At 59.3% G+C, this 54,560-nt stretch carries 45 protein-coding genes; 22 read left to right on the top strand and 23 right to left on the bottom strand.

What is annotated here, in order from left to right; all coding sequences use genetic code 11:
• Window positions 1-566 precede the first annotated feature (566 nt).
• Both QQJ86_RS19720 and QQJ86_RS19715 read right to left on the bottom strand, forming a co-directional pair.
• On the bottom strand, window positions 567-1,190 hold the full coding sequence (locus QQJ86_RS19720) for a class I SAM-dependent methyltransferase (RefSeq protein WP_284322691.1): 624 nt from the start codon (window positions 1,188-1,190) through the stop codon (window positions 567-569).
• A gap of 190 nt (window positions 1,191-1,380) precedes the next feature.
• On the bottom strand, window positions 1,381-2,772 hold the full coding sequence (locus tag QQJ86_RS19715) for a cytochrome C (protein ID WP_284322690.1): 1,392 nt from the start codon (window positions 2,770-2,772) through the stop codon (window positions 1,381-1,383).
• Between the two features lie 128 nt (window positions 2,773-2,900).
• Between QQJ86_RS19715 and QQJ86_RS19710 the strand changes: the two genes are divergently transcribed.
• Window positions 2,901-3,233, top strand: a complete 333-nt coding sequence (locus QQJ86_RS19710) for a high-potential iron-sulfur protein (RefSeq protein WP_284322688.1) — start codon at window positions 2,901-2,903, stop codon at window positions 3,231-3,233.
• Between the two features lie 86 nt (window positions 3,234-3,319).
• On the opposite strand, the gene QQJ86_RS19705 is transcribed toward QQJ86_RS19710, so the two are convergent.
• A complete protein-coding gene (locus tag QQJ86_RS19705; protein ID WP_284322687.1) occupies window positions 3,320-4,102 on the bottom strand; it encodes a hypothetical protein in 783 nt (260 codons plus the stop codon).
• A 245-nt stretch (window positions 4,103-4,347) separates the two neighbouring features.
• On the opposite strand from QQJ86_RS19705, the gene QQJ86_RS19700 reads away from it, so the two are divergent.
• Window positions 4,348-4,974 (top strand): phosphatase PAP2 family protein, encoded by a 627-nt coding sequence (locus tag QQJ86_RS19700; RefSeq protein WP_284322686.1) that lies wholly within the window; start codon window positions 4,348-4,350, stop codon window positions 4,972-4,974.
• Window positions 4,975-5,462: 488 nt separating this feature from the next.
• A complete protein-coding gene (locus QQJ86_RS19695; protein ID WP_284322685.1) occupies window positions 5,463-6,590 on the top strand; it encodes a hypothetical protein in 1,128 nt (375 codons plus the stop codon).
• 250 nt (window positions 6,591-6,840) lie between these two features.
• On the opposite strand, the gene QQJ86_RS19690 is transcribed toward QQJ86_RS19695, so the two are convergent.
• Together QQJ86_RS19690 and QQJ86_RS19685 are read right to left on the bottom strand one after the other, a co-directional pair.
• Window positions 6,841-8,241: a histidine kinase dimerization/phospho-acceptor domain-containing protein gene (locus tag QQJ86_RS19690; RefSeq protein ID WP_284322684.1), complete on the bottom strand. Its 1,401-nt coding sequence runs from the start codon at window positions 8,239-8,241 to the stop codon at window positions 6,841-6,843.
• A 4-nt stretch (window positions 8,242-8,245) separates the two neighbouring features.
• Window positions 8,246-8,905, bottom strand: coding sequence for a response regulator transcription factor (locus QQJ86_RS19685; RefSeq protein ID WP_284322692.1), 660 nt, complete (start codon window positions 8,903-8,905; stop codon window positions 8,246-8,248).
• 333 nt (window positions 8,906-9,238) lie between these two features.
• Here QQJ86_RS19685 and QQJ86_RS19680 point away from each other — a divergent pair, with 333 nt between their 5' ends.
• From QQJ86_RS19680 to asnB, 3 genes are all read left to right on the top strand, one after another.
• Window positions 9,239-10,351 (top strand): glycosyltransferase family 9 protein, encoded by a 1,113-nt coding sequence (locus QQJ86_RS19680; RefSeq protein WP_284322683.1) that lies wholly within the window; start codon window positions 9,239-9,241, stop codon window positions 10,349-10,351.
• Window positions 10,352-10,670: 319 nt separating this feature from the next.
• Window positions 10,671-12,191: an ArnT family glycosyltransferase gene (locus QQJ86_RS19675; RefSeq protein WP_284322682.1), complete on the top strand. Its 1,521-nt coding sequence runs from the start codon at window positions 10,671-10,673 to the stop codon at window positions 12,189-12,191.
• A gap of 132 nt (window positions 12,192-12,323) precedes the next feature.
• Window positions 12,324-14,219, top strand: a complete 1,896-nt coding sequence (gene asnB / locus QQJ86_RS19670) for an asparagine synthase (glutamine-hydrolyzing) (RefSeq protein WP_284322681.1) — start codon at window positions 12,324-12,326, stop codon at window positions 14,217-14,219.
• A gap of 164 nt (window positions 14,220-14,383) precedes the next feature.
• On the opposite strand, the gene QQJ86_RS19665 is transcribed toward asnB, so the two are convergent.
• The 6 genes from QQJ86_RS19665 to QQJ86_RS19640 all read right to left on the bottom strand — a co-directional run bounded on the left by QQJ86_RS19665 (window position 14,384) and on the right by QQJ86_RS19640 (window position 19,338).
• Window positions 14,384-14,788: an RcnB family protein gene (locus tag QQJ86_RS19665; RefSeq protein ID WP_284322680.1), complete on the bottom strand. Its 405-nt coding sequence runs from the start codon at window positions 14,786-14,788 to the stop codon at window positions 14,384-14,386.
• Window positions 14,789-14,978: 190 nt separating this feature from the next.
• Window positions 14,979-16,064, bottom strand: a complete 1,086-nt coding sequence (locus QQJ86_RS19660; protein ID WP_284322679.1) for an NHL repeat-containing protein — start codon at window positions 16,062-16,064, stop codon at window positions 14,979-14,981.
• Window positions 16,065-16,181: 117 nt separating this feature from the next.
• A complete protein-coding gene (locus tag QQJ86_RS19655; RefSeq protein ID WP_284322678.1) occupies window positions 16,182-16,859 on the bottom strand; it encodes a TorF family putative porin in 678 nt (225 codons plus the stop codon).
• Window positions 16,860-16,883: 24 nt separating this feature from the next.
• Window positions 16,884-18,131 carry a S8 family peptidase gene (locus QQJ86_RS19650; protein WP_284322677.1) on the bottom strand — a complete coding sequence of 416 codons (1,248 nt, stop codon included), beginning with the start codon at window positions 18,129-18,131 and terminating at the stop codon, window positions 16,884-16,886.
• On the bottom strand, window positions 18,128-18,751 hold the full coding sequence (locus QQJ86_RS19645) for a zf-HC2 domain-containing protein (RefSeq protein ID WP_284322676.1): 624 nt from the start codon (window positions 18,749-18,751) through the stop codon (window positions 18,128-18,130). Before QQJ86_RS19645 ends, QQJ86_RS19650 begins: the two co-directional genes overlap by 4 nt.
• A complete protein-coding gene (locus tag QQJ86_RS19640) occupies window positions 18,748-19,338 on the bottom strand; it encodes an RNA polymerase sigma factor (RefSeq protein ID WP_284322675.1) in 591 nt (196 codons plus the stop codon). The genes QQJ86_RS19645 and QQJ86_RS19640 overlap by 4 nt, the downstream gene beginning before the upstream one ends.
• Before the next feature lie 759 nt (window positions 19,339-20,097).
• Between QQJ86_RS19640 and QQJ86_RS19635 the strand changes: the two genes are divergently transcribed.
• The 3 genes from QQJ86_RS19635 to QQJ86_RS19625 all read left to right on the top strand — a co-directional run bounded on the left by QQJ86_RS19635 (window position 20,098) and on the right by QQJ86_RS19625 (window position 23,607).
• Window positions 20,098-20,553 carry a helix-turn-helix transcriptional regulator gene (locus tag QQJ86_RS19635; RefSeq protein ID WP_284322674.1) on the top strand — a complete coding sequence of 152 codons (456 nt, stop codon included), beginning with the start codon at window positions 20,098-20,100 and terminating at the stop codon, window positions 20,551-20,553.
• A gap of 36 nt (window positions 20,554-20,589) precedes the next feature.
• Complete coding sequence (locus QQJ86_RS19630) at window positions 20,590-21,000, top strand: VOC family protein (RefSeq protein ID WP_284322673.1); 411 nt, start codon at window positions 20,590-20,592, stop codon at window positions 20,998-21,000.
• 186 nt (window positions 21,001-21,186) lie between these two features.
• On the top strand, window positions 21,187-23,607 hold the full coding sequence (locus tag QQJ86_RS19625; RefSeq protein ID WP_284322672.1) for an ATP-binding cassette domain-containing protein: 2,421 nt from the start codon (window positions 21,187-21,189) through the stop codon (window positions 23,605-23,607).
• Here the strand turns inward: QQJ86_RS19625 and QQJ86_RS19620 are convergent, their stop codons facing one another.
• The gene (locus tag QQJ86_RS19620) at window positions 23,608-24,357 is read right to left on the bottom strand and encodes an SDR family NAD(P)-dependent oxidoreductase (protein WP_284322671.1); all 750 of its coding nucleotides are present in this window, start codon (window positions 24,355-24,357) and stop codon (window positions 23,608-23,610) included. It lies immediately after the preceding gene.
• Between the two features lie 236 nt (window positions 24,358-24,593).
• Between QQJ86_RS19620 and QQJ86_RS19615 the strand changes: the two genes are divergently transcribed.
• On the top strand, window positions 24,594-25,130 hold the full coding sequence (locus QQJ86_RS19615; protein ID WP_284322670.1) for a carboxymuconolactone decarboxylase family protein: 537 nt from the start codon (window positions 24,594-24,596) through the stop codon (window positions 25,128-25,130).
• A gap of 79 nt (window positions 25,131-25,209) precedes the next feature.
• On the opposite strand, the gene QQJ86_RS19610 is transcribed toward QQJ86_RS19615, so the two are convergent.
• Window positions 25,210-26,151, bottom strand: coding sequence for an AraC family transcriptional regulator (locus QQJ86_RS19610; RefSeq protein WP_284322669.1), 942 nt, complete (start codon window positions 26,149-26,151; stop codon window positions 25,210-25,212).
• A gap of 128 nt (window positions 26,152-26,279) precedes the next feature.
• On the opposite strand from QQJ86_RS19610, the gene QQJ86_RS19605 reads away from it, so the two are divergent.
• Window positions 26,280-26,774, top strand: coding sequence for a YkgB family protein (locus QQJ86_RS19605; protein ID WP_284322668.1), 495 nt, complete (start codon window positions 26,280-26,282; stop codon window positions 26,772-26,774).
• Window positions 26,775-26,891: 117 nt separating this feature from the next.
• Entirely contained in the window at window positions 26,892-27,560 is a 669-nt protein-coding gene (locus tag QQJ86_RS19600; RefSeq protein WP_284322667.1) for a peroxiredoxin-like family protein, read from the top strand.
• A gap of 10 nt (window positions 27,561-27,570) precedes the next feature.
• On the opposite strand, the gene QQJ86_RS19595 is transcribed toward QQJ86_RS19600, so the two are convergent.
• Entirely contained in the window at window positions 27,571-28,467 is an 897-nt protein-coding gene (locus QQJ86_RS19595) for a LysR family transcriptional regulator (RefSeq protein ID WP_284322666.1), read from the bottom strand.
• Window positions 28,468-28,991: 524 nt separating this feature from the next.
• On the opposite strand from QQJ86_RS19595, the gene QQJ86_RS19590 reads away from it, so the two are divergent.
• The 6 genes from QQJ86_RS19590 to QQJ86_RS19565 all read left to right on the top strand — a co-directional run bounded on the left by QQJ86_RS19590 (window position 28,992) and on the right by QQJ86_RS19565 (window position 38,444).
• Window positions 28,992-31,652, top strand: a complete 2,661-nt coding sequence (locus QQJ86_RS19590; protein WP_284322665.1) for a TonB-dependent receptor — start codon at window positions 28,992-28,994, stop codon at window positions 31,650-31,652.
• 78 nt (window positions 31,653-31,730) lie between these two features.
• Window positions 31,731-32,414, top strand: coding sequence for a response regulator transcription factor (locus QQJ86_RS19585; RefSeq protein WP_284322664.1), 684 nt, complete (start codon window positions 31,731-31,733; stop codon window positions 32,412-32,414).
• Window positions 32,415-33,794 carry a sensor histidine kinase gene (locus QQJ86_RS19580; RefSeq protein WP_284322663.1) on the top strand — a complete coding sequence of 460 codons (1,380 nt, stop codon included), beginning with the start codon at window positions 32,415-32,417 and terminating at the stop codon, window positions 33,792-33,794.
• Window positions 33,795-33,846: 52 nt separating this feature from the next.
• The gene (locus tag QQJ86_RS19575; RefSeq protein WP_284322662.1) at window positions 33,847-34,845 is read left to right on the top strand and encodes a YncE family protein; all 999 of its coding nucleotides are present in this window, start codon (window positions 33,847-33,849) and stop codon (window positions 34,843-34,845) included.
• A gap of 195 nt (window positions 34,846-35,040) precedes the next feature.
• The gene (locus QQJ86_RS19570) at window positions 35,041-35,835 is read left to right on the top strand and encodes a M15 family metallopeptidase (protein ID WP_284322661.1); all 795 of its coding nucleotides are present in this window, start codon (window positions 35,041-35,043) and stop codon (window positions 35,833-35,835) included.
• 626 nt (window positions 35,836-36,461) lie between these two features.
• Window positions 36,462-38,444, top strand: coding sequence for an SPFH domain-containing protein (locus tag QQJ86_RS19565; RefSeq protein WP_284322660.1), 1,983 nt, complete (start codon window positions 36,462-36,464; stop codon window positions 38,442-38,444).
• 294 nt (window positions 38,445-38,738) lie between these two features.
• On the opposite strand, the gene QQJ86_RS19560 is transcribed toward QQJ86_RS19565, so the two are convergent.
• Together QQJ86_RS19560 and QQJ86_RS19555 are read right to left on the bottom strand one after the other, a co-directional pair.
• Complete coding sequence (locus QQJ86_RS19560; protein ID WP_284322659.1) at window positions 38,739-38,942, bottom strand: hypothetical protein; 204 nt, start codon at window positions 38,940-38,942, stop codon at window positions 38,739-38,741.
• A gap of 25 nt (window positions 38,943-38,967) precedes the next feature.
• On the bottom strand, window positions 38,968-39,264 hold the full coding sequence (locus tag QQJ86_RS19555; RefSeq protein ID WP_284322658.1) for an antibiotic biosynthesis monooxygenase family protein: 297 nt from the start codon (window positions 39,262-39,264) through the stop codon (window positions 38,968-38,970).
• 129 nt (window positions 39,265-39,393) lie between these two features.
• Between QQJ86_RS19555 and QQJ86_RS19550 the strand changes: the two genes are divergently transcribed.
• From QQJ86_RS19550 to QQJ86_RS19535, 4 genes are all read left to right on the top strand, one after another.
• Window positions 39,394-40,353, top strand: a complete 960-nt coding sequence (locus QQJ86_RS19550; protein ID WP_284322657.1) for a LysR family transcriptional regulator — start codon at window positions 39,394-39,396, stop codon at window positions 40,351-40,353.
• 699 nt (window positions 40,354-41,052) lie between these two features.
• Window positions 41,053-42,135, top strand: coding sequence for an MBL fold metallo-hydrolase (locus QQJ86_RS19545; protein ID WP_284322656.1), 1,083 nt, complete (start codon window positions 41,053-41,055; stop codon window positions 42,133-42,135).
• Between the two features lie 184 nt (window positions 42,136-42,319).
• A complete protein-coding gene (locus QQJ86_RS19540; protein WP_284322655.1) occupies window positions 42,320-44,650 on the top strand; it encodes a SpoIIE family protein phosphatase in 2,331 nt (776 codons plus the stop codon).
• Window positions 44,640-45,026 (top strand): STAS domain-containing protein, encoded by a 387-nt coding sequence (locus tag QQJ86_RS19535; RefSeq protein ID WP_284322654.1) that lies wholly within the window; start codon window positions 44,640-44,642, stop codon window positions 45,024-45,026. The genes QQJ86_RS19540 and QQJ86_RS19535 overlap by 11 nt, the downstream gene beginning before the upstream one ends.
• Before the next feature lie 75 nt (window positions 45,027-45,101).
• Here QQJ86_RS19535 and QQJ86_RS19530 read toward each other — a convergent pair whose 3' ends face one another.
• The 7 genes from QQJ86_RS19530 to QQJ86_RS19500 form a co-directional block, all read right to left on the bottom strand.
• Entirely contained in the window at window positions 45,102-47,210 is a 2,109-nt protein-coding gene (locus QQJ86_RS19530) for a choice-of-anchor D domain-containing protein (RefSeq protein WP_284322653.1), read from the bottom strand.
• Between the two features lie 165 nt (window positions 47,211-47,375).
• Window positions 47,376-48,125 (bottom strand): AraC family transcriptional regulator, encoded by a 750-nt coding sequence (locus tag QQJ86_RS19525; RefSeq protein ID WP_284322652.1) that lies wholly within the window; start codon window positions 48,123-48,125, stop codon window positions 47,376-47,378.
• A gap of 534 nt (window positions 48,126-48,659) precedes the next feature.
• Window positions 48,660-50,441 carry a GGDEF domain-containing protein gene (locus QQJ86_RS19520; RefSeq protein ID WP_284322651.1) on the bottom strand — a complete coding sequence of 594 codons (1,782 nt, stop codon included), beginning with the start codon at window positions 50,439-50,441 and terminating at the stop codon, window positions 48,660-48,662.
• Between the two features lie 10 nt (window positions 50,442-50,451).
• Window positions 50,452-50,754, bottom strand: a complete 303-nt coding sequence (locus tag QQJ86_RS19515; RefSeq protein WP_284322650.1) for a hypothetical protein — start codon at window positions 50,752-50,754, stop codon at window positions 50,452-50,454.
• 206 nt (window positions 50,755-50,960) lie between these two features.
• A complete protein-coding gene (locus tag QQJ86_RS19510; protein ID WP_284322649.1) occupies window positions 50,961-51,782 on the bottom strand; it encodes an SAM-dependent methyltransferase in 822 nt (273 codons plus the stop codon).
• Between the two features lie 93 nt (window positions 51,783-51,875).
• A complete protein-coding gene (locus QQJ86_RS19505; protein ID WP_284322648.1) occupies window positions 51,876-52,439 on the bottom strand; it encodes a DUF8082 domain-containing protein in 564 nt (187 codons plus the stop codon).
• Window positions 52,440-52,483: 44 nt separating this feature from the next.
• The gene (locus QQJ86_RS19500; protein WP_284322647.1) at window positions 52,484-53,611 is read right to left on the bottom strand and encodes a Cache 3/Cache 2 fusion domain-containing protein; all 1,128 of its coding nucleotides are present in this window, start codon (window positions 53,609-53,611) and stop codon (window positions 52,484-52,486) included.
• Between the last annotated feature and the right edge of the window lie 949 nt (window positions 53,612-54,560).

The following is a 54,560-nucleotide window of genomic DNA, read 5'->3' as shown; positions in this document are numbered from 1 at the left end:
TGCCAACCATGATCGCGCCACGCTCTTCCGCGCTCAGGTGGCTGTAGTGCTTACCCATGACGTTCCTTTGGGAGAGGGTGTTGCACTTGAGTTTAGAGACCGCCAACCCAAAGAAATGGCCTGAAGAGCTCATGGCGAGTGGAAGTTACAAGCTTGAAGGATGACGCCTTGCTTTGATCAATGGCGGGCCAAGCTTCCACCGCGCCGCTATACCGCGAGGCGTCGAAGCATTGAGGGCTTAAAGCGAGCCCTGCGACAGGTTGAGCTTGGCTGAGCTCCGCCCGATCTGCTTTAAGTCCTCAGCGCTTCGACGCCTCGCGGTATAGCGGGAGCGTCGAACCTTGGGCAACCAATCACCTATCTAGCCATACACGTTCAGGCTTTTCCCTTACCCATGCTGTGAGCCTTTTAGGCCATTTCTTTGGGTTACTTTTCTTTGGGCCAGCAAAGAAAAGTGACTCGGGCGCCTACGGCGTCCGAAAGCGCCGCAGGCAATGCCCCAACAAACGACATACCCAGCTGAGGCGAGACGCTAATCAGGCCGAAGGCCGAAGGGAGAGGGGGGCTCAGTCGTCGCGTCGACGCAAACGCAGATAAGTGAATGCCTGAGTCGATCCCCATGGCGTAACGTGCATGTCGCGTGCCGCTGCCATGCGTTCGAATTCGCTGCCAAACAGCGCACTCAACGCGTCGGCGTCGTAACGTGCCACTTGTAGGCCGCTGCATTGGGTAGGACCGTTCGCGGCAAACGTCGCCAAGATCACCGTGCCGCCTGGAGCAACGCTCCGGCGTACCGCCTCCACGTACGCCGACCTGACCGACTCGTCCGTCAAAAAATGCAATACCGCGCGGTCATGCCACAGCGCGTAGCGGCGGGTAGGCGCGAAGTGTGTGACATCTTGCACCAGCCAATGCACCCGACGTGCTTTGGTAACACCCAGGCGTGCCTTGGTCTGAGCAAGCGCGCGCGAAGAAATGTCGAGCACGCTAACGTCTGTGTGACGAAGATCCAGCAGATGGTCGACCAGCGTGGACGCACCACCACCCACATCGATCAGCGGTGCATCCAGCGCTATCCCGCTGTCGGCGATGAACGCCAGCGACGTGTTTGGACGCGTCTGGAACCAGCTGACCGCATCGGCGGTTTTGGTCTCGTAGACCTGTTCCCAGTGATGGCGGGGGTCGACCATGCGGCGTGTACTCGGGCGATATCGCCGCCATTATCCGCCTGAAGCGCCGATCAGTGCATGATCGCGTCCGCTTGCCGGCGGGGCACCTCAAGTCATCTGCAAAAATTCCGTGTAAATAGTGATATCAGCAAGCTAGTCAGCGCGATGTGGCAGCTGCGTGCGGCATCGCGCCAGACATCCGCGGGGCCGTTCAGAACGCGAGCCACACGTAGAAATAGAGCGTGTTGTTGTCCGTTGCCCGCCGGCCTGCACCGTCCACGTTGTACACGAGCCCGTTGAAGCGTGTGTACCAGGTGTATTGCAAACCCAGTCGCACGTTGACGTACGGTTGTGCCCAGGAGCTGGCTTGCCCGAATGGATTCCAGTTCAGCTCCACGATGCCGCCGTTGGTATTGGGGCTGCCGTTGTTGCCGTAGAGCGTCAAATCCTTGCTGCCGTCATCGGCGAAAGCGCCCAGCGTTGCGCCCCAGGTGTTCTTGTACCAGTAGCTGACGTTGGCATTGAGTGCGTGCAGATTGTTGTGCAGATTGGACGAACCACCCGCTACATACGTTGCATCCAACTGCTGCTGCTCCGTGAGATAAAGCATGTTGGCGGTAACGATATGGTTGCTGCCGTTCAACAGCTGGTAGCTGGCATCCACGCCAAGATCACGGAACTTGTCGGTCGGTCCGGCCATTGCAACTGCGTTGCCTTGTGCATTGATGCCGACCTGGCCACGCGCAGCGTTGAACAGGAATCCGCCCAGTTCGACGTTGCCATTGGCAAGATTCCACGTGTACGCCACGCGTGCATAGGGCGATACACCGGACAGCCGACCGGTAAAGTTCGCATTGACATCGCGCAGAAACGCCGGTGACAGCGAACGATAAGCGCCGGCTTCCACGTATAGAGCATTGTTGAACTGCGTATAGGCGTTGAGACCCACCACTTGTTGTGACAGACCACCCATCAAGATCGGCGTGGCGACCGGGCCGAAAGCGAGATTCGGCGACATGTACGGAAACTGCCAAGCCGGCGCCGTGTTGAATACGTCGGTCAGACTGGGATTGTTGTTGAGCGACACCCCCCAGATCGCGGGTTTCCCGCTAAAAGTAAAGGAGCGCGCATAACGTAGATCGCTGTTATCCCAACCCAGCAGCCCGCCATCCTGCGAATAGGTACCTTGCGCAAGGATGCCGAGGTTGTCGGTAATGCGTCCCGCCACGAAGATCGAAGCCTGCTGCAGCTCGGTGTTGTCGTTGGTGTTGAAGTTGTTGGCCGGCGGAGACGTTTGCGCCTTTGCCGTATGCGTGTACGTTTCCACCACCATCAGCGACAACGGCACCTTGGTATCACTGCCTACCTTGAGGGTGTAACCCATCAGCTTGAACTGGCGGCCGAAAGGCGTGAGCTGTGGCCCGAATCCGCCGATGTGGCAAGCCGTGCAGGGCTGATGCGTCTGGCGTGCGAATGCCGGTACGGCGCGGCTGCTGGTTGGAAACAACAACAGCAGCAATACCAGCATGCTTAAGACAAACGCCGTCGTGCTGGCCAGCAGGCGATTCCGCGCCGCGCGAACGAGCGTACGTACGATGACCATCTTTCTCCCCCAGCACCGAAGTTGGGCAAAGCTTGCTTCGCGGGAGAACGGGCTCGTTTGATTTGGATCAAACCGACGGCGCTTCGCGTACGTAACCTGACATCGTTCCATCTCACTTGGAGAAGGCCATGTCGCATCGCGAAGAAACGTTCGAATCGCGCCGCCGGTTCCTGCAACTCACAGCTGCCACAGCGCTGGGTGCTTGTCTGGGTGGCTGGTCCTTGTTCACACGCGCGGGTGACTTGCCGCATCTCACCATTACCGATCCCACGGCCAAGGCGATGAATTACGTCGAAGATGCCGGTGCCGCGAACAACGCGCTGTACAAATCCGGCAGCATCTGCGCGAACTGCCAGTTCTACCATGGCCCGGATGTGGGCTACGGTACGTGCCAGCTTTTTCCAGGGAAGGCAGTGAACGCCAAGGGATGGTGCACGTCGTATACGTCGAAGAAAGCGTGAGTGCAGCGCGTTTTCTTCCGCCGTTGCGTGCGAGCTTGCGTATGACGCGTGGCAGGAGTGAGCCATGCGTCTGGCAGTGACTCACGTCAGATCGGTATCTCCAGAATCGCCTTCACCGTCCACTTGTCGCTTGCATCGTTCAAGCCGCGGCCAATGCCGAAGTTGAAAGGGATAAGACCGCGCGTCACGTCCACCGCAGCAAACAATTGCTGGTTCTGCTTGCGCGCCGGATCGAACTGGCCGATGCGGCCGAAATCGTTGTAGTACTCCACGCCCAGCGCCGTTCCGGCCCACACGGTTCTCGCCACCTTCAGCGCAGGTGCGAAGTCGGAACTGCTGCTGCCGTAGCGTGGATGAAACGTGGCATCTACGACGGGGTTGAAGGCGATCAGCCACAACGGGCTGCGGTAGCCGATGATCGGCCGCAACTCGACCGCGGGCCGTCCTTGCTCCAGGCGCTCGTTTACGGCGGATATTTCCACGTTCAAGCCGAGGAATGGACCCGAGCCGCCTTCGGCCGGTTTAAGCGGAATCCATTTGAGGCGTACGCGCGGTCCGGCGAAATAGTTGGTACCAGCAGCGTCATGCAGGAAGGGCAGATAGAGCCCGGCCTCAAGCGTATCGGTAATACCGTAGGACCACTCCATGGTGGTGCGAAAGCCGTGATCGGGCGGAATTTCACCGGGATAGGCGGGTGTCGACCGACCGTCGGGCGTCGTATTCAAATGCAGTTCCAGACCCCATTGGCCGCGATGATTGATGCTGTCGTCGTATACCTGGATCTCGTCGGTGAGATCGGCATGCGCGAGAGGAGCAGCCACAGATGCGAGCATGAACAAGGCGAACGGCAGTACACGTCGAAGCAGCATGCAAGGGAACCGGGGAGTGGTGGGTGTTTAAAGGCATGAAGCATTGCAAGCGTCGCTGAGCGCTGGCTTATGAGCTTTCATGAAATCCGTGACAAGCATGTGATGTTCACGCATAACTTCGTCAGTGCAGATCGTCGCGGCCGGTACAAAGCGCAAATTTCACCCGACGCTAAGCGAATCCAAAGACTGGAGGCTTAGTGTCGCAAGCACCAGCAAGGATCGGCCTGCATACGCGGATGTGCGTCGTGCGCGTGTTACGTTCCATGGTCGTGTTGTCCATCGCGTGCCTGGTTCCTGGGTACGTGCGGGCAGGTGGCGGTTTCCTCGGCATCGATCATCGCGTGGCCTACGACAACTCGGGTGTCTGGAATCGCAACATCCAGAGCGGCCTTTTGTACGGCTCCATTGCCGGTGTCGGCCTGGGTGCGCTCGCGTTCGGCGATCAAGACAAATTCGGCGATACCCTCTGGCGTTCCGTGGATGCGATGGTCTTCACCGGCGTCACTACGGAGGCGATGAAATACACGTTCCAGCGTGAGCGTCCGTCGCAGACGTCTGATCCAAATCGGTTCTTTCAGGGCTCGCACGCGCAGAGTTTTCCCAGTGGCGAAGTGGCGGCGATTTCCGCAGCGGTAACGCCCTTCTTGGCCGAATACGGCTCGGATCATCCAGTTGTGTATGCGTTGGCGTTGTTGCCTGCCTATGACGCCGTGGCGCGCGTGAAGACGCGCGGACATTGGCAGAGCGACGTGCTGGTAGGCGCGGGGGTCGGCGTGGGATTTGGTATCTATGCGTCGAAGCGCAATTCGCCGTTGATCATCAGTTGGCTGCCGGGTGGGTTCAAGATCGGCTTCGTGCATCACTTCAAATAGGTCGCGCTGACAGCACCGGAATGGTAAGCGTAGGCTGGGTCAGCGCAGCGCAATCCAGCAATAATGGCCGAGATTTGTTGGGTTACCCCCGGATCAAGTCCGGGGTAACCCAACCTACGAACATCACGGCTTACAGACTTAGAACGATCTGATTCATTGCAATGAACATGGTGCGCCGACAGCGCATGCATTCAGCATTGTGCGCAATGTGTGAAGTCTGTTGCACGTGCCCTTGTGTTCCTGTTTTGTATTCGATTAGGGTGCGCGCGTTCGCCCAATTGGGGAGTGGCGAACACATTCGTCGTGCAATCCATTCAATGCGTCGTCTGTCCGGGCTCGCGCTTGGGCAAGCGTGGGTGGCGTGTATTCGGCGAAAGCAAACTCAGTCGTATGTGTACGTTGTGCGATCCCGCTAAAGCGGCGCGAACAACAGGTGTTACGCCGTGGCGGGTACCTTCCTTTTCTTAATTTCTGCAGAGGGGAAACACATGTTCGATTACGCAAAGCGCGGTCTGGTGAAAGCAATCGCTGTGTCCGCCTTGTTTGCTGTCTCCACCATTGGGGCATCCGCAAGCGATGTCTCGTCGGTCACCAATCCTTATTCGCCGGCTTACGGACATGGTTATCGCCATGGCGTAGTGCCAACCCGGGAATCCCTGCGCAACATGAACGCGTTTGAGGCGCAGAACAAAACCACCGCCGCGCTGAGGGCTAGCTCCAAGACACTTTCCTACGGCGGCGGCGTCGACGGTATCGGCGTTACCAGCGGCTCGCCCAAGGTGTATCTGGTGGTTTACGGTAGCCAGTGGGGAACCGCCGGTACGGATGCCAACGGCAATATGACCTTGTCCGGCGATGCCAGCGGTGCAGTGCCCTATCTGCAGAAGTTGTTCAAGGGGCTGGGCACCAACAACGAAACCTGGTCCGGCACGGTCACGCAATATTGTGATGGTTCCACAGTGGGAACCGGTGCCACATCCTGTCCCACGGGTGCGCCGAAAGTCGGCTATCCGACGGGCGGTACGGCTTTCGCGGGCATCTGGTACGACAACTCCGTTGCGTCGCCGTCGCAAGCGACCGGTGCGCAGTTGGCGCAAGAAGCGATCAATGCAGCGGCGCATTTCGGCAACACCACCGCAGCATCCAACCGTTATGTTGAATACGTGATCCTGTCGCCTTCAGGCACGCACCCGGATGGGTTCAACACGACCAGTGGTCAATTCTGCGCATGGCACGACTACAACGGCGACCAAGGCGTCAGCTCGCCCTATGGCGACATCGCCTTTACCAACATGCCATACGTGCTCGACATGACGACCAGCTGCGGCGAGAACTTCGTCAATAGCGGTTCGGCGGGTGTGCTGGATGGTTTCTCGATCGTAGAGGGGCATGAGTACGCCGAAACCGTTACCGACCAGAATCCTGCTGGCGGCTGGACCAATCATCAGAGCCGGAGTCGTTACAACGGCGAGGAAATCGGCGACGAATGCGCCTGGATCACACCAGGCACGGCCGGCGGTTCTGCCAACGTGGTGACGGCGACAGGCACCTTTGCGATGCAAACCCTGTGGTCGAATGACACTAATACCTGCGCTATCTCTCATCCTGTGCTGTAACACGCTGAGTGCGTGGCCGCCTCTCTCTATAAGAGAGGCGGCTGCGTAACCTCAACGGCCGTCATTCCCGCGAAAGCGGGAATCCATTTGCTCTGATGTAAAAGCGAAGATGGATTCCCGCTTTCGCGGGAATGACGACCTTGAGGGTGCGAACGTCATCTCGATCTGCGCGACAGCTGTATAGGTTGGGGTGAAAACCCCAACATTGCCATTCATGCACACATCGTGATGTTGGGGTTTTCACCCGAACCTACGTGGGCGTTGCAAGCACACTCGCCTGCAAATTCCCGTCACGCAGCACCAACTCCATCCGCAACGACTGCGCGCGTGCCGCCGAAGCGGCCAGCGCCAACCCAAGGCCGGTATGCACGCCGGCTTCCTTGCCTTTGCGCCAGAAGCGTTGCTTCATGCGTGTAACGTCCTCGCCGGTGAGGTCCGGTGCAGGATTGCTTACGCACCAGTCAAGCGCCGTGCAGCGCAGTTCGACCGTGCTGCCAGAGGGTGCGTACGTAAAGGCGTTGCCCAGCAGATTGCCGAGCACGACGTCGAGCAGCGCGGGATCGGCCATCCATGTGACGCCGGGTTCGATGTGTGCCTCAAGCTTCAATGCGCGTTCCTGCAGGCGATGTCGATGCCGCTCGATCAAAGCTTGTGTGAGCGCACTCACATCCACGTGTTGCAGCGACAATTGCTCGATGCCGGCTTCGATGCGCGTGAGCAACAACAGTGCCGTCACCATGCGCTCCATCTTTGCGCCGATATCGCCGATATCGATGAGCAGTTCGCGCGTATCGCGGTCGCTGGGGTAGCGCAATTCCACTTCAATGGCGGTACGCAGCTCGGCCAATGGTGTGCGCAGCTCATGCGCTACGCCACTTGCGAATTGGCGTTCGCGCTGCAGCCCTTCTTCCATGCGCGACAGCACTTGATTGAAGTGCGTGATCAACGGCGCCAGTTCTCGGATGTTCGTGCTGGCCAGTCGCATGCTCGGTGTATCGGGGCCGATCTTCTCCATCGCCTCGGCCAAACCGGATAGCGGGCGCAGGCTGCGCATCACCAGCAGCGGCGTCAGCACGGCGACCGCCAGTAAGCCCAGCACGACGCAACCGAATTCGATGCGATCCATGGATTGCTGGAAATCCACCACTTCGCTGCGGTCGACCGCCAGGCCAAGCACGCATTCCGATGTGTCTGCTGTGCCGCCCGGCGCGAGATTGGCATCAGCCGAAAAGCGCAGCGCAATGGCACGCAGATCTGTGCGCTGGCGATCGGAGAGGTCCGCAAATGCGATGGATTGTCCTTGCGCCGGCGCGGGCCAAGCGAGCTGCGCCGCTTGGTCAGACGACACGACGTGCTGGCCGCGGCAATCGATGCGGAAATACACCGTGCCGTCGTCCGCGAGGAACGATGGAATCCAATAAGAGGGAAAAGGCTGTGTAGAGGCCTTGGTTTGGGTAGTGAAAATATCCGCCAGCGCCTGCGCGCGCTCCAGCAAGTTGGCGTCGGCGCGCTGCGCCACTTCGTTGTCGACGCGGATATCGATTACTAGCGTGGCGGTGCCAAGGATCGCCACGATGGCCGCGATAACCAGCAAGGTGGTGCGAAAGCGCAACGACATGGCAGGTTTGCCGGAAGCGGTCGGCATCGTCATGGTGTCAAGCTTTGGGAATCAGGTAGCCGAAGCCGCGGCGCGTCTGCACCAGTTCGTCCATGCCGGCTTGTTCGAGCTTGCGCCGCAGACCAAATACGAGCACTTCCACGCTGCGATCGGACGCATTGGATTCGCAACCGGCCAGCCGTTCCAGAATCTCGCCGCGCGAAAACGCCCGGCCGCGATGCCGCAGCAGTAGTTCGAGCAAGGAAAATTCGCGTGGCGTGAGCGACAGCGGTTCACCCTGCACATGGACCATGCGCGCGACGGGATCGAGGCTGAGTTTGCCAACGGTTAGACGGGGTGTCTGCGCATCTTTCGAACGGCGCGCGAGCGCATGCAGGCGCGCAACCAGTTCATCGAATGAAAACGGCTTGACCAGGTAGTCGTCTGCGCCTCGGTTGAGCGCATCGATGCGATCAGAAATCTGGTCGCGCGCCGATAGCACCAGCACGCGTGGACGCGATGCGCGTCCCTGGATATGCCGGAGCACACCCAGCCCGTCCATGCCGGGCAAGCCCAGATCAAGCACGACCAGTTCGTATTCGTAGGTATCCAGGTGCTGGCAGGCCGCGATGCCGTTGGCGGCGGTATCCACGGTGAATCCGGAAGCACCCAGGCCACGCCCGAGCGAGTCGCGCAAACGTATGGAATCTTCGACGATTAGAACGTTCAGGACGGCCTCTCCGGTCGAAAGAACGATAGTTCCGATCTATGCCACGCAAAACGTTTCGACAATACCTGTCATGACAAGTGCCGCGACGGCGTTCGAACAGAATGCGGCGGACATCTTTCAGTGAGCTGACGGCGCAGGTTCTTGCACGACAGCTCAACCTCCTCGAACCCCTTACAACGCCGTAACATACCGGTAAGTCTGGCCTAAGCCAGCACCGACACACTGCTGCGGCGTGCTCGCCAGGGATGTGGAACTGCGTGATGAACATGGATCACTCACGTTGAAACACGCAGTCAAAGCAATCAAACCGTCAGGTGTCCTTTGAGCACACTCACTACCGATCCGCTTGCCAGCGGCATTCCTCGCCAGGGTATTTATCGCATTCTGGTGTGCCGGCCGAATCATCGGCTCGGCAACATGCTGTTGATGACACCGCTGATCGCCGAACTGGAACGGCTGTACAAAGGTGCGGAAATCGACATCGTGGCGGAAGGCCCGCTGGCCGCCGATGTGTTCGCCACGTTCTTCAGCGTCAAGAACGTGTATTGCTTGCCACGCCGCGGATTCAAGCATCCGGTGAGCTTTCTTGCGCTGATCGCGCGTATTCGCAAGACCCACTACGACCTGATCGTCGACCCCTGCGTAGGCTCCGGTTTCAGCCGTACACTCGCGCGCATTTTCCGTGGGCGTTACAAGCTCGGCTTCGATGATGCGGAAAAGCAACCACGTGGCCTGACTCACGTGGTGCCGTCATCGATGGCGCCGCGGCATATGGCGCGACGTCCGGTGGCGCTGGTGCGCTGGCACGCTTTGCAGGCGCAGAACGAAAGCCTTGCGTTTCCAGCGATGGATATTCGGCTTACCGAAGGCGAGCGTGCCAGCGGCAAGGCGTTTATCCACGATTTGCTGGCGGAATCACCGCCGCATGATGCCGGTCGCACCATTGGCATCTTTGCCGATGCAACGGGAAACAAACGCTATTCAACAGAGTGGTGGAACGAATTCCTCGCCATGCTGCAGGCGCTTTCGCCGCAAAGCCGGTTCGTGGAGATCGTGCCTGCGCACGGTCGCTCGATGCTTGATTCGCGCTGGCCGAGCTACTACTCCAGCCACATTCGCCGCATGGGTGCGGTGATGTCGGCGGTGGATCTGATGATCAGCGCCGACTGCGGCGTGATGCATCTGGCCGTAGCTTCGCAGGTGCCGACGGTCGGCATGTTCTGCGTGACCGATGAAAACGTATATGGGCCGTATGGCACGCGTAGTACGTCGTTGTCGACCCGCGATATCTCCGCACAGGATGCGGCAGCCAACGTGGTGAAGGCGTTTCCTGATCTGTTTGGTGCGTCATCAGCGGCCAGCGCGGCGCTGCCTCCTTCCTCCGGGGAAAACATCCACCCGTTTCCTTTTCCCAAGGGGAAAGGGGGGCGGTGAGGGGCCACAGCTTGCCTCGAACTTCCTAAGTGAGCCCTCTCCCTGTGGGAGAGGAGCCTGCCCTCGACCCGATCGGGGGTGCCGAGAGGCGGGTGAGGGGGCGGGCGAAGCGCGGTACTGACGGCTTACACAGTGTTTTTCACTGCGCGCTGATCGCACCCTCACCCCAACCCCTCTCCCGGAGGGAGAGGGGCTTATTTCCGGGTATCCCTCAGCGCTAAAAATCCGCCTGCCACCTCCGTCCCTTACAATCGCCGGCTGAGCTTGCGCTGCCAAGGCGCAAGCGCCCGATATGTCGAATTCAAATCCGGAACCCTACATGCCGAACGACCGCATCTTGGAGCAGCGCTTGCGGCCCGAAACCATGCGCGCCACGCGATGGTCCCTGATCTTCGTGATCTGCTTCGGGCTGCTGCTCGGCTTCGCCTTCCAGGGTACGCGCGGCCTGTGGAGTCCGGACGAGGGCCGCTACACCGTTGCCGCACTGCAGATGCTCGATACCGGCAATTATCTGGCGCCGGCTTACAGCCCCGATGAGGTCAACTTCTCCAAGCCGCCGACCACCTACTGGGTGATCGCCGCTTCGGTGAAAATGTTCGGCCGCAACAGCTGGGCGGTGCGTACTCCCTACGCGCTGGCGTTCTTGCTCACGCTGCTGGTGCTGCATGCGATGGGGCGCCAGCTGGTGCCACAAAAGCCGTGGCTGCCGAGCGTGGTGTACGGCTGCGCGGCGGCGCCGTTCCTGGCAGGCAATATCGTCAGCACGGATGCGTTTCTCACCTTGTGCGAAGCGCTGGCCATGCTGGGCTTTCTGCGTGCGGCGTTCGATGAAAACGAGCGCGGACGCAAGCGCTACGTGCTGCTGATGTGGCTGGGCTGGGGCCTGGCGTTTCTCACCAAGGGGCCGCCGGGTTTGATCCCGCTGCTGGCGGCAATTCCTTTCATCGTGCGCCGAGATGGCTGGCGCGGATTGGGCCGCTTTTTCCCGTTGAGCGGCATTGTGTTGTTCCTGCTGGTGGGGCTGTCCTGGTACCTGGTGGTGGTGATTCGCTACGCGGGGTTGCTGGAGTACTTCCTGCATCAGGAGGTCTACAACCGCGTGTTCACCGCGGCGCATAAGCGCAATGCGGGGTGGTTCGGCTGGATCAAGATCTACGTGCCGGTGCTGGCGATCGGGCTGCTGCCGTGGTGGCCCGCGGTGGGACGCGTGCTGCGCCGTTGGGTTTCCGCCGTGCGTCTAGGCACCAAGAACGAGCCCAGCGTCGAGCTGTTCCTGGCGCTCTGGTTCCTGGTGCCCTTCGTGCTGTTCTGCTTGGTGCAATCGCGGTTGCCGCTGTACATGCTGCCGCTGTTCGTACCGTTGTCGCTGCTGTTGGCGCTGGAACTGCGTGATCGCGTCGATCTCAGCCAAACCAAACACAAGCTTTTGCTGGCCGCGTGGGTAGTGGTGTTGCTGGCAGTGAAGGGTGGCGCTGCCTATGCCTGGCACTCCTCGAACGACAACCGTCAGGCCGCTAGCGAGTTGAGCACGGCCACGCCAACCGATCGCTACAAGGCGATCATCTTTGTCGAGAACACCGACCTGGATTACACCATCGAAGAGGCCACCCCGTGGGGGCTGCGCATGTACCTGGGCAAGGTGGTCTACGGCATTCCCTGGCTGGCGCCGCACGGCGGCGAGGCGCTGTGCCACGCCTTGCACAACGAAGGCAAGGCGCTGGTGGTGGTCGATCCGGACCTGGGGCCGAAGGCGGCCGATACAGCGCTGGCACAGTGCTCAGGGAAGGTTACCGAGCTGGGTACCTGGCGGAAGAATGTGTTGAAGCTGGTTGAGCTTTGACCGCGTTTTGCTCCTTCTCCCCCCGGTGAGAGGGGGGCAAAACCGCCCCGTTATCCGGTCCATACACCCCCCATCCATTACAATCTGCATATTGGGGCAGGTGACGCCCTCGGCATTGATCAGAGTCCTTACATGTGTGGAATTTGCGGAATCTTGAGTCGGGATGCAGGACATCCGCTGCCACATCTGGAGCGCAAAGCGAAGACCATGCTCGAGGCCATGGCGCACCGCGGACCACACGGCGATGCGTTCGTTTCGCGGACGCCCGGCCTGGCCATGGCCACCAACCGCCTGGCTATCCGCGGCGTGGATCAGCATCAGCCGCCGCTGCTGGAATATGAAGCCGGCGTAATCGTTGCCTGCAACGGCGAGATCGACAATCACCGCGAACTGCGCCACTCGCTCGCCGAAGCCGGGCACGACATCACGCTCACCACCGACGTCGCCGTGCTGGCGCCGCTTTATCTGGAAAAAGGGCTCTCGTTCCTCGAGCACGTGCAGGGCGTATTCGCGCTGGCGTTGTGGGACGGTCGCCATCAACGATTGATCCTGGCGCGCGACCGCGCCGGCGAGCGCCATCTGTACTACGCCATCATCGGTCAGACGGTGTACTACGCCTCGGAGCTGGCTGCGCTGGTGAAAGCCTGCCAGCCGGATGTGCAGATCGATCCAGCCGGGCTGGCGCACTATCTGCGCTCGGGCTACTGCCCGGCACCGACCAGCCCGCTCAAGCACATCCACAAGGTGGCGCCGGGCGAGATGATCGTGATCGAACCCAGCGGCATCCGTCACCAGCACTACTGGAATTTCCCCGCGGAAAAAGCCACAAACACGCCCTCGACGAAGGCCTTCGATCCGATCTTCCGCGAAGCCGTTCGGCGGCAGAGCGACATCGACGTGGATTACGGCGTACTGCTCAGCGGCGGCATCGATTCCGCGCTGATGACGGCGGTGGCGCGTAGCGTGCGGCCGGAGAAAAAGATTTCCGCATATTGCATCCGCTTCTCGGAAGAATCGTTCGACGAAGGCCAGCATGCGGCGAACCTTGCCCAAGAGCTTGGTTGCGATTTCATCGAAGTGAACGTTTCCGCCCAGGATGTTCCGCGCACCTTGCGCGAACTGGTGAGTGCCAATGGCGAACCGCTGGCCGATCCGGCGTGGATTCCGCTGTCGCTGGTCACCAAGCGCGCGTCGCAGGATGTGCGCTTGCTGCTGGCGGGCGAGGGCGCGGACGAACTGTTCGGTGGCTATCCCACTTATCTCGGCGCGCGTTGGGCCAGCCTCTACGCCAACTTGCCGCCGCCGGTGAAAGCACTCGCGCAGCGCGCGATTGAATCGCTGCCGACCAGCGACAAGAAAGTCACGCTCTCGTTCCTGCTCAAGCGTTTCATTCGCGGGCAGGAACTGGATGGGCTGGCGCGGCACCTGCTGTGGACGGCGAGCATTCCGCCCGTGTGGCAGCAGCGCCTTGGCATCGCGCCGCCCACGGACGATACACAGCACGACGCGACACGCCTGATCGACACCATCCAACGCTACGACTTCGGCCACTCGCTGCCGGATGCGTTGATGGCCAAGGCCGATCGCGGCGCCATGCTGCACGGCGTGGAAATCCGCGCGCCGTTCCTGGATCAGACTGTCATCGAATTCGCTGCCACGCTGCCAGTGGAAACACGCGTGCGTGGACTCACCACCAAGGTGTTCCTCAAGCAATACGCACTGAACTATCTGCCCAAAGACGTGGTGACGCGCCGCAAACGTGGCTTGTCGGTGCCGCTGGCTTCGTGGTTGCGCGGGCCGTTGCGCGATTGGGCGCAAGCGCATCTTTCAAGCGGCGGGCTTGCTGAAGTGGGTATCGATGTTCGCGTCGCGCAGGCGTTGTTTGCCGAGCACCAGTCGCGTGTCGCCGATCATGCGCGCGCGATCTGGACGTTGATCGTGCTTAGCGAATGGTTGCAGTGGTTGAACAGCGAACGAGTGGCTGTTTCGGTTGCGCAGGAAGAAGTGCTGGTGCAACAAACGCTATAGGTGAGGCCTAGCGAGGTTGATCCCTCTCCCCTGCGGGGAGAGGGTAGGGTGAGGGGGCAAGGCTGGCTCAAATCTTCATAAGAGCGACGCTTCGATTTGCGTCTTTCGCGAGGTTCACCCCCTCACCCCAACCCTCTCCCCGAAGGGGAGAGGGGGTAGAAGCATCAATGCCCCAGCAATTCCTGCACGATCAAACCGGTCGCAACCGCAACCAGCACGAACTCGCCATCGTCGTTGCGATACCAGCCATAGCCCGGCGGTGGTGGGCTCAGACGGTAGGTCCTGTAATCCTCGACGTAGTATTCTCGTCCGCGATAGCGGTCAGGCAGGTATTCGCCGCGGTGGTAATGCTTGTCCCAGCCGTAGTGATGGCCGTGATCGTGATGGTCGTCATCGCGCCAGCCGTGATCGTCGTGATCATGTCCGCGGTCATGGTCGTGGCCATGATCATGGTCGTCCTGGTGGTCCCAGCCGTGATCGTGATCCTGGTCTTGTGCAACGGCGGCTGTGGTGACCATCACCATGGGCACGCAAGTAAGCAAAGCCAGTGCGAGCAGATGTCGTTTCATAAATTTTCCCCGTAAGCGCCCTACGATGTGGTGCCGTCGATACGGCGTATTGCCGTGTAGGTGAGACTAACCGGGTCAGCTGAATGGCATCCTTCTCGATCCTTGCGACGACTGTGAGCGGTTTTGCAATCTTCAGACAGAAGCCCCGCCGGCTGGCGGGGCTTTGTTTGATCGTTCATGCGCTAGTCGGTCAGAACACATCGAACGGCGGCGTCAAGCCGGTGAAGTCACCGATCTGCTTGGCGTCATACGCACCATTGAGCTGATTGAATCCATCGCCGGGTACATTGAGATCGCCCTGCTGAAAAACGATCTGTCCGGCCTTGGTCACCTCGATCACGCGATCGTTGAACTGGTCGCTGATCAAGGTATTGCCGTTGTGCAGGCGCACCGCACGCGTGGGCAATGGCGCGGGATTGCCCAACGGATCATTGGTCAAGTATTGCCAAACGACGTGATCAGAGCCGTCCACTTCCACGATGCGGCTGTTGTTCGAATCGGTGATCAGCGTATCGCCGTTCGGCAGGCGACTGGCGAATGCCACACCACTGGTCGTACCACCTGCGGTAAACGTGTTGACGATCGTGCCGTTGGGTTTGATCTCGATTGCACGATTGTTGTTTTCATCGGCAATCAGGATGTGGCCGTTTTCGAGCACCTCCCCGCTATTCGGATTATTGAGTTGGTTCGGGCCGATCCCGCTCACGCCGGTGGTGCCGTATTGCCATTCGATCTGATGATGCAGGTTCACCAGGATGATGCGCTCATTCACCTGGTCAGCAATCAACACATGCGGCCCCGGATGACCGGGGAAGTTGATCAGGAATAACGCCTGCACCGGCGTATTCAACTGGTTCGGTCCCGCGCCGCCGACACCGGCCTGGCCGTACTGCCAGATGATGTTGCCGTTCGGATCCACGATGAATACGCGATTGTCCGGACAGCCGTTCACCGTATCGGAACATCCGGGCAAGCCCGGCGGTGTGCCGGTACCGGAGATCAGCGTGAACGGTCCGAAGCGTTCGGCATCATTCGTTCCTACCACGCTGTGCGGGCCGGGCAGGTCGGAACCATTGCCGAAATGCCACACCACCTGGTGCGTCTTGCGATCCACTTCGATCACGCGGTTGTTGAACTGATCGGCGATCAGCACGTGGCCAGTGTCGCTCTGCGCAGCCGCGGCCTTGGAATACAGGATGCCGGTTGCCACCCCCGCGACGACCAAGGTCGCAACGATGGAATGCACGAGCTTCTTTTTGAACGGAGTACGTCTCATATCAGCTCCCTCCTCAGGGATGAACGTAAATCCCCCTGCTCCCCATGCAGCGCATGGGAAGTACGCGCGCTTTTTTTGCGGAACATTCAGATCAAACGAGTGCCCACGCCCATAGCATCACCACGCATACGAGATGCTCAGAACCCAGGCGTTGCGGGTAGTGCCTGCAGCGGATGGATAACCAAAAACGGCATCGGAAGCGCCACGCGTAGTGGTCCAACTCAATTGGACGTTGTAAGGCGCCAGATCCAGGCCGATGCCGACCCGAAAATCGGAACGAAAACGGCTGGCGTGATACTCCATCACGTCGCCGCCGCGCCGCAGATAACCTGCATGCGCAAACGCATACCATTTCCCTGACAGCGCATGGCTGTCGTTGAGTTCGGCGTACCACGCCGGATAACCGGCATGGAAATAACTCGGTGCATAGTAAAGACGGCCGACGAGTTGCCGGAACGCGAAGCCTGCATAGGCTTCTGCGTACGCATATGCTTCGTGGCCGCTGAAACGCGTGTACCGCAGGCCGGTTTCCCAGCTGAAATCCGGCCGCACACGATGCGCGTAGCCCGCATAAATCAAAGCTTGCACAGCGTGGCGTGAATCGAGTCGTGCGCTGGACATCATGCCTCCCGCATACAAGCCGCTCGCGGCCCAGTCGTAGTCGAACGCCAGTTGTGCGGCCGGCCGGTCATCGCTGAGAGAAGCACCGCGAAAGCGGTAGTCGGAAAGAAGGGTTGCGCTGCCCGTCATCTGTGCACGGGCCTGCACCGCAAACAATGCGACAAGAACTGCCACGACGGTTCGTAACACGAGGCGCACTCATCGGCGCGGCACTCCTAAAGACGCACGCGTTGTGCCGCAGTCGCAGGTACAACGATGGCTCACCTGCGCCACGGCCGCACATGCGTCGATCGTCATGGGCCGCATTGACGCAAAGCCTAACGCAGATCTCGCATGCAGGGCGTCATGCAGCTGCGTCAGCGTGAGGTCAGGCGACAGCTCCTGCAGCAAGGCGACCAGCCCGCTGACTTCCGCCGCCGCGAACGACGAACCGTTGACCATATTCCAGCGCGCGCCGGGTTGCGTGGTGGGAATGTCCTCCGCCGGTGCAAGCCAAACGTCGCTGCGCTGCACGTCCGCATGTTCGCCCGCCACCGCCAACACACCCGGATACGAAGCCGGGAATCCGCCGTCAGCCGTCGTGTCGTCCACGGCGCCGACGACGGTAACGTGTCCGGCCAGTGCGGCATCCAATAGGCGCTGCAGCAAGCGATCGTTCGGTCCGGTCAGGCTGAGATTGATGATCTGTACGTGTTTTTCCAGCGCGTACTGCAAGGCTTTCGCCAACGTAAAGCTGTCGCAGGCGGATGCTGCACTACCGTCCGCCAACTGCCAGCACGCGCGCAGTGCGAGCAGCCGCGCTTGCGGCGCTACACCCACGATGCCGACACCATTACCTTCACGCGCGACGATGATTCCTGCCACCTCGGTGCCATGCAGCTCAGCACGGTAACCGCTGTCGTCCACGAAGTTGCGCTGCTCGGCGATCTGGCCGTCGAGGTCGGGTTGCGAGGCATCCACACCGCTATCCACCTCGGCGATGGCGACGTTCTTGCCCGTGGTCAGCGCGTGCAACTCGGCAATGTGCCAACGCTTGGCGGTAGGCTGCAGCGCATAAAGCGGATCGTCCTTGGCCAAGGTGTGGAAGGTTTGCCTTGGTTGGGCCGATTCCACTCGCGTGTCGTGCGAAAGCGCCTGCGCTATATCGCTTGCGGATGTACCGGAAACGATCCGCATGACAAAGCAATCGACGCCGAGTGCCGGCATCGGCCAGCTATCGACGAGCTGCAAACCGTATTGATGAGCAAGCTCGCGTGCGATGCGCTTGCGTGCGGCTTCGTCGGGCGAGCTAGCATAAGTGATGGCGTAATCGTCCGCGGCGCGAAGATGAGGTGGCGCCGCGCGCAGCATCACTAATACCTGTGAAGGCTGCTGTGTTTCCGCATGTATCGCGACGCACAGACCAAGCGTGCACAGTGCCGTTGCGATGACCCAAGTGTGCCTCATGGATGACCACCGGAACTCAGGTCTTCCACCAACGTCACCTGCGGGGAGCTAAGCAGCAGCTTGCGCGTAGCCGCGCTGGCCGTCTCGGGCACGCGCAGCACATAGGCACCTTCTTCCGTCGGTCCGCCCACGATGCGTGCATGGCTGGCGCGTACCAGCTCGCGCATCTGTGCTTCGCGGGTGTGCGGGTCGAACATCACCACCAGCAGCGCGTCCTGGTTGCCCGGCGCGCTCAATGTGCGATACGTGTTCTGCTGCTGGTGAAACACAACCACGCTCAAGCCAAGAATGATTGCCACCTGCAACGCAGCAAGCCAGGCAAGCCGTTTCTCGCGGCGATGCCACAGCGAAGATGTGGACGATGCGCCACGGCGTTTGGCAACGCGGCGATACAGATGCCGCATCTTTGGCGATACGTCGTCCTTGTCCGCCTGTTCGACGAACTGCTCCTGCACGGTGCGCAGCCATGCCACTTCGTGCTGGCATTCCGCGCATTCGACCAGATGGCGTTCTACCTCACTGCGCTCATCTTCTTCGAGCGTGCCGTTCACATACCAGGGCAGCAGCCGATCGGCTTCTGCATGCACGGACCCTTCGAACTTGATCACTCGACCATTCATATGGCCTCCCGGCGCGACGCCAGCGCCGTCTTGAGCTTGCGTCGCGCGTAGAACATGCGCGTTTTCACCGTATCCACGGGGCAATCCATGATCTGCGCGATTTCGCGGCAGGCGTAACCGAAGTAATAAGTGAGTTCCATCACGGCACGCTGCTCGGGCGACAAGGTGCCGAGTGCATCGTCCAGATGCTTACGTAATTCCTGCTGTTGCAAGGCGTCGTCGGGACCAGGCGCCGATGCATCGGCGCAATCGCCGACCTCGGATTCTTCCCACGAGCCGAGCCGCTTCAGTGCCTTCAATGCTTGGCGATAGGCGATGGCAAAAATCCACGTCGACACCTTCGCGCTGTGGTTGAAGGTGTAAGCCTTGCGCCAGACCACCATCATGGTGTCGTCGAGAATTTCCTCCACCAGCACCGGCTGCTTGGTCACGCTGCGCACGAAACGTTGCAGGCGCGGGTTGTACAAGCGATAGAGCGCTTCGAATGCATCCTTTTCTTCGGCCGCCACACGCCCGAGCAAGGCAGCTTCCTCGTCCACGGAGACGCTGCCCGGCCCCCCTGCCTGATCTGCCCGCCTGCTGCGCATGGCTGTTCCCCAAGCATGGTTTGGTTCGTATGGTTGTTCATACGCCTTTGGGGCGGGTTGGTTCAATCGAAAAACTGAGCCCTTCTCCCTTCGGGACCTGATTAGCGTCTCGCCTCAGCTGGGCGTGTCGTTTGTTGGGACATTGCCTGCGGCGCTTCCGGTCGCGAAGCGACCGGGTCACTTTTCTTTGCTGGCCCAAAGAAAAGTAACCCAAAGAAATGGCCTGAAGAGCTCACAGCATTGCATGGGTTACAAGCCTGCAGGACGACGCCTTGCTTTGATCGATGGCGGGCCAAGCTTCCACCGCGCCGCTATACCGCGAGGCGTCGAAGCATTGAGGGCTTAAAGCGAGCCCTCCGACAGGTTGAGCTTGGCTGAGATCTGCCTGATCGGCTTTAAGTCCTCAGCGCTTCGCCGCCTCGCGGTATAGCGGGGGTGTCGAACCATGGGCGGGCAACCTTCGATCTAGCCAGAGACGTTCAGGCTTTTCCCTTCCCCATGCTGTGAGCTTGTTAGGCCATTTCTTTGGGTTACTTTTCTTTGGGCCAGCAAAGAAAAGTGACTCGGGCGCCTATGGCGTCCGAAAGCGCCGCAGGCAATGCCCCAACAACACGACATGCCCAGCTGAGGCGAGACGCTAATCAAGTCCCAAAGGGAGAGGAGTTCACTCAGGATGTTTCGCGGCGAGGCTGTAGATATCTATATCTATGCTATTTGACCTGCTTGAGCCCCCCGGCACTCCGTGACACGATCCCGCCGATGACCAGCAAACCTGCTCCCCCGCAGTACCTGCGCGATCTTGCACGACTGCGCCGCGTTCGTGACCGGATCGACCGGGAGTACGAACAGCCGCTGGATGTCGAGGCGCTCGCCCGTGGCGCAAACATGTCGGCCGGGCACCTCAGCCGTCAGTTCCGGCGCGCCTATGGCGAGTCGCCGTACTCGTATCTGATGACGCGGCGCATCGAGCGTGCGATGGCTTTGCTGCGCCGTGGCGACCTCAGCGTCACCGACGTTTGTTTCGCGGTCGGCTGCGCGTCGCTGGGCACCTTCAGCACGCGCTTCACCGAACTGGTGGGCATCTCACCCAGCGCCTATCTGCGTCGGGAACGGGAAGCGCGCGCGATCGAGGGCATCCCGTCGTGCGTGGCGAAGCAGGTCACCAAACCGATCAGGAATCGAGAAGCGCCGATCACGGAGCCGGAACTAGACTGATCGCCATGGACTTCACCCACCACTGAGACTGACGCCATGGACATCTCCATTCACGCAAGCTTCCTCCCTCACAATGACCCGGACGCCTCACTGGCCTTCTACCGCGACACCCTCGGTTTCGAGGTACGCAACGACGTCGGCTACGGCGGCATGCGCTGGATCACCGTCGGGCCGCCCAACCAGCCGGGCACATCCATCGTACTGGCGCCGCCAGCTGCTTATCCTGGCATCACCGACGATGAGCGCCGCACCATCACGGAAATGATGGCCAAGGGCACCTACGCCGCGCTGCTGCTGGCGACCAAGGATCTCGAAGGCATGTTTGAGCGTGTGCAAGGCCGTGACGTCGAAATCGTGCAGGAGCCGACCGATCAACCGTATGGCGTGCGTGACTGCGCGGTGCGTGATCCGGCGGGAAATCTGATCCGCATTCAACAGCTGCGCTAAAAAACCTCAGCTCGTCGTCCCGGCGAAGGCCGGACGTAGCGCGGAGCGCGGAGAACGTCCGAAGGACGGCCCCGAAGGGGTGAGCGAAGCGAATCACCCAGTGACTTTGCTCTGAATCAAGACACTAGGCCCCGGCCTTCGCCGGGGCGACGGCATGAGGCATTCCCCAGCGATCAAGGAAACACGATGAGCAAGGTCACCAGTAAGGGGATGCAATCCCCCGCGCAACACACCGCCGACAGCCACGACCTGATCCGCGTGCACGGTGCACGCGAAAACAACCTCAAGGACGTCAACGTCGATATCCCCAAGCGTCGGCTGACCGTATTCACGGGTGTCTCCGGCTCGGGCAAAAGCTCGCTGGTGTTCGACACCATTGCAGCCGAATCGCAGCGGCTGATCAATGAAACCTACAGCGCGTTCGTGCAGGGTTTCATGCCGACACTGGCGCGGCCCGAAGTCGATGTGCTGGAAGGATTGACCACCGCAATCATCGTCGACCAGGAACGGATGGGTGCGCATGCACGCTCCACCGTCGGCACGGTGACCGACGCCAACGCGATGTTGCGCATCCTTTTCAGTCGACTCGGCAAGCCGTTTGTCGGCCCACCAAGCGCATTCGCCTTCAATGTTCCATCGGTCAAGGCAGTCGGTGCGATCACGGTCGAACGCGGCGCCAGCAAGACCGTGAAACAAACCTTCACCCGCATCGGCGGCATGTGTCCGCGTTGCGAAGGCATGGGCTCGGTCACCGACATCGACCTTGCGCAACTCTACGACGACAGCAAGTCACTCAGCGAAGGCGCACTCACCATTCCTGGTTATCAAGCGGGTGGCTGGAATTTCAGGCTCTACGCCGCGTCGGGTTTCTACGATGCGGACAAACCGATCCGCAAATACACCAAGAAAGAACTGCAAGACTTCCTTCACCGCGAACCGACGCGGATGAAGATCGCGGGCATCAACATGACCTATGAGGGTCTGATCCCGCGCATCCAGAAGTCGATGCTGTCCAAGGACAAGGAAGCGATGCAGCCGCATATCCGCGCGTTCGTGGATCGGGCGGTCACGTTCACCACTTGTTCCGAATGCGGCGGCACACGACTCAGCGAGGGGGCTCGTTCTTCCAAGATCAAGAAGATCAACATTGCCGATGCCTGCGCGATGCAGATCAGCGATCTGGCTGCATGGGTTGGCGACCTCAGCGAACCGTCGGTGGCGCCGCTGCTGCAAGCGCTGCAACACACGCTCGATTCGTTCGTGGAGATCGGGCTGGGCTATCTCTCACTCGATCGGCCATCGGGCACGCTGTCGGGTGGTGAAGCGCAACGCGTAAAGATGATCGGACATCTGGGTTCCTCACTCACCGATGTCACCTACGTGTTCGATGAGCCCACCACTGGCCTGCACCCACACGACATACAGCGGATGAACGAGCTGCTGCTGCGTCTGCGCGACAAGGGCAACACCGTGCTCGTGGTGGAGCACAAACCGCAGACCATCGCGATTGCCGATCACGTCGTCGATCTCGGGCCTGGCGCTGGCAGCGCCGGTGGCGAAGTAGTGTTCGAGGGCACCGTCGACGGATTGCGCGCCAGCGGCACGTTGACAGGACGCCATCTGGACGACCGCGCCACGTTGAAGCCGTCGGTGCGCACGTCTTCCGAGGTGCTGAAGGTGCGCGGTGCCAGCACCCACAACCTCAAGAACGTCAACGTCGACATCCCGCTCGGTGTGCTGGTGGTGGTAACCGGCGTGGCCGGATCGGGCAAGAGCTCGCTGATTCATGGTTCGGTGTCGGGGCGTGACGGTGTCGTGTCGATCGACCAAGCCGCCATCAAAGGTTCGCGACGCAGCAACCCGGCGACGTATACCGGCTTGCTCGATCCGATCCGCAACGCGTTCGCGAAAGCCAACAACGTGAAGCCTGCGCTGTTCAGCGCGAACTCCGAGGGTGCGTGTCCCACCTGCAACGGAGCCGGCGTGATCTACACTGACCTGGCGATGATGGCTGGCGTCGCCACCACCTGCGAAGAGTGCGAAGGCAAGCGCTTCCAGCCATCCGTGCTCAAGTACAAGCTCGGCGGACGCGATATCAGCGAAGTGCTTGCGATGTCGGTAACCGAAGCCGAAGCATTCTTTGGCTCCGGAAAAGCGAAAAATCCGGCGGCTCACGCCATCTTGTCCGGCCTGGTCGACGTCGGCCTTGGTTACCTCAGCCTTGGACAACCGCTCACCACGTTATCCGGCGGTGAGCGGCAGCGGCTCAAGCTGGCCACTTATATGGCAGAGAAGGGCGGCATCTATGTGCTCGACGAACCGACCGTCGGCCTGCACCTCGCCGACATCCAACAACTGCTCGGCTTGCTGGTCCGGCTTGTCGACGCCGGCAAGTCGGTCATCGTCATCGAGCATCATCCAGCGGTGATGGCGCACGCCGATTGGATCATCGACCTCGGCCCCGGCGCTGGACACGATGGCGGAAAGATCGTGTTCGAAGGCAAACCGGCTGATCTGGTTGCTGCGCGTTCCACGCTTACCGGCGAGCATCTCGCAGCGTACGTCGGCGCGCAGTCCAAACCAGCACGGGCTGCACGACGTGGATGATTACTGCGCGGTATAGCCGCCATCCACGCCAATCGACTGGCCGGTCAGATAACGCGACTTGTCGCCGGCCAGGAACAGAATGGTCTGCACGATCTCATCGATCTCCGCTGCACGCTTCACCGGGATGGAATCCAGAAAACCGGCTTTGACATCTGCACTGCCGCCGGTGAAGCGATCAAGCATGTTGGTTGCAACCGGCCCCGGCGCCACGGCATTCACACGTACGCCCGCTGCGGCACCTTCCAACGCGGCGCTCTTGGTGATGCCTTCCACCGCATGCTTGCTAGCCACATAGACAGAAGCGCCGGGCATGCCGACTTTGCCAGCGATCGAAGAGATATTCACGATTGAGCCGGAACCTTGCGCGAGCATCACGCGCATCTCGTGCTTCATCGACAGCAGCGTGCCGAGCACATTGGTGGCGAAGGTGGCTTCGTAGTTCTCGACCGTTTGCTCGGTGATGGGGCCAAGTTGACCTTCCGTGCCGGCATTGTTGACGGCGACATCAATGCGGCCAAAGCGGGCGACGATCTGGTCGATCAGCTTGCGCACGTCGTCTTCAAAGCGCACGTCGGCGCGGATGAATTCCGCTTGCACGCCGGTAGCGCGCAACTCGTTGGCAAGCGCCTGGCCTTCTTCTTCGCGACGACCGCTGACGGCGATGCGCGCACCTTCTTTCGCGAAAGCGAAGGCCGTGGCACGGCCGATGCCGGTGAGTGCGCCAGTAACCAATACGACGGGGGTATTCATGAGCGTTCTCCTGAAACGAGTGGATGGGTTCGTTGCTGGAGCGAACTGTGCGCCGTCGACCGCGCCGCCAGTAGCCGGCGCCGGGACATAGCAGTCAGTCCTCGCAGGAATGGCCCCGTTTTTCAAGTAAATGGGCGATTGAGACGAACGAGCATGTTTCTGAGCCGCAGCGGCATTAAGCGGCGCATGCCCCGCTCGTAAAGTGACGCCGTCCCCAACCAACGGAGTCAACCACCATGTCTCGCATTCATACCCCCGCCGTCGACACTGCCACGGGCGCCACCGCCGAGGTCTACGCGCAGATCAAGAAAGCCGCCGGCAGCGTACCGAACACCTATGCCGCCATCGGCGCACTTAACCCAGCCGCGTTGAAGGCCATGCTGCAGGCCGATGCCGTACTCGCTGCCGGCACACTCAGCAAGCAAGACCAGGAAACCATCAAGCTCACCGTCAGCGCTGTCACCGGCTGTGACTACTGTGAAGCCGCTCATAGCCTGCTGGGCAAGATGGCTGGCCTGAAGCCTGATGCGCTGAAGCAGATCCGCAAGGGTGAAACGACTGGCGACGCCAAGCGTGATGCGCTGGTCAGCTTTGTGCGCAGTCTGGTGAAGAGCAGTGGCACGGTCAGCGATGCGGATTTCGCTGCGATCAAGAACGCGGGTTACAACGACGCGCAGCTGGTGGATATCAGTTTGGCGATTGCAGGCATCACGTTTACCAACGTGTTCAATCGCATCAATGACACGACGCTGGATTTTCCGGCAGTTGCGTGAGCGATTGGTTTCAAGCTGCCGGAAAATATCCCCTCCCCTACGTGTAGTAGGGGAGGGGGGCAATAATCGGCAAGATTGCTTATTGCGCTTCACGCCGCCACCCCGCTGGCGTCACGCCCATATGCAGCTTAAAAGCCCGCTGAAACGCCGCCTCTGACTGATACCCCACCTGCTCCGCAATCGCCCCCGTCGACGCCGCTGACGTGCGTAATTCATTCGCCGCCATCGTCATGCGGATATCCGTCAGCAAATCACTAGCCGAACGCCCAAGCTTCTCTTGAAACAAACGCACGAACGTTGCGCGCGACATATTGCACAGCTGCGCGAGCGCGGGCAGCGTCCACGCTTGATCGGGATGATGGAGCATCGCATCCAACGCTGGCGCCAGACGCGGATAACCCGCCAGGGCCAGCAAGCCTTCCGGCGCTTCGCCGGATTCGCTGGCAAAGCGCAACGTCAAGGCAAACAGCGCCGTCGAAAGCGCATTGAGCATCGCGCGTCCACCGAGGCTTTCGCCGCCCGATTCCACACGCATCAACGCCAGCAGATTGGACAGATGCATACCGGTCGACGTCGCGTCGCCGGTTTGGACGGCCGAATGCGCAATCAAACGCGTCGGAAGATATTCGCGCAGCAAACGTGCGTGCGTGGGACTGAGCACGAACCGGCCACACAACATGTCCAGTCGCGCACCATTGCCGGCGTTTTCGCTGAAGACCAAGTTGGCCACCGCGCGCTCGTGCGAACGTTTCGCTCGCTTGCCGCTGCCGTCATGCAGCGTGTGTGCATCGCCATCGGCAAGCAGCACGATATCGCCTGTTGCGAGCTGATGTGGCGCGCCACCAGCTGGATCTTCCAGCACGGCTGATCCGCCGAGCACCACGTGATAGGGAATTTCTCCAGGCGCCGACGCGCTCTGATCGATGCGCCATGGCGCGCCATACATGCAGCGCAAATCGAGCTCGCCGCGCACCGGCGCGATCTCGAGCAAGCGGCTTAGCCAATCCAGCGGGGGTGACATGCGGGACCTCGATGAGACGAATGAGCATGCATTTGAGTGATTGCAACATTAACCAGCTCAGCATGGCTGCGTAAAGTGCCATCACCGCAACGCAAACCCCATTCGCTCATTCTCAAGAGGACCGCATCATGAACTCGCTCATTCGCATCCTGGCCAGCTCAGCCCTGCTCAAGAGGGATCTCGATTACCACCTGCTCCGCGCTTCCATGGTGATCATCTTTTTCTTCTTCGGTTACCAGAAATGGTTTGAATACGAGGCGCAGGTACTGATTCCTTTCATCAGCAACGGCCCGCTGATTTCATGGATGTATCCGGTGTTCGGCATTCGCGGCGCAAGCTGGTTCCTTGGCGTTTCCGAATGGACGTTCGGCGCGCTTATCCTGGCGGGCTTCTGGAACAAGCGTCTTGGGATACTCGGCGCGGCCGGTTCGGTGATTACTTTCGTGATGACCGTGACGATCATTCCCTTCATGCCAAATGGCTGGGCCGCATCGGCCGGTGGCTTTCCGGCGATGGTCGGCAATGTTCCATTCCTGATGAAGGACGTGGTGCTGCTGGCCGTGTCGATCTATTTGCTCAAGGAAGACGTAGTGCGGGTACGCGCGCTACCAACTCAGGGTTGAACGCCGCGATTCCAGGCAGGAATGGGAGATATGCACACGCCGCGGGTTCTTCCCGCGGCGATGGATCCACAAGATGGGCAGCACATCCACTGCATATCCAACCCAGGAGTCCATGCTATGTCTCTTCAAGCCACACTCGATGCCTTCAAAGCCGATTTCCGCGCCGGCAAGCCGCCATACAACGCACCACCGGAAATCCATCCCATCATGGAACGCGCCACCCTGGAGCTGATCGCCTCCGGTCAGGCAACACGCGCACTCAAGGCGGGCGACAAGGCGCCAGCTTTCGTATTGAACGATGCACACGGCAAGCCGGTGTCTTCCACCGAATTGCTCAAGCAAGGTCCGCTGGTGATCAGCTTCTATCGCGGCGTGTGGTGCCCGTACTGCAATTTCGAATTGAAGGCGCTGCAAGCCACGCTGCCAGCCATCCATGAAGCGGGTGCCAACCTGGTGGCGATATCGCCGCAGATCGCGGTGAATAGCCTCAAGTCCATGCGCAACAATCAGCTTGAGTTTCCGATCCTCAGCGATCCGCACAACGATGTCGCCATGGCCTTCGGCCTTCGTTATACGCTGCCGAACTACCTGGTGGAGCTGTACAAGAAGCTGAAAAACCAGCTGCCGGCGTTCAATGGCGACGACAGCTGGACACTACCGATTCCCGCCCGCTACGTCGTCGCGCCGGATGGCATCATCGTTTACGCGGAAGTCAATCCGGATTACACGCATCGGCCGGAGCCGGAAGAACTTTTACCGGTGCTGCAGCGCTACAGCATCGCGTAACCTTGAAACCTTAGGTCGAGGCGGTGTCCTTCAGCATCGCCTCGACAAAGTCAGCGAAGGCGCGTGCCTTGGCGCTTACCATGCGCCCGGTCGGAAACACCGCCCACAAGTCGATGATAGGCAATTGCCAGTCCTTCAGCAGCGTCTTGACCCTGCCGTTTTCAATTTCGGATGCGAACATCCATTCCGATGCGATGGCGATGCCCATATCTGCTAACACCGCCGCACGCACACCTTCCGCGGCGGTCACCTGGATGCGCCCGTTCACGGCCACGGAAATCTCTGTTTCGCCGCGCCGGAAATCCCACGCAGTGTGATTGCCGCCGGGGCTGTAGATCACCGCTTCATGTTGTGCGAGTTCCGCGGGCGTTTTCGGTTCCCCATGCGTCTTCAGATAGGCCGGCGTGGCGACTGCAAAACGCCGCGATTGCGCGAGGCGTCGTGCCGTCATGCTGGAATCGCTCAAATCACCCATGCGCAGCGCTACGTCGATGCCGTGTTCCAGCAGATCGATCTGCCGATCGTCCAGCACGATATCGATCTTGAGATCAGGATGCGCATCCAGAAACGGCTTGAGGCGCGGCACAATGTGCAGGCGCGCGAACGTGACTGCGCCGCACACGCGCAGCTTTCCGCTAAGCCCTTTGCCAGCGCCACGCGCTACAAGCTCCGCTTCGTTGGCTTCCTCTATCGAACGCTTGGCCCGTTCGTAATACTGCTGGCCGGCTTCGGTTGGTGTAAGGCCACGGGTGGTGCGCACCACCAGCCGCACGCCAAGTCGTTCTTCCAATTGCGCGATCGACTTGGACACGGCGGGTTGACCTACGTTGAGCCGTCGCGCTGCCGCCGAAAAGGAACCGGCTTCCACGACGCACACAAAGGTTTCCATCGATGCGAATCGGTCCATACGGCCTCGTCGGTTAGTGAAGGGATGATAGCGCTGCGTTACTTGGACGTCTCATCGCTTCATGGTGTTAAACGGCGCGTGGACTGAGCCCCTCTCCCTTCGGGAGAGGGGTTGGGGTGAGGGTGCGAGCAACGCGCGATCACGACGACTTGCGCGAGAGATGGGTATCGCGCTTCGTTCGAACCCTCACCCGCCTTACGGCACCCCCGATCGAGTCGAGGGCAAGCTCCTCTCCCGAAGGGAGAGGGGTTCACTCAGGATGTTTCGTCGCGAGCTTTAAATATCCAGCCGTTGTAAGTGAATCTATGTTGATGGCAGCGACTTCTTCACGTCGAGGCGTAGCAAACAACATTCAATCTAATGAAGCCAATCCGCTTTGCCGGACTGTCTTACTGCATCGTCAATCCCGAGTAACAGAACCGTCATACGCGACGCCTAGTTTGAACGAGTCACCCAGACATCACCCATCGACGCATACCCACATGCGCCGTAAGGGAGCTTTTTTTCAAATCGAGGCTCGTTTCATGCAATCTTCATCTCTACGCAAGGCGTTGCTCTGCTACGCGATTTCCATGAGTCTCGGTGCGCTATGTGCGCCGGCTGCCGTGTGGGCCCAAAGCGTGCCTTCGGCTGGCGATCACGGACCGACCGCAGACACCAGTGCTTCCGCACCCTCGGCGGCAACCGATAGCGACGAAGCGAACGAAAAGAAAAAGGTGAAGGATCTGCAAGGCGTGCATGTCGTGGCGCCGCGCACGACGGAAGAAGAGGCGCGCGCAACCCAGCAGAACGCGCCGAACCTGATCAACATACGTACGGGCGATGAAATTCGCTCTCTGCCGGACGTGAATACGGCCGAAGCAGTGCGGCGCATCCCAGGCATCTCCTTGGAAACGGACGAAGGCGAAGGCCGTTACGTCAACATCCGCGGCTTCGATGCGGACTTGAACAGCACGACGTACGCCGGCGTGCGCCTGTTGCCCACCAACAATGCATCGCCCTTCGGTGGCTATCGCGGCGTGGCACTCGACTCTATTCCCACCGGCTTCATCGGCGCGATCAAGGTCACCAAGTCCAACCTGCCGAGCCAGGATGCCGAAGCACTGGGCGGCACCATCGAAGTGCTGCCCAAGACGGCACCGGAAGAACAGGGCAGCTTTCTTGAAGGCGACGTAGGCGGCGGTTATGAACCGCTCCGAGGCACCGGTGTGACCAACTTCTCGCTCACCGGCGGTGGCCGCTTCAATAATTTCTGGATCAGCGTGACCGCCTCCAAGCACAACGATGGGCGCGGCATCGATGACGTAGAGCCCGCCTATTTCAATGACAGCGCACATCCGTATCAGGCGGTGAACGACATCGAGCAGCGCGACTACGAGCTGCATCGCCAGCGCCACGGCTATGCGGTGGACATGGGCTACAAGCTCGACGACGAAAACCAGTGGTACTTCCGCGCGTTCGAGGCGGGTTATACGGAGTACTACGAGCGCCAGTACTTCGACGTGTTCCCGGACGGCAACACCACCATCCTGCCGAATGGCCAGTTGCAGGATACGCTGAATTCTTCTACCGCCATCACCAAGTCGCTGCGCGACGAGCAGGAAACTTCCAAAGAGCATTTCTACATGTTGGGCGGCCAGAACGAGATAGGCGATACGAGCATTGACTATCACGTGGCGTATGTGGAAGGCACCTACAAGAAGCCGTACGACTACAACTCCACCTTTACTTACAATGCGCCGGCTGGCGCGCAGGGCTTGATTACCTACAACAATACCGGGCCGGGCCATGTGCCGGTGTATACGATCACTGGCCTGCCCGGTTATCTGGATCCGGCCAATTACACGTTGACGGCGATCAATAACAGCACGGCCTACAACTTCGATCGCGAATGGACCTACGCCATCAATTCCAAGACGCCGGTGAACTGGGGCAGCCTGTCCGACCAGTCGCTCAATTTTGGCCTCAGCGTTCGCCAACGCCACAAGCAGACCAACTCACAGCCGTACAACGTCGCTACCACGCCGATTCCGATGTCGCAGGTGACGGGTAACGGCGGCTACGAGAGTTATTACGGCGGCATCTACCAGAACGGCGTGGATATCGCCCCGAGCGTGCTGCAGCAGATCTTCGGTTACGGCACGATCGGCGCAAATGAAATACTGAGCGCGCAGCAGCAATTCCTGGACGAGCACGAAGATATCTACGCCGGCTACGGTGAATACCTGGGCACGTACGGCAACCTCGGCATCCTCGGTGGTGTGCGTTACGAAGAGACACGCGACCGGAGCAATGCGTTCTCGGCCGGCGTGGATGCCTCGGGCAGCCCCTTCGCCAACCCGGTCAACACCCGGCACAACTATCACAACGTTTTCCCCAGCCTGCAGTTCCGCTACGACCTGGGTGATGACATGGTCGCGCGCGTGGCCTACTCGTCCACCATCGCGCGCCCTGGTTTCAACCAGTCCAATCCGTCGCTGTCGGTCGACCTGGGCTCGGGCATCGTCCAGACGGGCAACCCCAGCCTCAAGCCGGCGACCGCCAATAGCGTCGATGCGAGCTTCGAGAAGTACCTCCCGGGCGCGGGCATCGTGTCCGTGGGCGTGTTCGACAAGGAAATCTCGAACTACATCGTTCCCATCCAGACCACGCAGGCGTTCGACAACAGCCTCTTCCCAGGCAACTCGCAGCCCTTGCGCGTGTACACATTCAAGAACGCCGGTCCGTCCTACGCGCGCGGCCTGGAATTGAACTGGAACCAGCAGTTCCAAGGCTTGCCGGATTGGCTGATGGGCCTGGGCGCCGGCGCCAACTACACCTGGGTGGATTCGCGCTTCGAAATCCGTCCGGGCGAGTACTCGCTGCTGCCGTCCACGTCGAAGAACACCTGGAACGCGTCGTTGTTCTATAAGCGCTACGGCCTTTCGTTGAACCTGGCCGCCTACTCGGTCTCGTCGGACCTGTTCGCGATCGGCACCGACCGCAGCAGTGACGTCTTCAATGCCTCGCGTACGTCGATGGATTTCGACGCGAGCTATGAATTTCCGTCGAATTGGTCCATCTACTTCGCCGTCAAGAACCTGCTGAATACGCCGCATGCGTTCTACCAGGGAAATCCCAGCCGTCCGATCCAGCGCGAGTTCTACGATGTGACGTACCTGACAGGCATCCGCTTCCAGTTTTGACCGGGCGGGGCGAGGTGGCTTAGCCTCGCCCACTGGATCGTGTGATCAAGCCAAGCGTATCGCCCCGAGAAAGCTGTCATGAGAATTTTGCTGGTCGAAGACGATATCGACACGAGGACGTACGTCTCCTCGGGTCTGCGCGCGAAGGGGCACGCGGTGGACGAGAGCGGCGATGGCCAGGATGGCCTGCTGCGCGCCTGCGAGCACGATTACGATGTGATCGTGCTCGACCGGATGCTCCCTGCGCTCGATGGAATGAGCGTGCTGAAAAAGCTTCGCAGCTGCGGCACACAAGCACGTGTGCTCATGCTTACCGCGCTCGGTGATGTGGATGCGCGCATCGATGGCATGGAGGCCGGTGCAGATGATTATCTAGGCAAGCCCTTCGCTTTGAGTGAACTGATCGCACGGCTCAACGCGATCTCCCGTCGAAGTGCCCATGCGAACACGATGACGCTGTTGCGCCTGGGCGATCTGGAACTCGACCTGATCATGCAAAGGGTTTTTCGTGCCGGAAAGCAGATCCACTTGCAACCACGTGAATGGGATCTCCTGAAATATTTTGCGTTGCACGCTGGCGAAATCATCACGCGCAGCATGCTGCTCGAGCACGTATGGGGCTTTCAATCGTCGCCGCATACGAACCTGGTCGACACACACGTCTGCCGGCTTCGCGGCAAGATAGAGCGGGATTTCGGTCCGCGCATCATCCGCACGGTGAGAGGCGAAGGCTACACGCTATCCCTGAAGCAGGGGCACTGAATGCCCTTGGGCTTGAACGTCCATGTCGGCGCACGCATGGTGCGCAGTGCTGCATTTCGACTGGCTGTCATACAGGCGTTGATGTTCGCATTGATGGCCTTGACGCTCTTTCTCGTTTCATGGTTCGCCGCCCGCCACTACATCGAAAATCAACTGCGTCAGACCATCATCGACGAGTTCGGCGAAGTGATTGCCCATCCGCCTGCCCAGCGTGCCGCTTCCATACAACGATCGCTTGCGCAGGTACCCAGGGGCGCCTACGACTACAGCTTGTTCGACGCCCGCCGCACGCTGGTCGTTGGGGATATCCGGGAAGAGCCGGCCGTCGGCTGGAGCACGATCGAGCAGCATGAGGGACTTCGCAGCGGTAAAGATGCGGTGCGCCGCATTCTGGTCTACGGCGCTGCACAGGATGATGGAAGCACGCTCGTGGTTGGGCGTGATCTGGCGAGTGTCGACGAACTGGATGCCCTGCTGAAACGCGTCTTCACCTGGGCGGGATTGGCTGCCGTCGTGTTGGCCCTGGCCGGTGGCATGGTGACGGCACGCGGCTATCTGCGCCGTGTGGAAGCGATTGCCGCAGCGGCCTCTCGCATTGCGGCTGGCGATCTTGCTGCGCGCGTTTCGATCACCGGCCGTGGCGACGAATTCGATCGGCTGGCTGTTTCCCTGAACAGCATGCTCGAGCGCATCCAAACCCTGGTGGAAGGTCTGCGCCAGGTGTCGAATGACATCGCCCATGACCTTCGCACGCCGCTCACGCATATGCGCCAGCGGCTGGAAGCTGCGATGGACGAAGCCACCAGCCTGGAGGGGTACAGCAACGCCTGTGAGCGCGCCCTGGCGGATGTCGATAGCGTACTGGACACGTTTGCCGCGATGCTGCGCATTGCCAAAGTGGAAAGCCGACAGCAGCGAGAAGGCTTCACGGATATCGATCTGTCCCAGTTGCTGGCGCGTCTGGTTGACGACTATGGGCCGGTGCTGGAAGACGAGGAGCGTGTGCTAAGCGCCGAGATACAGCCCAGCGTGAACGTACGCGGCGACGCCCTGTTGCTCACGCAGATGTTCGTCAATCTGCTCGAAAACGCTTTGCACCATACACCGATCGGAACACCCGTTACCCTCAAGTTGGTCGCTGCAGAGCAAGGATGTCAGGTCGTCATGCAGGACGCAGGCCCTGGCATTCCTGCGCAGGAGCGAACCAGGGTGCTGAAGCGATTCGTGCGTCTCGATGCCTCGCGCAGCACCCGCGGAAGTGGTTTGGGATTGGCACTGGTTGCTGCAGTTGCCGATTTGCACGATATCGTGCTGACGCTGGGTGATGCCGGACCGGGCTTGCGTGTACAGCTGGATTTTCCTCATCGACAAGACGCGTAATGCCAAGGCAGCGTCGGGTCTCCCTCTACAAAAACCGTCAAGGGCAAACACTATGAAAAAAATCGCATGGACTCTGATCGTGGCCGCTTTGCTCAGCGCTCCCGCCTGGAGCGCGGAACCTAGCGCGAGCACTTACAAGGTGACTCAGCAGTACGCACTCGGCGGCACCGGCGGCTGGGACTACGTGACCTTGGATGCATCGGCCCATCGCCTCTTCATTGCCCGCGATGACCGCGTCATGGTCGTCGATGCGAACAGCGGCAAGCTGGTGCAAGAGATCCCTGGCATGAAACACGTGCATGGTGTGGCATTGGTGCCGGATCTGCATCGCGCTTATGCAAGCAATGGCCATGGCAATGACATCAGCGTGATCAACCTGGACACGCTCAAGGTGCTCAGCCACATCCCCGTAAGCGGCCAGGACCCCGACGCCATCATCTATGAACCGGCCACCAAGCACGTGCTGGCCATGAATGGCGACAGCAACAACATCAGCGTCATCGATCCGGCCCAGGGCAAAGAACTCGCCACCATTGCGCTTGACGGCAATCCCGAATTCGCAACGAGCGATGGCCAGGGCAATCTGTACGTCAACATCGAAGACAAAGGCGAACTGGTCCATATCGACATCAAGGCTGGAAAAGTCCTCCACACCTGGCCGCTCGCACCTTGCGAAGGTCCCACTGGTTTGGCGCTGGATAGCGTGAACAAGCGGCTGTTCTCCGTTTGCGCGAACGGTTGGATGATCGTCACCGATGCGAATGATGGCCATCAGGTCGCGAAGATTGCCGTCAGCAAGGAGCCTGATGCCGCCGCTTACGACGCGCAGCGGCACGAGATCTTCAGCTCCAGCCGAGAGGGCGTGTTGAACGTGATTCGCCAGGATTCGGCCGATCAGTACACCAAGCTTGCGGATGTGCCCACCATGAAGAGCGCGCGTACCATGGCGCTCGATGCGGATTCGCAGACGATTTACCTCGTGGGTGCGAAAGTTGCGCAGAAGGGCAAGCCGGTGAGTGGCTTTACCTTGCTGGTGGTAAGTGGGAAGTAATGTTACTCGTCTCTCCCTCTCCCCTTCGGGGAGAGGGTTGGGGTGAGGGGTCAATCTTGCGAAGAAGTGTGGTAGATACTTCAGGGTCGTCATTCCCGCTTTCGCGGGAATGACGACCCTGAAGATTAAGTAGCTTGGCGGGTGAGTTTCATCATTTGTGATATCAAGCAAGAAACGCCGCGCTTGGATCACAGCATGAAAAGCCAGAAATACACCGTTGTTACAATCATGGCGATGGCCATTGGATTCGCTTCTTTCTTTGCAGCAGCAGCCCCAACCAACTTCAAGCTCGAAAAACAACGCCCACACGACATCGTGGACGTCAGCAAGACAATCCCGCAGATGCAATTCGACATGCGGTATTTCTCCAGCCACAACTTCGTCGGCCGCCAAGTTCACGGCTACGAAGAACCCGCATGCCTGCTTACCGCATCAGCCGTCGCTGCGCTGAAACAGGTTGAGGACAAACTGCTCCCGATGGGCCTCACGCTCAAAGCCTACGACTGCTATCGCCCACAAAGCGCCGTCGACGATTTCGCGCATTGGGCGACTGATCCAAACGACGCGAAAATGAAAGCGGAGTTCTATCCCGCCGTTCCCAAGGATCGCCTGTTCGACGAAGGCTATGTCGCTGCCCATTCCGGCCATAGCCGCGGCAGCACGATCGATCTCACCATCGTGCCGCTTGGCAGCACCATTCCAAGCGTAGACGGGAAAACGACATTGGTTGATTGTGCCGCACCGGCGGCTGTACGCGTTCCTGATAACAGCCTGGATTTCGGTACGGGTTACGACTGCTTCAACGAGGCATCGCACCCATCATTCAAAAATATCTCTGCACAAGCCAAAGCAAATCGTCTGCTGTTGCAGTCGTTGATGGTCGATGCAGGCTTCGTGTCGATCGATACAGAATGGTGGCACTTCACGTTGAACAACGAGCCCTATCCAAACACGTACTTCGACTTCCCTGTGCGACACATTTCGCTGTAAGGCGTAGGTTAGGTTAGCGCAGCGTAACCCAACATATTCGAAGCGGCATTGTTGGGTTACGCTGCGCTAACCGAACCTACGATTGTCGTCGCAACGCCACGCAGGCGCACGTTATAACGTCACACCACTCCCAAAAAATCGGGCGTAGAATGCGCGCATCCAAGGTCAACCGACCGGCCAACATGATCCGCATCTTTCAGTGTCCTGCTTGTTTCGGCGCGCCGCGAAAGACAGCTACGCCTTAGCCTTCAGCTAGCAGGCACATCTCTCTTCCCCCTACCCACACTTGAAGCGTGAACGACTCTGAGCGTGCGTTTGCTCCTGGTCATCGCCATGTGCACATTATCCATCGCGTTTTCTATGACGACTTGGCAATCGCCGAACGATTCGCATCGGCTTGGCTCGCTTGATGGAGCCGGTGATCGACGACACCCTTAGCGCGTAATCACTCAACCGCTTTTCAACTTTCAGCCCAGGCGCAAGCCCGGGTTGCGGCCAAGCTCGGCCCAAGCTCACCGATGGACAACTTGGCGCATTGCATTACGGCCCTGACCACGTGTCAGGTTCATTTCTCACAGGGACCCACAATTATGTATTTGCTTATTGCGTCTGCAGTAACTGTAGTCATGCTGGTGATATTGATCTTTGCGTCCAATGCCATCGTTTATATTCCCAACGACCGCGTTGGCATCGTCGAGCGGCTATGGGGTGCGCCGTCGCTTACCCACGGCCTGATTGCCTTGAAAGGCGAAGTCGGTTTCCAGCCCCAGGTTCTACGCGGTGGTCTTCATTACTTCTTTCCGTTCCAGTTCCGTGTGCACAAAGTTGATCTGGTAACGATTCCGCAGGGCGAGCTCGGCTACATCTTCGCGCGTGACGGAAACGAATTGACGGACGGCCAGGCGCTCGGCGCGATTGTCGATGCCGGCGTGGAAGATGCTGCGGCGTTTCTTAAAGCGGGCGGCCAGAAAGGTCCGCAACGCGCGATCATTCGTGAGGGTACGCATGCCATCAACGTGGCGCAGTTTGCGATCATCACGGCAGCGCGCGTACATGGCTTGCTGTTGTCGGATGAAGAGAAGGGCACCATCGAACAGATGGGTCGCGTATTGGGCGAGCGTAATGGCTTCATGCCGGTCGTCATTGGCGGCAATGCATCGGTAGCGGGTGTGACCGATAAGTCCGAACGCGCGGACGAAGACCCGAGGGACGTGCTGGGCGTCGTGACCATTCACGATGGTCCGGTGCTGCCGCCCGATGAAATCGTGGCACCGCGCGTCGGCGATGACCCTGCCAACCGAGCGACTTTCCACAACAACTTCCAGAACATCAACGCCTTCCTGCGCGCCGGCGGTCGACGCGGTCGCCAGCACCAGGTATTGGTGGAAGGTACCTACTACCTTAACCGCTTGTTCGGGACTGTGGAGTTCATTCGCAAAACGATCGTGCCGGTGGGCAGCGTGGGCGTCGTGGTTTCGTATTTCGGCAAGGCAGGTGCGGACCGTTCCGGTGATGGGTATTCGCATGGTGAACTGGTCGACAACGGTTGTCGCGGCGTATGGAAGGAACCCTTGCTGCCGGGCAAATACGCCTTCAATACCTACGCGGGCAAGATCCAACTCGTGCCGACCACCAACTTCATTCTCAAATGGTCGAAGGAAATCACCAATGCGCACAAATACGACGAGAACCTCTCCGAGGTTGCGCTGATCACCAAGGATGCGTTCGAGCCGCTGATGCCGCTGTCGGTGGTCGTGCATATCGACTACCGCAAGGCACCACTGGTGGTGCAGCGTTTCGGCGACATCAAGCGCCTGGTCGACCAGACGCTCGATCCGATGGTCTCTGCGTACTTCAAGAACACCGGACAAACCAAAACCTTGATCGAACTGCTGCAGGAACGTTCAGCCATCCAGGAAAAGGCAAGCATCGATATGCAAGGGCGTTTCGCCGCCTACAACCTCGAATTGCAGGAAGTGCTGATCGGTACGCCGCACGGCAACCCAGGTGACGCTTCGGGTCAGCGCATCGACACTATCCTCAACCAGTTGCGCGATCGCCAGGTGGCGAAGGAACAGATGGACACCTACGACCAACAGCAACAAGCGGCCATCAAGGAACGCACCTTGCGCGAGGCACAAGCCAGAACGCAGATCCAGACTGAACTCACCAAGTCCGAAATCAACGTCAAGATCAGGACGAACGAAGGCGACGCTGCGATTGCCGCAGCGACGAAGGAAGCAGAAGTGATCAACATCAATGCCGAGGCTGAACGCAAACGCCAGATCGCCGTGGGCGAAGGCAAGGCCGCTGCGACGGAATCAGTGGGTAAGGCCGAAGCCAGTGCGATTCGCGCCAAGGCGGACGCGTTGACCGGTGAAGGTGCACGTATGCAATTGATCAATGATCTAGGCCGGCAATTCACCGATGCCTTGCGCGAAGGCCAGATCGCCATCGTGCCGAAGATTGCCTTGGGCGCGGATGGCGGCAATGCGCTCTCCACGCTTGCTCAGTTGGCGAACGCATTCATGGCGGAGAAGCTTGAGGGAGGCACTGCGGAAAATTGGCAGAGCTCGTTCAACGGCAAGCAGCCGGATGAACACGCGTAACTGAAAACCACGCCCTCCCCTGCTTGCGGGGGAGGGTTGGGGTGGGGTGAGGCGAATCTCGCGACAGCGTTCCCAATTACCTCACCGTCATTCCGGCGAAGGCCGGAATCCAGTTTGAATATGCGTCCGAAGGACACAGCACCTTTTATGTTGAGTGCTTCGCACGACACATTTGAACTGGATTCCGGCCTTCGCCGGAATGACGACCGAGCGAGATCAAGCGTCATCGCAAGCCAGGTTTGATCGCACACTCGGTTAACGTATTGGACAACGATCGTTTTGTTCTTGAAATCGCTACTCCAACGCATCGGCATAAATCGCCGTCAAATACGCTTCGAGCCGGTCTCCGAGACCTCTTTCCAACAGTTCGCACGGCTTGAGGCCACCCAAGGCCACCAGCGCGTCGTTATGCCACCACTCCAGCACGCGGTCCTCATCAGGTTCGATGGCGCAAGCCAGTTGCCATATGCGATTGATCTGCAACTCGGATGGATTCATGAATTCGAAAGGGTTGATCCAGAGGCTAGTCCGTCGAGAGCGGCTCGTAATGCCGCATCTCTTCGATCTGGTGAACGTAAGGTCTGACAAGCGCAAAGAAACGTTGAAACACCTCGCTACCGCGAAATCCCTTCATGTGGCCATCTATCGAATCCCATTCGATGCGAATGACATAGCTGCCAGGCTCATCCACGCAGCGCGACAGCTCATAATGCAAGCAGTGTTGCGATGTGGCGAGCATTACGCCGGCCTTTGCGTAATCCTGCTCGAAAGCCTTGGCTTCCGTGGCTGGAACTTTGTAGCGGATATACTCGACAACCATCACTGACTCCTGTACTGAAATTCGGCAATCCAGTTAAGTTCCCCCCGCGTTATCGCGCTGATTCTCGGCACGCTTGTCATAGGCGTCTATGCCAACCAGCGACGAAACTGTTGTGAGCCACAGGAACAAATGAATACTGTCAGCAATGATTCCATCGACCTGTTCAAGGTCTTGAAGTTGTTTACAACGGTCTACGAGCTTGGCAGTTTTTCCGCTGCAGCGCGTGTGCTAAGTGTCACGCCTGGTGCAGTCAGCAAGCAGATCGGTGTGTTTGAAGATTCACTCGGTTGCAGGCTCTTTCAACGCACCACACGCTCGCTTTCGATCACCGAAGAAGGACGACGCTTGTATGCGCTCATCCAGCAACCCGCGCAGCAGATCGAAGAAGCGCTGGCGAGCCTGTCGCCGGAGGAAGGCCAACCCAGGGGAACCGTGAAGGTATCGTTGCCGGTCGCCTTCAGTCGCACCGTCCTGGTGCCTTGCCTCAAGCGGTTTCAAGAGCGTTTTCCCGAGATCAGTCTCGACCTTCATTTCGAGAACCGGCATGTGGATCTGATAGCCGAGGGTTACGACTGCGCAATCGGGCAGCGGCGCGATATCGATTCCAGCATCATTGCCAGGCCGCTCGCGCCACTGGTGCTGATCCTGTGTGCGTCGCCTGCTTATCTGGCTCAGCATGGAAAAGATCTTCGTGCTGAAAATCTGGAGAGCCATTCCCTGATCGCGTTTCGCTCGCCGACCAAAGGGCGGATCGAAGCATGGACATTGCAAGGTGCGGGAAAGGATCTGGTCATCCAGCCGCGCTCACGTCTGATGGTGACGGATACCGAAGCGCAGGCCGAGCTTGCCGCAGCGGGTTGCGGCATCACCTTGCTTGGTGCGCATCATGCAATTCCGCTGATCGAGCAAGGCAAGCTCAAGCGTGTGCTGCCGCAGTACTTCGCGCAACGCGGGGATATCTGCATCTATTATCCCGCACGCAAGAATCTGCCGCGTCGGGTGTCGAGCTTCGTTGAATTTGTGATTGATGAAACGCGGAGCAGCGGAGTGGTTAAGCAAATGAAGGCGATTGTTGGCAGGCCTGATTAGCGTCTCGCCTCAGCTGGCATGTCGTGAATGCCACCATTGCCTGCGGCGCTTCCGGTCGCGAAGCGACCGGGTCACTTTTCTTTGCTGGCCCAAAGAAAAGTAACCCAAAGAAATGGCCTAACAGGCTCGTGGCATAGGGAAGGGAAAAGCCTGAACGTCTATGGCTAGATCGAAGGTTGCCCGCTCAGGTTCAACGCCCCCGCTATACCGCGAGGCGTCGAAGCATTGAGGGCTTAAAGCGCGCCCTCCGACAGGTTGAGCTTGGCTGAGCTCTGCCCGATCTGCTTTAAGTCCTCAGCGCTTCGACGCCTCGCGGTATAGCGGGGGTGTGGAAGCTTGGCCCGCCAACGATCAAAGCAAGGCGACATCCTTCAGGCTTGTAACCGATGCAATGCTGTGAGCTCTTCAGGCCATTTCTTTGGGTTACTTTTCTTTGGGCCAGCAAAGAAAAGTGACTCGGGCCCTTTAGGGTCCGAAAGCGCCGCAGGCAATGGCACAACACCACGACATACCCAGCTATGCGGAGACCCGACTAGCGTCGGACCGCAACCGTGTCGCGAGTTCTCTACATCCATCCTCTGCACCCCCCAACGAAAGACACACAGCCCCTTGGATAACCGCACTCAAGGACACATACCGACTCGTAGCTGCGACATGGCTGTCCAGACACAAGTCTCAAAAGCTCCTGAGAGGTAGTCCATGTCACGGTCGGGTCCACAGTTCAACGGTCTTCGCCTGGAGCGCGTACGTGCCTCCAAGCAATTCGCCGGCGAGGGGTTCATCAACACCTATCCGGCAAGTGCGTTGCGCGAGCATGGAGACAGGCCGTCGCTGGTGGACTTCATGTTCCGCGGCAAAGCAGAGCGTGTACCTTCACGTCCGTTGCCATCGCTCGATCCGCGCCCTGCATGGACGCGACGCGTGCAGTCCGGTTTGCGCGCGACCTGGCTGGGCCATTCCACCGTGCTATTGGAAATCGACGGGCGACGTGTGCTCACCGATCCGGTGTGGGGTCTGCGCGCGTCGCCGTTTCCGTTTCTAGGGCCCAAGCGCTTTCAGCCGGTACCAGTTGAGATCAACGCATTACCACCGCTCGATGCGATCGTGATTTCGCATGATCACTACGATCATCTCGATTACGTCAGCATTCGCGCGCTCGCTGCTTTGAATGTGCCGTTCGTAACCTCGCTCGGTGTGGGCGCACGTCTGGAAGCGTGGGGCGTGCCACCCGAGCGCATCATCGAACTCGATTGGTGGGAGAGCACCACTGTCGTCAATGGACTGACCATCACCGCCGCACCATCGCATCACTTCTCCGGCCGTAGTTTGAGCGATCGCAACAGCACGCTGTGGTCGTCTTTCGTGATGCGCGGCGAGCGGCATGCTGTGTTCTTCAGTGGCGACACGGGCCTTTCGCCGCTGTTTACGGAAATCGGCCAGCGGCTTGGGCCCTTCGATCTGGTGATGATCGAGGTGGGCGCCTTCCATCCCTCGTGGGGCAACGTCCATCTCGGCCCCGACAATGCCTTGCAGGCATGGGCGCAACTGGGCAGTGGACGCTTCCTGCCGGTGCATTGGGCCACCTTCAATCTGGCGATGCATCCGTGGGCGGAGCCGGCGGAAGTGCTGTATGCAAAATCGCCCGAAGGGCTTGTGATGCCGCTGCTGGGCGAGCCCTTCGAACCGACTTACGCCGAAAGTGTGCAGCCGTGGTGGCGCAAGCTGGTGGAGGAGCAGCACAAGCATCCGCTGTTGCAGGTGGCATCAAAACCCTCCCGCTAGCCAAAGTCATTGTCATGGCCAGGCAGCCGTATAGCCGTCTGCGCTGTGATGGCGTGCAGTACCAACTATGAGTTGTTGGTCTACTATCGGCTCCTAGGGGTGCTCGGATCTATTCCGTGCCCCCATTCACGGCCGTCCTGCCTCGAAGACCCGGACGCCCGGCTATGACGACGTTGGGGGAGTCATGGTATTGCGCAGCCTTGCTTCACGGTTAGCTGTGTGGGTTCTGTCCGGCGCAACCGTGGTGTTCGTTGCGAGTGGATTCCTGTTGTTTCGGATGGTGGGGCATCGCCTGCTGGAGCAGACCCATCGGGAATCCGAGGCGCTCGCCAGCCAAGGCAGCAGCCTGATCCAGGAAAGAATGGACAAGGTCACGAATACGGCGCGGGTGCTGGCCGCCATCATCGGACCACGCCCAGGAGATGCAGAGTCGCTGATCCGCGATGCCATGGCGGAAAACGCCGACCTGGCAGGGTTGGCGGCAGCCTTCGTTCCCAATACGCCAGCCGTCAAAAGCGCCGGCCAGTCGCCCTTCGTCAGTCGCCAATACGATGGCTCGCTCGAGCGGCGCGACCTCCTCAAAGACCCGCTGCCTTATTGGGAAGCGCCCTGGTTCAAGAAGGGCGTTGCTTGTGACCGAGGCTGCTGGCAAGCGCCATTCCTATCGCAGTCGCGTCATCGGCAGTTGGTCAGTTACTCATCGGTGATGCAAGTCGATGGCAAGGTCATCGGTGTGGTCAATGCGGACGTGACGCTCGACTGGCTTCAAAGCGTGTTGTTGTCGATGGATGTCCCTGCTGGCACACATGTGTTTGTGGTCGACTGGGAAGGCATGTACTTGGCCAATGACACTCCCGGTCTAGTCGGGAAAAAGGCCGATTCGCCCTTGCTTGGCACCTTGCGCGCGAATGTCACTTCCGATGGCTGGTCGAGCCTGCACCTGCAAGACCAGCAAGGGGATGTGTGGGTCTACAGCCAGCCGATCCGTGGCACCGATTGGAATCTGGCTCTGGTGGTGCCCAATGAGCTCATCTATGCACAGGTGCAGCGCGCGTTTCTATCGGTGCTTGTAACCGGCGCGTTTACGTTACTGTTGCTTGCGCTGCTTACGATGATGATCATCAGGCGTCTGCTGACACCGTTGGGCATGTTGGCGGAGGGCGCGGAATTAGTCGCTCGCGGCGCCTTGGATTTTGCCCTGCCGAAAGTGCACCGTTCGGACGAGATCGGTCGACTCACTCGCGCATTCGACAAGATGCGACAGGAACTGGCTGCCCACTTGGTTGAACTCACGCGCATCGCGCGCGAGCAACAGCGCTTGTCCAGCGAGCTGGAAATCGCGCAACAGATACAAACAGATCTGCTGCCGGGGCCGCACTATCTCGATGCGCGTTGCCAGAACTTCGAGCTGTTCGCCGCCTTGAAGCCAGCCAGAATCGTGGGCGGCGATCTCTATAGCTATTTCATGCTGCCCGGCCAACGCTTCTGCGTGATCATCGGCGACGTGGCGGACAAGGGCATTCCCGCCGCCCTGTTCATGGCGCGCACCATTACGCTCGCCAAGGCGATGTCGACGCGCGCGCAATCCCCCCAGCATCTGCTGCAGCTGCTCAACCGTGAGCTATGCAAGAACAATGAAAATTGCATGTTCGTCACCTTGCTCTGCGGTTTCCTGGACGCAGTGAGTGGAAACATGGCCATGGCGAGTGCGGGCCACGATCCGCCGGTGCGATGGGGCCAGAATGTTCCGCCGCAATGGTTGCCGCTCGCGTCAGGCCCTGCCCTGGGATTGGACGAAGACGCGTTGTATCCCATCCACCGCGTTCGCATGCGGCCGGGCGATACCTTGCTGATGTATACAGACGGTGTAACCGAAGCCACCGACGCTGCATTGATTCCGTATGGCGGCGAGCGAATCATCGCCAGGATCGGGCAGTATCATGAAGGTGGGGATGGCGATCCGGTGAAATTTCTGGTCGACGATATCGAGCACTATTCGGCCGAACATGGGCAGTCCGACGATATCGCGCTGGTGGCGTTGCGATGGAATCACGTTGGGTTGGAAGAGGGCGCTTCGATGCTCGAACTGGTTTTTCCTGCCGCTCTGCATGAGGTCTTCGATACATTGGGGCGTTGCGAAGAAACCCTGCGCGTGGCCAGTGTGCCGCACGACCTGCGCACCGACGTGCGCCTGGTGCTGGAAGAATTGATGGTCAACATGGTGCAACACGGACGCTCGCAGGAACGCGAAGACACGATTGGTTTGCGCCTCACGGTGGTGGAAGAGGCCATCCTGGTGGAGCTGAATCATGACGGTGAACCTTTCGATCCGCTGCAATCAGGTTCGCCCAGCCTCACCGGCGACATTGCCGATAAGGAAGAGATCGGTGGCCTGGGCATCCACCTCGTGCGCGCCATGGCCAGCGAGTTGATCTACACCTACGACGAATACGGCAATCATCTGCAACTGCGCTTTGCCTGTTCCTATCTCCCGGAGCACGATCATGGCCTTTAAGCTGCACATCGATGCATTGAGTCCGCACAAATCCACGCTGCACCTGGAAGGTCGCCTGGATGCACTGACCTTCGGTGAATTCGACCGGGAGGCGGACAAAGTGCTACAGCAGATGGAAAGTGGCAGCACGCTGGTGCTCGACTTATCGTTGCTCGAATACATCAGCAGCGCAGGCTTGCGCAGCATCGCCAAGGCCCGAAAGCTGATGCGCGCACGCGATGGTCAAACGCTGCTGTTGAACCCGCAGGTGCAAGTGCGCAAGGTGTTCGATATCGTGAAGGCCGTGCCGATCAAGGAAATCTTCCAGAGCATGCATGAGCTGGACACCTACCTGGACCAGATCCAGCGCAAGATGCTGGGCGAAGACATGGAGTAGGCGTTCACGCTCATGATTGTGCGCGAACCGGGCAGATGCCCGGCTCGCGTTGGGTTCGCGATGATCTTCAGAATTCTACGGATGCGATCCGGCAACCGACCATGCACCCGATCCGGAACTGGCCTGCACGAAGAAGTTGTAGTTATCGCCTGAAGCCGCGTTGAAAGTGATCGTCAGCGGGCCGGCACCATCCTGTTCCGCAACCGCCTGATTGGTCGTTGCGTTGTCCGCAACGAATCGCCAGCTAGTCCCTGACGGTACGTTCAAGGTCGCGCTCACCGTTCCCGTGGCACTCGTGAAGTTAGGTGTGTAGGCGTATCCACCTTGCGAGGCGACGTTTCCCGAGAAATTGATGTTGCCGCCGCCGCCGCTGCTTCCGGACGTACCGCTCAAAGTGGCTACTTGCGGGCCGTTCGACGCATTGTCGCTAATGGTCACGGTACCGTTGAAGGTTCCGTTGGCCGTTGGATGAAACAACACGTAGATCACGCACTGCGATCCCGCTGCCAGCGAGCCGCTGCAATAGCTCGTATCGCTAAAGCCATCTCCGTCGACCGTTACGCTACTGATCGACACGGCGCTGGTGCCGTTGTTGGTCAAAGTCAAAGCCTGCCAATTGCTGTAACCATTCGCGGCGACGTCGCCGAAGTTGATCGCTGGCGGGCTCAGCGTTGCCGTGGAGCCACCACCAGAACTTCCACCCACCGTGACCGCCACGGGATTGGATGGAATGCCGTTGGCGACGACATAAAGTTCGCTCGCACCCGTTTCGATGTTGGTGGGCACATCGAAATTGGTAGACACGATCGCGCCGCCGGTTGCTACGCCCATGCTGCTATGCCCATGCGTGCGGGCATAGAACACGTGGCCGGTGGCATTGTTGACGATGCGCACCAACGGATAATTGCTAGCCATCTGCTGATCGTCGCCGTAGGCGGCACCTTGCGACAGTCCGTTGAACTGCGTGCCGGAAATCGGATACGTGCTGCCGGGTGCCAGCGCAGTGGACACGGTACTCACCGTGGGCTGCCATGCAGGCTGATACGTGCCGGCTGGCGTCCATACCTGAAGGTTCTGGCTGAGATCGGAGAACAGGATCTGACCGTTCGGCAATACCAGCATCGCGCCGTACCAGGATGAATCACCGGACGCCGTCGAAGGTGTCGGCACGATGGACAAATTGCTGCCGTCCCATTCCAGGAAGGTGGATGGTGTTTGGTAGGCGCCGGGGCTGGCCATCATCAGCACGTTGCCGTTCGGTTCCACCGCGGCTGGACCGTCGGCGATATCCAGGCCATTGGGAAAATCCGGGCCTGCGCGCCACGTGCTGGTCGCCGTATCGTAGATCGCCGTATGGCCGGCGCCGCACGAGTTGGCACCGGTGGCGAACACCGTTCCATCGGGCCGCAACACCATCGGGCCGATCTCGTAAGTGGCCGAGTTTTCACCGCCGCAATTCGCTGCCGAATCCCACAGCTGCACCAGCGTGCTTCCAGCATCGCTCCATAGTCCGGTGGCGGGGTCGTAAACCTCGGACCCGGTGCCTGTAGCGTTGTAGTTGGAGTAGGCGTAGGTTTCGACGTTCAACACCTTGCTGTTGGGCAGCAAGATCCAATTCTCCTCGATGTTGTAATCGGGTTTGTTGGCGCCGGTAAGGCTCCAGCTGAGCGTGGACTCATTGAACAACGCGCTGCTGTACAGCCCTTGCTGGCCCATCATGAACGTACCGTTCCCGAGTATTACGCCGGACGCATCACCGATCTGGCTCCAGCCTGATGGCGGCGAAACGGATGTCCAAGTATTGGCTACTGGATCGTAAATGGCGCCGAGATTCGACTCGACGTCTTGTGCGTTGTTGTATTCGCCACCCTCCACGAGCAGCTTGCCATCGGCCAGCACGCCGCCGGCAAAATCGATGGGTGCGTATCCCGACGGCATCGACGCAATCTGGGTCCACGTACCGTTTACATAACTGCCATTGATGTCGGGCGTGAGCTTGTACCACTGCGAATCAGCAGCAGAATACGTTCTGGCGTGCGCCAAAACCGTACCATCCGTGGCGAGTGCGATATAGCCGATATCAATCGGCGGCGCGTTCGTCAACGGTGTCCAGGTTTGAGCAACGGAAACGTTTGCGCAGAGTGCAAGCAGCGCAAACCACGGAGTACATCTCGATATTTTCATATGACTATCCCTCCCTTGTGGTGTAACCAGGGAGTAACACTGCCGCTGCAGGAGATGCCGATATAGGAAAAAAGCACGGTGTAAGTCGACGGATTTACCTGTGTGCTTTGGCTTCCTTGCTCCTCAGTGGAAAAGTGCTATGAACGTCACACTACCCCGCGATCATCACGAAAAAGTCCGTCGATACTGTCCTGGCGACATCCCAGTCACCCGACGAAACGCACGCGTCAAAAGACTTTGATCGAAAAACCCAACCTGTTGCGCAATTCCTGAAATCGGCTCCTCACTGTGCTGCAGCATCCGTGCAGCGGCGCTAATGCGCAACTTGATCAGATACTGCCCGGCAGAAAGCTGAAACACCCGCTTCATTCGCCGCTCGAACTGCGCCTCTGAAACACTCGCCAGCCGCGCCAGATCTTCCAGGCGCAACTTCTCCGCATAGTGCTCGCGCATGTGATCGATCGCATCCGCGAAAGCGCTATCGATCATCCGCGCGCGACTCGGCTCGACCAGGTCGCGCGAAACGCACGTCAAACCGACGATAGTCCCGGCGCGATCGCGCAGCGGCTGCTTCGTAGTGAGACACCAGCCCGTACTGCCATCGTTGTAAACCGTCAAATCAAGACTGCCGATCATCGGTCTGCCGGTTTGGAATACATGTTCATCCTGACGGGCGTAGCGCTGCGCCATCGGCTCGGGAAACAGCGCAAACGCTGTCTTGCCGATCGCTTCTTCCTTGCGATGCAGGCCGCAACGCTTCACGCACGCTTCGCTCATGAGTACATATCGGCCTTGTCGATCCTTGATGCTGAAGACGACATCTTGCAACGGATCAAACATGGCCTGCAGGACATCGCTCGCCGTAATGTCCGAAAGGAACGCATCGCACGAGCTAATGGAGTGTGGCAGTACCATGGCGTGTTCTCACTAAGGATTCGGCTGCATTCGTGTTCGAAGAACAGAGTCGCCACGGCGGCGACTACGAAAAAACGTCGAAATCTCAGTGCGAAGGTCGGGATGCCATCCCAGCATTGGATGCAGAAGCTGGGAGTGCATCCCAGCCTACGCGACTTTCCTTCTACTCCTGCAAGTAGAAACAGGCGGGGCGTGGTGAGGCAAACCTCTCGACATACATCAACAACGTGGCAAGTTCACGGAACCCTACCTCAGCGTTTTCTGCATGCAGAAGAGGGCGCAACATCACCATCGCGGTGGCTTTCGGCCCGCGTGGCAGCGACATTCGTGTCGTTACTCCCCAGCTATCGCGTGCATTGTCAGAACAAGGCAGCGTAAGCGGCACAAGCTTGTGCAATACCCATCGGGGCGTCTTGAGGAATTAAAGCAAATTTGATGTTGATTTCGGCACAATCGAATGTCGTAAGCTGGGATGCCAATCCCAGCAATTGATGCAGAAACTGAAATTGCACCCCAAGCTATGCATTGTCGCTTTTACGCTTCCAGGCTTCCGTCAAACGCCCATTCTGCGTCGGTAATAACGCGATTGCGCCCGGTGCGTTTGGCCCTGTAGAGCGCGGCGTCGGCTTCCCTGCACAAGCGTTGCAGTTCGTAACCGGATGTATCAGTGCAGGCCACGCCGAAGCTGGCGGAAAACGATACAACGCTACCGTCTACATCCACGGGTGTAGCTTCAATGGCCTTGCGGATGCGATCGGCAATAGCGGTGCCTTGGTCACTGGAGCAATCGACCAGCAGAATGCCGAATTCTTCGCCGCCGAGACGACCGAACAGATCGCTTGTGCGCAGATGCTGCTTGCAGATGGTTACGGTGTGTTGGAGCACGGCATCACCAATGGCGTGGCCGTGGGTGTCGTTGACCTGCTTGAAGTAATCCAGGTCGATGGATATCAAGCAGGCACTGCCGGATTTTTTTTCCAGCAAATGCAACGCGCGTGCAGCCTCGCTGACGAAATGCTGATGATTAAGAATGCCGGTAAGCCCATCCAGGCATGAGAGCTGTTTGAAGCGAAGCTGCGAACGCTTGAGCCGGAACAGCCAGAACACGATGGATACCAGCACCACGAGCAGCAGCGCGATGTAAAGCCGACTGGTTTCGACCGCCTTGGTGGCCAGTGCCTGTTGCAGGCGCAGGATGCTGTTCTGCTTGCTCAGGCTGTCGGTTTCGAGTTTTTGCACCAGCAGGTGTTGCTGGGTAGCGGCGTACGCCAGCGTTCGAGCACTGATGTCGTTGAGATGTCCCTTGTCCTGGATGACGTAATGCTCGTAGGCAGCAAGTGCGTCGGCCAAATGACCTTGCCTCTTCTCGACCTGATAGAGCACCTCGTAGTCATCTTTCAGCCACTCGTTGATGTCGTTGGGGCCACTCATGGCCACAGCAGCGAGTGCTGCCGTCCGCGCGTTGCTGTCATCCCCCAGCTTTGCGTATGCCTGTGCCCGCTGCACCTGCGCTGACAGCATGTGAGGATAGTAGTGGTTGGTGCGGATGCTGGGCATGATCCGATCGAGCAGGGCCATCGCCTTGGCAGGTTGATTTTCATCCAGGTAAAGGCTGCTCAGAACCAGCCACATGGTGTTGGCGAGGATCGGTTGCCCGGCGGCTACGCAGGTATCGATGGCCTGCTGCAGTTCCGGGCTGGAAGATGTCAGATGTTTGGCGTTGAAAAGCGCTGCAGCTTGCAAAGAGCGAGGACGGCACAGCGTTTCGCCAGGAGGAACAGCATCCTCCATCATGTGTGCGTACTTGATGGCCAAGTCGGTTTGGTCGGCAATGTCCAGCATCTGCGACAGGTTCATCAGCAACATGAAGCGGACCTGCGGGTCCTTCACCGCGGGCAGCCAGGTCGTCACATGATTGGCCAGTGCGAAGGCTTCCTCGTAGCGTCGATTGGCCGCGAGGTTGGTGAGGAGTAGCGCCGATGCCTTTGCAGCAAGGCCGGCATCACCGGAATGATCAATCACCTCATGGAGCATCACTTCGGATTTTGTGTAGTCGCCCTCGAACATGGTTTCCCATGCATCGAGATAACGTAAATGCCATTGCTCTCTTGAGGTGAGGCGAGGTGCTTCCTGGTGAATCTGCGCCAGCATTTGCACGAACCGCGGGTGATCCGTGGTGCGCAGGCTTTCCGTTTGATCGAGAAACGCAGCCCCGTTTGTAATGGACGTGGCAGCATAACCAGGCTGCGCGAGCACGCTCCAAGCGATGGCCACTATTACAGGCCATAACCGGAAGCGGCTCGCCAGCCGGGACATAGTGACTTCGTCAGTGCGGCGAAAACGACTTGCCGTGATCGAGCGTGCGGATATTCAGCGGCTCATCGATGTCGTTTTCTTCTTCCTCGGGCTCGTCGTCCTCGCGGGCGGGAGCCTGAGAAATTTGCGGCGCATTCATCGGCTTAGGCCCGAGTTCCGCAAACAATGGCGCGCAATCACCAAGCGCCACTGCAGCCGTAAGGCCCTTGGACGCCTTTTCCTGCTCGAGCATGCGTGTCAATTCATCGGCCGATGCGTAACGCAAGGATGCGTTCTGGCCGATGGCCTCCAGCAATTCGATCGTGTCTGCCATATGTTTCCTCCCCCACTTTGCTTGTCATGGAACAGCAAGATGACGCTGATACGCCGACGTCATCCAGGCGTCAGCGTGATAAAGCGAGACGACTGCTGCCGCCAGCGCTTTTTGACCTGCAAATTTGCTGCTGAAACCCGCCTTCCCTAGAGGCGGATATCGTTATGTAAAGACCGTCCCCCTAGGTCGAGTCCTTTACATCACTCCTAGGCGCCCGCTTTGTCCAGTGCCTCCAACCGCTCTTGCATGGCGAGGTTCGGCTTCAGGGCTTCTGCTGGCGGCAATACCACCGTCTCCTCAACGGTGATCTGGATACGAGGGAGATCGCGCAGAGCGACGCGGCGGACGCGCGGTTTCTCAATCGGTAGTGTTGCCCCGCGGTAGATTATCACCTCGTGGTCTAGCGGATAGTCGCGACTCAACAGATCCACCAGCACCTGCCGATACGCCGGCCCGGTTTGAAAGCGCGCCAGCGATCGATCGCCAACCAACCCAACCTGCCACAACACCAGATAGCCGGCGGGATCGATGCGGCGCTCATAAAAAAGCAGCTGGCTGGCCTCGAAATGCTGGCAGCCGAAGCGCCCGGGATCGATGCCCAGATCGGCATAAAGACAGTCTTCGGCAGAAATGCCTGGCTCCATATGCGCCTGAAAACCTTCCGCGCGCGCGACTTCGATGGCCTTGTGCGGTGACCAGGCAAAAATGCCCGGATGACCGTAAAACACCCCGCAAACACGCTCGCCGGCGCGCACCTCCGCCATCATCACCTCAACCCATTGGCGGTAGGTCTTCATGCGCGACTTGCCCTCCTGGTAGTAGGACTGAAGGCTGCGCACATCCGGATGCATGCGTTCCAGCCACATCTCCACGACACCATCGGAAAGCGCTGCGAACACCACATCTGCTTGCGTGATGTGACTGCGCGCCAACGGTGTGAGGTGCGAACCCAGGGTCATGCCAAGACCAACGCAGACTAAGCTGCCGTGACGGGTATCGTTCGATGACGGCGAGGAGGGCGTGTTCATCGGGCCATAGTAGGACTTCCGAGAGCTCGCTGAAGCGAGCTCAGTATCTACCAGCTTGATCTAGCAACTTGTATGCCCGAGCTTTTGAGCAGATTACTTACCCGCCAGCACTGCTCGCGCTTCCGCCAGGAAACGCCTGAATTCCTCAGGCGTGGAAAGATTCGAGCCGATCTGCTGCAGGATCTGCTCCAGATCCTTCGAACTGGAAAACGCTTCATCGCACAACAGCCCAGCGATGGGGCCCAAATAGCTAAGGGCCACTTTCTCGATGGCGTCGCGGTACGTCGCGGGATCTCCAGTGGGCGCAACGCGTTGCTCGGGAACGGCCGCGGTCCGCTGGCGCATGCCTGCGTCATTTTCAAAACCGCCAAGCAGCCACTGCAACGCGGCTTCGCCGAGCGGCGTTCGGCTGACCGACGCACCAATCGCGCCGGGCTGAAACCGGGCGCGAGCAGCCGACACGTTTGCCAGCTGCTTGACGGCCTCGTCGCTGCGATAGCGGCTGAACGTAACCTCGTCCACCTGGCCGTTGCGCAGCAGGATCGTTGACGAATGGTTGTTCTCGGTAGCGATGAAGAAGTAACCAGACATCTTCTTCTGCATGAGCGTACGCAGCTCACGCAATACCTCGATCAACGGACGAAAATCGCTAACCATGTTCGTTTCCCGCAAAGTCCAGGAAGTACATCTTGACGTGAAGCTCAGCGCTTGCTGAGCCGTTCCATCGCCAACCGAACGCTGTTGGACAGGCGCGCAATGGCTTTGGCCAGCGTGCCGATCTCATCTTTGAGTTTCACCTCTTCGATGATGTTGTTCAACTTGCCCATGCTCAGTGCATCGGCAACTTCGGTCAGTCGTTGAATGGGTTGCAACACGCGGCTCTGGATCAACACATATTGCAGGCCCAGCAACAGCAGGCAGATCAGCAGTCCGAGCAGGGCGATCCAAAGGGTCTGCCGCACGATCACGCTGTTGATGTCGCTATTGGGGTAAGCCGCCACCAAGGTGAAGCCCCAGTCAGGCACATCGCTTTTTTGCACCGTCCAATCGGAAGGCTGCTCCTGGACGATCTTGGTCATGACGGCCGGATCGACGGTTGCGCCGGTTTTCGAATGGAAGCGAAGCGTTCCCTTGCTGTCGAGCAGCGCAACAAAGCCCGATTCCAGCACGTGGCTGTTGCTGATGACCTTGTCCAGCGGCTCCAGGTCGGTCTTGTAGCCCACGTACCAGATGCCGATCGGCTTGGGATTGGCATGGTCGTAGATGGGCTCGTAGCCAGTGACGTACGGCGAGCCGAGAATATCCACGACGCCATAGAAGCTGCGCCCTTGCCGAATCTCTCCAATAACCGGGCCATGCGGATCGAGCACGGTGCCGATGGCGCGCATGCCGTTGTCTTTCTTCACGTTGGTGGACACGCGTACGAAATCGTCGCCGGTGGTGGAAAAGAGCGTGGCCGTGCCGCCCATGATGGACGTTACGTTGTCCACCAACTGGAAGGAATTGCCCTGCGGCTTGCCGCCGAGCACCAAATCATTCGCTTCGCGGCTCCCCACGGAAATCGGTTGGCCGGGGCTGGGTGCGCCTTGCTCTTCACCTTCTTGACGAAGCAGTCGCATGGCGCTGTGCACGCGCTCAAGCATGATCGAATGCGTCACGCCGAACAGGCTCTTCAGTCCGGTGGTCTGGCTGTCAATGGAAGCCTGGGCTTCGGTGCGCACGCGATTTGCTTCAATGAAGGCCAAGGCAGCGGCCGTAGCAATAACTGCCGCCAAGCCCAGCGCGAGCACAGGCAATAGCAGGCGAGCCCGCAATGAATCTTTGAACATCTTATTTTCCCCCGATAAAACCCTACGGCGCGGGCTGTCAGAAAAGACCACGTTTCATTTTGAAGACAAGCCATATCGTACGGCTCGCACGTGTCAATTTTGCCTCACGCTGGCCCGGAATGGACAAAACATTTGCGCCATCGGCATGTCAGGAGATGTGCGCTTGTTGGCAGAACAGGGCCAAGGCGTGCCATCAGGTTGTCATTATCGGACCGGGATTTTGAATGTCACGTAGTTTCAGGGGTAACTACTGGCCGGGTTTGGGGGAGGCGGCTGTCTATTAACTCCCTTATCGAGAGGTGGATATGGGCGATTTCGATATCGAGCATTGGCACGCTTCTCGATAAGGCAGCGCTGTGCCTTACCGTCATTCTGGTGAAGGCCCACTGCTGTCAGGGAAGTTTGCAATGCGTGCCTCTCTCCCTTCGGCCTGATTGGTGTCTCGCCTCGGCTGGTTATTTCGAGGATTGAACCATTGCCTGCGGCGCTTCCGGTCGCGAAGCGACCGGGTCACTTTTCTTTGCTGGCCCAAAGAAAAGTAACCCAAAGAAATGGCCTCAAGAGCTCATGGCATTGCATAGGTTACAAGCCTGAAAGATATCGCCATGCTTTGGTCGTTGACGGGCCAAGCTTCCACGGCGCCGCTATACCGCGAGGCGTCGAAGCATTGAGGGCTTAAAGCGCGCCCTCCGACAGGTTGAGCTTTGCTGAGATCTGCCCGATCTGCTTTAAGTCCTCAGCGCTTCGACGCCTCGCGGTATAGCGGGAGCGTTGAACCATGGGCGATCAACCACCTATCTAGCCAGAAACGTTCAGGCTTTTACCTTACCCATGCCGCGAGCTTCTCAGGCCATTTCTTTGGGTTGGCGGTTTCTAAACTCAAGTGCATCACTTGAGTGGAGAAGCGGATGAGGCGGAGGTATGAGCACCTGAGCGCCGAAGAGCGTGG

It is taken from the genome of Dyella acidisoli (genome assembly GCF_030160295.1).
Lineage (GTDB): Bacteria > Pseudomonadota > Gammaproteobacteria > Xanthomonadales > Rhodanobacteraceae > Dyella_B > Dyella_B acidisoli.
Note: the sequence above shows the minus strand (reverse complement) of the source record. Positions and strands in the feature narration are given on the sequence as shown.

Coding starts and splice junctions, on each gene's coding strand:
- QQJ86_RS19530 (WP_284322653.1), bottom strand. CDS start 47,210: ATGAAAATATCGAGATGTACTCCGTGGTTTGCGCTGCTTGCACTCTGC.
- QQJ86_RS19695 (WP_284322685.1), top strand. CDS start 5,463: ATGTTCGATTACGCAAAGCGCGGTCTGGTGAAAGCAATCGCTGTGTCC.
- QQJ86_RS19650 (WP_284322677.1), bottom strand. CDS start 18,131: ATGAGGCACACTTGGGTCATCGCAACGGCACTGTGCACGCTTGGTCTG.
- QQJ86_RS19545 (WP_284322656.1), top strand. CDS start 41,053: ATGTCACGGTCGGGTCCACAGTTCAACGGTCTTCGCCTGGAGCGCGTA.
- QQJ86_RS19520 (WP_284322651.1), bottom strand. CDS start 50,441: ATGTCCCGGCTGGCGAGCCGCTTCCGGTTATGGCCTGTAATAGTGGCC.
- QQJ86_RS19635 (WP_284322674.1), top strand. CDS start 20,098: ATGACCAGCAAACCTGCTCCCCCGCAGTACCTGCGCGATCTTGCACGA.
- QQJ86_RS19605 (WP_284322668.1), top strand. CDS start 26,280: ATGAACTCGCTCATTCGCATCCTGGCCAGCTCAGCCCTGCTCAAGAGG.
- QQJ86_RS19600 (WP_284322667.1), top strand. CDS start 26,892: ATGTCTCTTCAAGCCACACTCGATGCCTTCAAAGCCGATTTCCGCGCC.
- QQJ86_RS19505 (WP_284322648.1), bottom strand. CDS start 52,439: ATGGTTAGCGATTTTCGTCCGTTGATCGAGGTATTGCGTGAGCTGCGT.
- QQJ86_RS19555 (WP_284322658.1), bottom strand. CDS start 39,264: ATGGTTGTCGAGTATATCCGCTACAAAGTTCCAGCCACGGAAGCCAAG.
- QQJ86_RS19565 (WP_284322660.1), top strand. CDS start 36,462: ATGCTGGTGATATTGATCTTTGCGTCCAATGCCATCGTTTATATTCCC.
- QQJ86_RS19510 (WP_284322649.1), bottom strand. CDS start 51,782: ATGAACACGCCCTCCTCGCCGTCATCGAACGATACCCGTCACGGCAGC.
- QQJ86_RS19550 (WP_284322657.1), top strand. CDS start 39,394: ATGAATACTGTCAGCAATGATTCCATCGACCTGTTCAAGGTCTTGAAG.
- QQJ86_RS19615 (WP_284322670.1), top strand. CDS start 24,594: ATGTCTCGCATTCATACCCCCGCCGTCGACACTGCCACGGGCGCCACC.
- asnB (WP_284322681.1), top strand. CDS start 12,324: ATGTGTGGAATTTGCGGAATCTTGAGTCGGGATGCAGGACATCCGCTG.
- QQJ86_RS19535 (WP_284322654.1), top strand. CDS start 44,640: ATGGCCTTTAAGCTGCACATCGATGCATTGAGTCCGCACAAATCCACG.
- QQJ86_RS19540 (WP_284322655.1), top strand. CDS start 42,320: ATGGTATTGCGCAGCCTTGCTTCACGGTTAGCTGTGTGGGTTCTGTCC.
- QQJ86_RS19575 (WP_284322662.1), top strand. CDS start 33,847: ATGAAAAAAATCGCATGGACTCTGATCGTGGCCGCTTTGCTCAGCGCT.
- QQJ86_RS19690 (WP_284322684.1), bottom strand. CDS start 8,241: ATGACGATGCCGACCGCTTCCGGCAAACCTGCCATGTCGTTGCGCTTT.
- QQJ86_RS19585 (WP_284322664.1), top strand. CDS start 31,731: ATGAGAATTTTGCTGGTCGAAGACGATATCGACACGAGGACGTACGTC.
- QQJ86_RS19525 (WP_284322652.1), bottom strand. CDS start 48,125: ATGGTACTGCCACACTCCATTAGCTCGTGCGATGCGTTCCTTTCGGAC.
- QQJ86_RS19610 (WP_284322669.1), bottom strand. CDS start 26,151: ATGTCACCCCCGCTGGATTGGCTAAGCCGCTTGCTCGAGATCGCGCCG.
- QQJ86_RS19715 (WP_284322690.1), bottom strand. CDS start 2,772: ATGGTCATCGTACGTACGCTCGTTCGCGCGGCGCGGAATCGCCTGCTG.
- QQJ86_RS19710 (WP_284322688.1), top strand. CDS start 2,901: ATGTCGCATCGCGAAGAAACGTTCGAATCGCGCCGCCGGTTCCTGCAA.
- QQJ86_RS19665 (WP_284322680.1), bottom strand. CDS start 14,788: ATGAAACGACATCTGCTCGCACTGGCTTTGCTTACTTGCGTGCCCATG.
- QQJ86_RS19595 (WP_284322666.1), bottom strand. CDS start 28,467: ATGGACCGATTCGCATCGATGGAAACCTTTGTGTGCGTCGTGGAAGCC.
- QQJ86_RS19630 (WP_284322673.1), top strand. CDS start 20,590: ATGGACATCTCCATTCACGCAAGCTTCCTCCCTCACAATGACCCGGAC.
- QQJ86_RS19645 (WP_284322676.1), bottom strand. CDS start 18,751: ATGAATGGTCGAGTGATCAAGTTCGAAGGGTCCGTGCATGCAGAAGCC.
- QQJ86_RS19570 (WP_284322661.1), top strand. CDS start 35,041: ATGAAAAGCCAGAAATACACCGTTGTTACAATCATGGCGATGGCCATT.
- QQJ86_RS19675 (WP_284322682.1), top strand. CDS start 10,671: ATGCCGAACGACCGCATCTTGGAGCAGCGCTTGCGGCCCGAAACCATG.
- QQJ86_RS19580 (WP_284322663.1), top strand. CDS start 32,415: ATGCCCTTGGGCTTGAACGTCCATGTCGGCGCACGCATGGTGCGCAGT.
- QQJ86_RS19625 (WP_284322672.1), top strand. CDS start 21,187: ATGAGCAAGGTCACCAGTAAGGGGATGCAATCCCCCGCGCAACACACC.
- QQJ86_RS19720 (WP_284322691.1), bottom strand. CDS start 1,190: ATGGTCGACCCCCGCCATCACTGGGAACAGGTCTACGAGACCAAAACC.
- QQJ86_RS19620 (WP_284322671.1), bottom strand. CDS start 24,357: ATGAATACCCCCGTCGTATTGGTTACTGGCGCACTCACCGGCATCGGC.
- QQJ86_RS19560 (WP_284322659.1), bottom strand. CDS start 38,942: ATGAATCCATCCGAGTTGCAGATCAATCGCATATGGCAACTGGCTTGC.
- QQJ86_RS19515 (WP_284322650.1), bottom strand. CDS start 50,754: ATGGCAGACACGATCGAATTGCTGGAGGCCATCGGCCAGAACGCATCC.
- QQJ86_RS19705 (WP_284322687.1), bottom strand. CDS start 4,102: ATGCTGCTTCGACGTGTACTGCCGTTCGCCTTGTTCATGCTCGCATCT.
- QQJ86_RS19640 (WP_284322675.1), bottom strand. CDS start 19,338: ATGCGCAGCAGGCGGGCAGATCAGGCAGGGGGGCCGGGCAGCGTCTCC.
- QQJ86_RS19660 (WP_284322679.1), bottom strand. CDS start 16,064: ATGAGACGTACTCCGTTCAAAAAGAAGCTCGTGCATTCCATCGTTGCG.
- QQJ86_RS19500 (WP_284322647.1), bottom strand. CDS start 53,611: ATGTTCAAAGATTCATTGCGGGCTCGCCTGCTATTGCCTGTGCTCGCG.
- QQJ86_RS19590 (WP_284322665.1), top strand. CDS start 28,992: ATGCAATCTTCATCTCTACGCAAGGCGTTGCTCTGCTACGCGATTTCC.